The organism is Bradyrhizobium sp. AZCC 1721 (assembly GCF_036924715.1).
GTDB lineage: Bacteria > Pseudomonadota > Alphaproteobacteria > Rhizobiales > Xanthobacteraceae > Bradyrhizobium.
On sequence record NZ_JAZHSB010000001.1, the window covers coordinates 4,488,149 to 4,542,178 of the forward strand.

Below are 54,030 nucleotides of genomic sequence, written 5' to 3' on the forward strand. Positions count from 1 at the left end.
TCACGCAAACGCTCCATCGTTGGAAATTCGACAACGATGATGACCTTCGGCGGCGGGCTACCCTCGATCAAAGTCGCGGCGCCGCCACGGACCAAATAGCGCCCGCCATATTGCGCGATCGTCTTCGCAGCGATGATGCGATAGGCCTCAAAGCCCTCCGCATCGCGCATCTCAACTTCGGAAATGACATAGGCCGGCATCGCGAACCTCGGGCGACGAATTGATCACCGGATTTCGACGATCTCCGCTTCGCCTCCGGCGATGGCGACGACATCGCCGACGCCCTTGCCGAACAGCGCGCGCGCCAGCGGCGAGCCGTGCGAGATCGTGCCGTGTGCAGGTTCGGCCTCGTCTTCGCCGACGATCCGAAACGTCTGTCGCCGGTCGTCCTCGCGCACAATGGTGACGGTGTGGCCGAAGCGCACGACGGAATTGTCTGATGGCTCGGGCGCCACCCTTGCTGTGGCGCGGCGAGCATTCCAATAGCGGAAGTCACGGCGGGCGCTGGCCAGCGCCGCGCGATCGCCGGCGGATTGCGCCGCGGCCTGGGCTGCGGCCAACGCCTGCTCAATCCGGCGGAGACCTTCAGCCGTCACGTCATTCGGAAGTTCGGAGATTGGCCGGTCAGGCAGATCTTCGACGTCCTCGGTATCCTTGACGAACGCCCTACTCATGGATGTCAAACGTTTGGCGGCCCGGGACGTTCCTGTGAAGTCACGCGCCGGCCGCGATCGCGCGGCGCGCCGGGCAACAAAAAAGCGGCGCTTTTGGCGCCGCCTTTGAAAACTGCGATTTGGAACAGTTACGCCGCTTCGGCGGACTTCTCCTCTACCGGACCGGAATCCTGGCCCTTGGCGTCGACGTCGCGGTCGACGAATTCGATAACGGCCATCGGCGCGTTGTCGCCGTAGCGGAAGCCGGCCTTGATGATGCGGGTGTAGCCGCCCTGACGGTCCCTGTAGCGGGGCGCCAACGTGTCGAACAGCTTCTTGACCTGGTCGACGTCGCGCATTTCGGAGATCGCCTGGCGGCGCATGGCGAGCCCGCCCTTCTTGCCGAGGGTAACGAGCTTCTCGACGATCGGGCGCAGCTCCTTGGCCTTCGGCAGCGTGGTGACGATCTGCTCGTGCTTGATCAGCGCGGCGCACATGTTGGCGAACATCGCGCGGCGATGCTCGGCGGTGCGGTTGAGCTTACGATGAACCTTGCCGTGACGCATTGGTGTTTTCCTTGATTTGTCTTCGTCGCGACGGTTCGTCGGACATGTTGCTCAGGTGGGCTGCCTGCGTTCGCCCCAGTGTGGCGAGTAGCGAATGGCTAGTTGTGAATAGTTTCTCCCCTATTCGCTATTCGCCACTCCCTATTCGCTTAGTAGTGATCCTCGAAGCGCTTGGCGAGCTCGTCGATGTTCTCCGGCGGCCAGCCCGGCACTTCCATGCCGAGATGCAGACCCATCTGGGCCAGCACTTCCTTGATCTCGTTCAGCGACTTGCGGCCGAAGTTCGGGGTGCGGAGCATTTCCGCTTCCGACTTCTGCACGAGGTCGCCGATATAGACGATGTTGTCGTTCTTCAGGCAGTTTGCCGAACGCACCGACAGCTCGAGCTCGTCGACCTTCTTGAGGAACGCCGGGTTGAAGGCGAGATCGGGGATGATCTCCTGCGCGACTTCCTTGCGCGGCTCTTCGAAGTTCACGAACACGTTGAGCTGATCCTGCAGGATGCGCGCGGCATAGGCCACCGCGTCCTCCGGCGAGATCGCGCCGTTGGTCTCGATCGTCATGGTCAGCTTGTCGTAGTCGAGGATCTGGCCCTCGCGGGTGTTCTCGACCTTGTAGGAGACCTTGCGCACGGGCGAGAACAGGCTGTCGACCGGGATCAGGCCGATCGGCGCATCCTCGGGCCGGTTGCGCTCGGCGGCGACGTAGCCCTTGCCGGCGGCGACCGTGAACTCCATGCGGATCTCAGCGCCCTCGTCCAGCGTGCAGATCTGCAGCTCGGGATTGAGCACCACGATGTCGCCGACGGTCTGGATGTCACCGGCGGTGACGACGCCCGGACCCGACTTCTTCACGACCATGCGCTTGGGGCCTTCGCCCTGCATCTTGATCGAGATGTCCTTGATGTTGAGCACGATGTCGGTGACGTCCTCGCGAACGCCCGCGATCGAGGAGAACTCGTGCAGCACGCCGTCGATGTGCACCGACTGCACGGCGGCGCCCTGCAGCGACGACAACAGGATGCGGCGCAGCGCGTTACCGAGTGTCTGGCCGAAACCGCGCTCGAGCGGCTCGGCGACGACGGTCGCAAACCGGGTCGCATCGCCGCCCGGCGTTACCTGCAGCTTGTTCGGTCGAATAAGTTCTTGCCAATTTTTCTGGATCGTCACTTTGTCACCCCTTCGGGTCAATAGACCGGCCAGTCGATCTGCCTGCAGATTCACTGGCGTTGGAGATCGCGGATCAGTCCGCGGAAAATTCCAAAAGCAATCGCGAGCGGCACAACCGCCCGCGACCAGATATCAAACGCGCCGGCGCTTGCGCGGACGGCAACCATTGTGCGGGATCGTCGTCACGTCGCGGATAGACGTGACGGTGAAGCCCGCGGCCTGCAGCGCGCGAAGCGCCGATTCGCGGCCCGAACCGGGGCCGGCAACTTCCACTTCCAGCGTGCGCATGCCGTGTTCCTGCGCCTTCTTGGAAACGTCTTCGGCCGCGACCTGCGCGGCATAGGGGGTCGACTTGCGCGATCCCTTGAAACCCATCGTGCCGGCCGAGGACCAGGCAATGGTATTGCCTTGCGCGTCGGTGATGGTGATGGTCGTGTTGTTGAAGGACGAATTCACGTGCGCGATGCCGGAGGCGATGTTCTTGCGTTCGCGACGGCGGACGCGGGTGGCTTCCTTGCCCATTACCTTAAAACCTTCCTGTGATCTCAAACGCCGCCGTACTGCCAGCGGCTACACCTAAAAACGCGAGTGGCGAATGGCGAGTAGCGAATAGATTTCTATTCGCCATTCCCTATTCGCAATTCGCCGAATTACTTCTTCTTGCCGGCGATCGACTTGGCCGGGCCCTTGCGCGTGCGCGCGTTGGTGTGGGTGCGCTGACCGCGCACCGGAAGACCGCGGCGATGACGCAGGCCGCGATAGCAGCCGAGGTCCATCAGACGCTTGATGTTGATGCCGGTCTCGCGGCGAAGGTCGCCTTCGACGAGATAGTCGCGGTCGATGACTTCGCGGATCTGCAGGACTTCCTGGTCGCTCAACTGGCTGACGCGACGATCAGCCGGGATCTTGACCTTCTCCATGATCTCGGACGCGTTCTTCTGGCCGATGCCATGGATGTACTGGAGCGCGATCAGAACGCGCTTGTTGGTCGGGATATTCACGCCGGCAATACGGGCCACGGACTTCTCTCCTGTCGCCGATCCCTCATGGATCGGGCTATGTTCTTGCTAACTCGGGCAGGTGTCCGCAAACGCGAACACGACGCCCTCCCCTGATCTCTTTCGGGGCCCGGCATCGTCAAAAAACTATCCGACTTGGATGCGGGGCTTATTAAAGGATTCAACTCGGTTTCGTCAACCGCCTCTATCGCTTAGCTCGCTTTTTCGTGACCTTTTTGGCAGCCTTGCGGACGGTCTTTTGGACCCCCGCGCCCCCTCGCCCTCTGGCCGCCGAAACGGCCTTCCGAGCAGCCTTCTTGCTGCCAGCCGCTTTGGCTCCCCTGGAGGCCGATTTGGCGGCCTTACGCGCCGTTTTGACGGCCTTCTTGGCGGTTTTGGCGGCCTTTTTGGCCGCTGGCCTGGCGGTCTTCCGTGCCTTGGCCTTCCGGGCCGGCGCCACCTTGGGTTCCAGCGCGCCGACAGCGGAGAGGATCCGGTTAACCTCCCGGGTTACCTGCTCGATGGTCATCATCCCGTCGACGGTCGCGAGCTTCCGCCGCTCGGAATAGTAGTGAATCAGCGGCTCGGTCTGCGACCGGTAGGCAGCGAGCCGTTTGGTCAGCACTTCCGGCGTGTCGTCAACACGCACCTCCTCGCCGCGCGCCAGCATCTCGGCGACGCGGGTTTCGACGCGCTGTAGCAGCGCGCTCTCATTGACGCGCAGTTCGACCACCGCGTCGAGCTTGAGATGCTTTTTCTTTAAGAGCTCATCCAGCGCCTCGGCCTGCGGTACGGTACGCGGGAACCCATCGAGGACGAAGCCTTTGGCCGCGTCCGGCTGATCGATCCTGTCAGAAATGATTCCGACTACGACGTCATCAGGCACAAGCTGGCCGTTTGCCATGAGGTCCTTGGCCTTCAACCCGACCGGCGTCTCGGCGGCCACAGCCGCGCGCAGCATCTCGCCGGTCGAGAGCTGCACAATCCCATAGCGCTGCACCAGCCGCTGTGCCTGGGTACCCTTCCCCGACCCCGGCGGTCCCAAAAGGATCAATCTCATGACTGCTCGCCCCCCGGCTTGGTGAGCGAAACACCGCACACCTTGTATTGAATTTCAGAGCGCTCCGCTGGTCAGCGGCGGCGGCCCCTCAGCTTGGATTTCCGGATCAGCCCCTCATACTGATGGGCCAACAGATAACCCTGCACCTGCGCCACCGTATCCATGGTCACGCTGACGACGATCAGAAGCGAGGTGCCGCCGAAATAGAACGGCACCGAGGCGTAGGAAATCAGGATTTCGGGAATCAGACACACGATCGCCAGATAGATCGCACCAAGCACCGTGATCCGCGACAGCACGTAGTCGATATATTCGGCGGTGCGCTCGCCCGGGCGGATGCCGGGAATGAAACCGCCGTGCTTCTTCAGATTGTCGGCGGTCTCGGTCGGATTGAACACGATCGCGGTGTAGAAGAAGGCGAAGAACACGATCAGCGCCAGATAGAGGAACAGGAACAGCGGACGGCCGTGGCTGAGCTGGGTGTTGAGCCACTGGAACCATTCCGGCCCCTTGCCGGCGTTGAAGTTCGCAACCGTCGCCGGCAGCAGCAACAGCGACGAGGCGAAGATCGGCGGAATGACGCCCGAGGTGTTGAGCTTGAGCGGCAGATGCGAGGACTGCCCCTCGAACATCTTGTTGCCCACCTGGCGCTTCGGATACTGGATCAGAAGCCTGCGCTGCGCGCGCTCCATGAACACGATGAAGGCGATCACGGCGACCGCCATCACGATCACGATCAGGATCAAGCCGGTCGAGAGCGCACCCTGGCGTCCCAGTTCGAGCATGTTGGCGAGTGCCGAGGGCAACTCGGCAACGATGCCGGCCAGAATGATCAGCGAAATGCCGTTACCGATGCCGCGCGAGGTAATTTGCTCGCCGAGCCACATCAGAAACATGGTGCCGCCGGTCAGCGTGATCGTGGTGGAAATCAGGAAGAACATCCCGGGCTCGCTGACCACGTTGCCGGCGCCCTGAAGTCCGATCGCGATGCCATAGGCCTGAAACGTGGCGAGGATCACCGTGAGGTAGCGGGTATACTGGTTCAGGGTCTTGCGGCCCGCCTCGCCTTCCTTCTTCAAGGCTTCGAGCTTGGGCGATACCGTCGTCAGAAGCTGAATGATGATCGATGCCGAGATGTACGGCATGATGTTCAGCGCGAAGATCGCCATGCGGTTGATGCCGCCGCCGGCGAACATGTTGAACATGCCGAGAATGCCGCCGGCCTGCGACTTGAACACCTGCTCCCAGGCCGCGGGATCGATGCCGGGCAGCGGGATATAGGTACCGAGCCGATAAACAAGCAGCGCACCCAGCGTAAACCAGATGCGCTTCTTCAGTTCGTCGGCTTTGGCCAAAGCGCCGAAATTGAGGTTTGCCGCAAGTTGTTCTGCTGCTGAGACCATGTTCAGGCTTTCTCCCGCCGCCTCCCAGGCCGACGCCCCTTCCCGGGCAATCGGTAGACGCCGGACATTATTTGGTGCGCGGCTTCGATAAGTCCACCGGTCTATGCCCGCGATCAGGCGGGCATGACGCAGATGTTACGCCGCCTCGCCTTCCTTCTTGGCCGGGGCCAGGATCTTCACCGTGCCGCCGGCCTTCTCGACCGCCGCAACCGCGGACTTCGAGGCGCCGTGCACCTCGATCGCGAGCTTGGCCTTGAGTTCGCCGCGGCCGAGCAGCCGCAGGCCGTCCTTGGCACGGCGGATCACGCCAGCCTTCACCAGCGACTCGACGGTCACGGTTTCCTTGGTGTCGACCAGCTTGGCGTCGATCGCCTCTTGCAGCCGGTCGAGATTGATCTCGGCAAAGTCGAGCCGGAAGATGTTGTTGAAGCCGCGCTTCGGCAGGCGGCGATGCAGCGGCATCTGGCCGCCCTCGAAGCCCTTGATGCGCACGCCCGAACGCGCGGTCTGGCCCTTGCCGCCGCGGCCCGAAGTCTTGCCCTTGCCGGAACCGATGCCACGGCCGACGCGCATGCGCTTCTTGCGCGAGCCGGCGTTGTCGGCGATATCGCTGAGCTTCATCGCCCTGTCTCCTTACTTACTTCTCGCCGACGATGCGGACGAGATGTTGAACCTTGCTGATCATGCCGCGAACTTCAGGGGTGTCCTGCAGCTCGGCAACCCGGCCGATCTTGTTGAGCTTGAGGCCGATCAGCGTCGAACGCTGCGAGTGGTGGCGGCGGATCGCGCTGCCGGTCTGCTCGACCTTGATCGTCTTTGCGGCCTTGGCCATCGTCTTAACTCCAAAGAGCGCTTGAAATTCGCGCCGGTTATTCAGCCACCACTTCGGCGTCACCGCCGACGCGGCGCGATTGCAGCGTGGACACCTTGATGTTGCGGCGCGCCGCAACCGAACGCGGCGAATCCTGATGCTTCAGCGCGTCGAAGGTCGCGCGAACCATGTTGTAGGGATTCGACGAGCCGATCGACTTCGCCACCACGTCCTGGATGCCGAGCGTCTCGAACACCGCGCGCATCGGGCCGCCGGCGATGATGCCGGTACCGGCCGGAGCGGCGCGCAGGTAGACGCGGCCGGCACCGTGACGGCCGGCGATGTCGTGATGCAGCGTGCGGCCTTCGCGTAGCGCCACGCGCGTCAGATTGCGCTTGGCCGACTCGGTCGCCTTGCGGATCGCCTCGGGCACTTCGCGCGCCTTGCCGTGGCCGAAACCGACCCGGCCCTTCTGGTCGCCGATTACGACCAGCGCCGCAAAGCCGAAGCGCTTGCCGCCCTTGACGACCTTCGCCACGCGATTGATGTGGACGAGCTTGTCGACGAACTCGCTGTCGCGCTCCTCGCGATCCCTGCTCCGTTCGCGTCCGCCGCGTTCGCGTTCACCTGCCATGGTGTTTTCCAATCTTTAGGGGAAGAAAGCCCCTGTCCTCGTAATTATCCAAAACCGTTTCGTTAGAAGCTCAGTCCGCTCTCGCGGGCGGCGTCCGCGAGCGCTTTGACGCGCCCGTGGTAGAGATAGCTGCCGCGATCGAACACCACTTCCTTGACGCCGTTCTTCACGGCGCGTTCCGCCAGCAGCTTGCCGACGGCTTTGGCCGCATCGATGTTGGCGCCGGTGTTGCCGGCCTCGCGCATGGCCTTTTCCAGCGACGAGGCGGAAGCCAGCGTCTCGCCCTTCAGGTCGTCGATGACCTGGGCGTAGATGTGCTTCGACGAACGGAACACCGACAGACGCGGGCGTCCATTGGCGGACCGGCGCAGCGAGTTGCGCACTCGCTGCTTGCGCCGGGCATTCGTGACCTTGAGTGACATGACCGGCTCCGTTACTTCTTCTTGCCTTCCTTGCGGAAGATGAATTCATTGGCGTACTTCACGCCCTTGCCCTTGTAAGGCTCCGGCGGACGGTAGGCGCGGATCTCGGCGGCGACCTGCCCGACGCGCTGGGAATCGGTGCCCGAAATCGTGATCTCGGTCGGCTTCGGCACCGCGATGGTGATGCCTTCCGGGATCGCATAGACCACGTCGTGGCTGTAGCCGAGCGCGAGCTGCAGGTTCTTGCCCTGCATCGCGGCGCGATAGCCGACGCCGGTGATCTCGAGCTTCTTCTCAAAGCCCTTGGTGACGCCCTCGACCAGGTTCGCCACCTGCGCGCGCGCGGTGCCATACATGGCCTGCGCGCGATTGGTCTTGAACTTCGGCGCGACCTTGACCTCGCCCTTCTCGAACTTCACCTCGACGTCGTCATGCACGACGAACTGAAGCTGGCCCTTCGGCCCCTTCACCTTGACGGTCTGTCCCTCGACGGTCGCCGTCACACCGGACGGGATCGCCACAGGCCGTTTGCCAACACGTGACATGGCTAAAAATCCTTCCTCAGAACACCGTGAAGAGAACTTCGCCGCCCACATTCGCGTCTCGCGCGGCGTGGTCGGCCATGATTCCCTTCGGCGTCGACAACACCGAAATGCCGAGACCGTTGTTCACACGCGGCAGGTTCTTCACCGAGGCGTAAACCCGGCGGCCCGGCTTCGAGACCCGCTCGATCTCGCGAATGACGGGCTCGCCGTCGAAATACTTCAACTCGATCTCGAGTTCGCTGCGGCCCGAAGCATGCTCCACGCTGGCATAGCCGCGGATATAGCCCTCGGCCTTCAGCACTTCGAGCACGCTGGCGCGCATCTTCGAGCCCGGGGTCGAGACCTTGGACTTCGAACGCATCTGCGCGTTGCGGATGCGTGTGATGAGATCGGAGATCGGATCGTGCGTTGACATCGTGACGACCCTCCTTACCAGCTCGACTTCACGAGCCCGGGAACCAGGCCCTTGGAGCCGAGTTCACGCAGCGCGATGCGGGAAAGCTTGTTCTTGCGGTAGTTCGAGCGCGGACGGCCGGTCAGTTCGCAGCGGTTGCGAATCCGCGTGGTCGACGAGTTGCGCGGCATCTGGGCGAGCTTCAGCGTCGCCGCAAACCGCTCTTCCATCGGCTTGGTCTTGTCGGCGATGATCGCCTTCAGCTTCGCACGCTGCGGGGCGGCGTTCTTGGCCATCCGCTTGCGCCGGTTGTTCTTCTCGATCGAACTCTTCTTTGCCATGCTTGGCTCCTGGGTTTCCGCGTTTGAGAGGCTTAGCTGCGTCTCACTGCCGGAACGGGAAATTGAATGCGGTCAACAAGGCGCGCGCCTCGTCGTCGGTCTTCGCCGTGGTGCAGACCGTGATGTCCATGCCGCGGGCTTCCGAAACCTTGTCGAAATCGATTTCGGGGAAAATGATGTGCTCCTTGAGGCCGAGCGAGTAGTTGCCGCGGCCATCGAAGCTCTTCGGATTGAGGCCACGGAAGTCGCGCACGCGCGGCAACGCCACGTTCACCAGGCGATCGATGAACTCGTACATCCGCGCTTTGCGCAGCGTGACCTTGCAGCCGATCGGCTGGTTCTCGCGCAGCTTGAAGGTCGCGATCGCGATCCGCGAATAGGTCACGATCGCCTTCTGGCCGGCGATCTGCGTCAGTTCGCCAGCCGCGGTTTCGGCCTTTTTGCGGTCGTTGACGGCGTCGCCGACGCCCATGTTGAGCACGACCTTGTCCAGCCGCGGCACCTGCATGACGTTGGCATAGCCGAACTGTTCGGTCAGCTTGCCGCGAATGCTCTTGTCATACTCCGCGCGCAGGCGCGGCACGTAAGCCGTATCAGCCATCGATCTCTGCTCCCGAGCTCTTGGCAACGCGTACCTTCTTGCCATCGGCCTGAATCTTGAATCCTATGCGGGTCGGCTTTCCGTCCTTGCCGACATAGGCGATGTTGGACAGGTGGATCGGCGACCTCCTTGGAGATGATGCCGCCTTCCTGGTTCTGGGTCTGCTTCTGGTGACGCTTCACCATGTTGACGCCGCGCACCAACGCCTTGTTCTCGGCGGGGCGGACCTCGAATACTTCGCCGGTGCGACCCTTGTCGCGACCGGTCAACACCATGACCTTGTCACCTTTCCGGATCTTGGCAGCCATCACAGCACCTCCGGCGCAAGCGAAATGATTTTCATGTGGTTCTTGGCGCGAAGCTCGCGCGGCACCGGCCCGAAGATACGGGTGCCGACCGGCTCCGACTGGTTGTTGATCAAGACGGCGGCGTTGCGGTCGAAGCGGATAACCGAACCGTCTGCGCGGCGGATGTCCTTGCGGACGCGCACCACGACGGCCTTCATCACGTCGCCCTTCTTCACCTTGCCGCGCGGAATCGCTTCCTTGATCGACACGACGATAACGTCGCCCACGGTGGCATAGCGGCGCTTGGAGCCCCCCAGCACCTTGATGCACATGACACGGCGTGCGCCTGAATTGTCGGCCACGTCGAGGTTGGTCTGCATCTGAATCATTGATGCACCTCGTCCTCTTTCTGATGCGCTCGAATTAGCGCCTAAAATTTTCCCGATTACTCATCCGGCCAGGCCGAACGAATCTCAGGCGGTTTTCTTCTGTTCGCCCCGGACCACGGTCCAGCGCTTCAACTTCGAGATCGGCTTGCTCTCCTCGATCCACACCATGTCGCCCGGCTTGAACTCGCCGTTCTCGTCATGCGCGTGGTAGTTCTTGGAGCGGCGGATCGTCTTCTTGTAGATCGGATGGGTGAAGCGGCGATCGACGCGCACCACCACCGTCTTGGCTTGCTTGTCGCTCACGACCACGCCCTGAAGGGTACGTTTCGGCATAATACGGCCTCTTACTTCTTCTTCGCGCGAACCTGCGCGGCGATGGTCTTGATGCGGGCGATATCGCGGCGGGCTTCGCGCAGCCGCGAGGTGTTTTCCAACTGCCCGGTGGCGCGCTGGAAACGCAGGTTGAAGCGTTCCTTCTTCAGATTGAGGACGGCATCCTCCCTCTGGTCGTCGCTCATCGCGCGGATGTCTTCAACTTTCATCGGGGCCATGAGTGTTACTCCGCAATGCGCGCGACGAAGCGCGTCTTGATCGGCAGCTTGGCGGCGGCGAGCGTGAGCGCTTCCCTCGCGGTCTGCACGTTGACGCCGTCGATCTCGAAAATCACCCGGCCGGGCTTGACCCGCGCCACCCACAATTCCGGCGTTCCCTTGCCGGAACCCATGCGGACTTCGGCGGGCTTCTTCGACACCGGCACGTCCGGGAACACGCGGATCCAGACGCGGCCGGCGCGCTTCATGTGGCGGGTCAGCGCGCGGCGCGCGGCTTCGATCTGGCGGGCAGTGACGCGCTCGGGCGCCATCGCCTTCAGGCCGAACTGGCCGAACGACAACGTCGCACCCGAAGTCGCAACGCCGTGGATACGGCCCTTATGCGCCTTCCGGAACTTCGTTTTCTTTGGTTGCATCATGGCTTTGAGCCCTCAAACCTTCCTAATGTCTCACGCTGCGGCGGTGTCGCGGCGCGGACGCGCGGTATCGCCTTCGGCCATCTTCTTGTCCTGGGCCATCGGATCGTGCTCGAGGATCTCGCCCTTGAAGATCCAGACCTTGACGCCGCAGGTGCCGAACGTGGTGAACGCCGTCGCCACGCCGTAATCGACGTCGGCGCGCAGCGTGTGCAGCGGCACGCGGCCCTCGCGATACCACTCCATGCGCGCGATTTCGGCGCCGCCGAGACGGCCCGAGCAGTTGATGCGGATGCCTTCGGCGCCAAGGCGCATCGCCGATTGCACCGCCCGCTTCATGGCGCGGCGGAAAGCGACGCGGCGCTCGAGCTGCTGCGCAATCGATTCGGCAACCAGGGTGGCATCGAGTTCGGGCTTGCGGATTTCGACGATGTTGATGACGACGTCGGAAGCCGTGATGTCGGCAACCCGCTTGCGCAGCTTGTCGATATCGGCGCCCTTCTTGCCGATCACGACGCCCGGACGCGCCGAGTGGATCGTCACGCGGCACTTCTTGTGCGGACGCTCGATCACGATGCGGGCGACGGCCGCCTGCTTGAGCTCCTTGTGCAGGATCTCGCGGATCTTGACGTCTTCATGCAAGAGCTTGCCGTATTCGCTCTTGCCGGCGAACCAACGCGAATCCCACGTGCGGTTGATGCCGAGACGCAGTCCGATTGGATTGATCTTTTGACCCATCGTTTTCTCCTGCGCCGCTTTAAGCGCTTGCCTCGGCCTCGACCTGACGAACCACGATGGTCAGGTGCGAGAACGGTTTATAGATACGGCCCGAACGGCCACGGCCGCGGGGCGAAAAACGCTTCATGACGATGCCGTTTCCGACATGGGCCTCGGCGACGACGAGATCGTCGACCTCGAGGTCATGGTTGTTCTCGGCGTTCGCGATCGCCGATTCCAGGCACTTCTTGACGTCGACCGCGATCCGCTTGCGCGAGAACTGCAGGTCGGCGAGCGCAGCAGACGCCTTCCGGCCGCGGATCAACTGCGCGACAAGATTGAGCTTCTGCGGGCTGACGCGCAGCATCCGGGCGACTGCCTTGGCCTCGTTGTCCGCGAGGCTACGTTCGCGCTTTGGTTTGCTCATCGTCTATTCCTCAAGCCTTCTTGGCTTTCTTGTCGCCAGAGTGGCCATGGAAGGTACGGGTCGGCGAGAACTCGCCGAACTTGTGACCCACCATTTCCTCGTTGACCGAGACCGGCACGTGCTTCTGGCCGTTGTAGACGCCGAACACCAGGCCGACGAACTGCGGCAGGATGGTCGAGCGGCGGCTCCAGATCTTGATGACGTCGTGACGGCCGGACGCGCGCGCAGCATCTGCCTTCTTGAGCAGAGAGGCTTCGACGAACGGGCCTTTCCAGACTGAACGAACCATGTCCGGCGTTCCTTACTTCTTCCGCTTGTGGCGGCTTAGGAGGATGAATCGATTGGTCGACTTATTCGAACGGGTCTTCTTGCCCTTGGTCGGCTTGCCCCACGGCGTGACCGGGTGGCGGCCGCCCGAGGTGCGGCCTTCGCCGCCGCCGTGCGGATGGTCGATCGGGTTCATGACGACGCCGCGGTTATGCGGACGCCAGCCCAGCCAGCGGGTGCGGCCGGCCTTGCCGATCGAAATGTTCATGTGATCGGGGTTCGACACCGCACCGATGGTGCCGCGGCAGCGGCCGTGCACCAGGCGCTGTTCGCCCGAGTTCAGGCGCAGAATGACGTATTCCTGGTCGCGGCCGACGATCTGGGCGTAGGTGCCGGCGGAACGGGCGATCTGGCCGCCCTTCCCGATCTTCATCTCGATGTTGTGGACGATGGTGCCGACCGGCATGTTGCCGAGCGGCATGACGTTGCCGGGCTTCACGTCGACATAGTTGCCGGCAACCACCGTGTCGCCCACGGCCAGCCGCTGCGGCGCCAGGATGTAGGCCTGCTCGCCGTCCTGATACTTGATCAGCGCGATGAACGCGGTGCGGTTCGGATCATATTCCAGCCGCTCGACGATGGCGGGCACGTCGACCTTGTTCCGCTTGAAGTCCACCAGGCGGTAGGCCTTCTTGTGGCCGCCGCCGCGGAAGCGCACGGTGATGCGGCCGGTGTTGTTGCGGCCGCCATTGCCGAGCTTGCCCTCGGTCAGCGCCTTCACCGGCTTGCCCTTGTAGAGCGCCGAACGGTCGACCATCACCAGTTGGCGCTGGCCCGGCGTCGTCGGATTGTATGTTTTCAATGCCATCGCTGTGTCGCCTTATAGTCCGGTGGTGACGTCGATGCGGTGGCCCTCTTCGAGGGTCACGACAGCCCGCTTGACGTCCGACTGCGAACCGAAATTGCCGCGGAACACCTTGGTCTTGCCCTTGCGGACCAGGGTGTTCACGCTCTTCACCTTGACGTCGAACAGCTTCTCGACGGCTTCCTTGATTTGCGGCTTGGTCGCCTTGCTGGCGACCTTGAACACGACCTTGTTGTGCTCGGACGCTACCGTCGCCTTTTCGGTGACGACGGGGGCTACGATCACGTCGTAATGGCGCGGATCGATATTCTTCATTTGAAGCGCGCCTCCAGCGCATCGACTGCCGCCTTCGTCAGCACGAGCTTCTGACGGCGCAGAATGTCGTAGACGTTGATGCCCTGGATCGGCAGCACGTCGATGTTCGGAATGTTGCGGGCCGCGGTCGCGAAACCGTTGTTGAGCTCGGCGCCGTCGATGATCAGCGCGTTGGTGAGCCCAAGGCCGTTGAAATGGCCGACCAGCGCCTTGGTCTTGGCTTCCTTGACCTGCGCGCTGTCGATCACGATCAGGCCGCCATCCTTGGCCTTCGCCGAGAGCGCATGCTTGAGCGCCAGCGCCCGCACCTTCTTCGGCAGGCCGATCGCGTGGGAGCGAACCACCGGACCGAACGCACGGCCACCGCCGCGGAACTGCGGCACGCGGGCCGAGCCGTGACGGGCGCCGCCGGTGCCCTTCTGCTTGTACATCTTCTTGCCGGTGCGCCAGATTTCGGCGCGCCCCTTCGCCTTGTGCGTGCCGGCCTGGCGCTTGTTGAGCTGCCATTGCACGCAACGCTGGATGATGTCGGCGCGCGGCTCGAGACCGAAGATCGCGTCCGAGAGCTGGACCGATCCGGCTTCCTTACCTTCAAGCGTCGTGACTTTCAGTTCCATCTCACGCGCCCTCCTGCTCGGCCGGCGCAGCAGCAGCCTGCTCACCGCCAGCAACCCTAAACTTGCCGGGCTTCGGAGCTTCCTTCGGCAACGGCTTCTTCACGGCGTCGCGCACCGAGATCCAGCCGCCCTTGGAGCCGGGAACGGCACCCTCGACCAGGATCAGACCGCGCTCGACGTCGGTCTGCACCACACGCAAATTAAGCGTGGTGATGCGGTCGACACCCATGTGACCGGGCATCTTCTTGTTCTTGAAGGTTTTGCCGGGATCCTGACGTCCGCCGGTCGAACCGATCGAACGGTGCGAAACCGACACACCGTGGGTGGCGCGCAGGCCGCCGAAATTCCAGCGCTTCATGCCGCCGGCAAAGCCCTTACCAACCGAGGTGCCGGTGACGTCGACGAACTGGCCGACCACGAAATGGTCCGCCTGGATCTCGGCGCCAACCGGAATCAGCGCATCTTCCGAGACGCGAAATTCGGCGACTTTCCGCTTGGGCTCGACCTTGGCCGCGGCAAACTGGCCGCGCTCCGCCTTCGGCAGATACACGGTCTTGCGGGTACCCGCACCGAGCTGCAGCGCGACGTAACCGTTCTTTTCGGTCGTGCGGTGGCCCAGCACCTGGCAATTGCCCAGCTTCAGCACGGTCACAGGGATGTGTTCGCCGGCCTCCGTAAAGACCCGCGTCATCCCGACCTTTTGTGCGATCACTCCGGAGCGCATCGGCGTGCTTCCTGTTCTTTCTGTCCGCTAAAGTCGGACGAGCTAAAAAATCTTAGAGCTTGATCTCGACGTCGACACCGGCGGCCAGATCGAGCTTCATCAAAGCGTCGACGGTCTGCGGGGTCGGGTCGACAATGTCGAGAAGGCGCTTGTGGGTGCGCATCTCGAATTGCTCGCGGCTCTTCTTGTCGACGTGTGGCGAACGGTTGACGGTGAACTTCTCGATGCGGGTGGGCAGCGGAATGGGTCCGCGAACCTGGGCACCGGTACGTTTCGCCGTGTTCACGATCTCGCGGGTCGACGTATCGAGGATTCGATGGTCGAACGCCTTGAGACGGATGCGAATATTTTGGCCGTTCATTGCCGTTTGTCTTTCTTTGTCGCGTAGGGCGAGTGGTGAGCGGCGAATAGCGAATGGAACTGGTCCACTCGCTACTCGCCATTCCCTATTCGCTTATTCGATGATGGCGGCGACGACGCCGGCGCCGACGGTGCGGCCGCCTTCGCGGATCGCGAAGCGCAGCTTTTCTTCCATCGCGATCGGCACGATCAGGTGCACTTCCATCGCGATGTTGTCGCCCGGCATCACCATCTCGGTGCCTTCGGGCAGGTGCACGACGCCGGTCACGTCGGTGGTGCGGAAGTAGAACTGGGGCCGGTAGTTGGTGAAGAACGGGGTGTGACGACCGCCCTCTTCCTTGGTCAGGATGTAGGCCTCAGCCTTGAACTTGGTGTGCGGCTTGACCGAACCCGGCTTCGCCAGCACCTGGCCACGCTCGACTTCCTCGCGCTTGGTGCCGCGGAGCAGCGCGCCGATGTTGTCGCCGGCCTGGCCCTGATCGAGCAGCTTGCGGAACATTTCGACGCCCGTGACGATGGTCTTCTGGGTGTCGCGCAGGCCTACGATTTCGATTTCCTCGCCGACCTTGATGATGCCGCGCTCGACACGGCCGGTGACGACGGTGCCGCGGCCCGAGATCGAGAACACGTCTTCCACCGGCATCAGGAACGGCTGGTCGACCGGACGCTCCGGCTGCGGAATGTATTCGTCGACATTGCGCATCAGCTCGAGGATGGCGTCGTGGCCGAGCTTCTTGTCCTTGTCTTCGAGGGCGGCGAGCGCCGAGCCCTTGATGATCGGGATCTTGTCGCCCGGGAATTCATACTTCGAGAGCAGTTCGCGAACTTCGAGCTCGACGAGCTCGAGCAGCTCCGGATCGTCGACCATGTCGCACTTGTTCAGGAACACGACGAGCGCGGGGACGCCGACCTGACGGGCGAGCAGGATGTGCTCGCGGGTCTGCGGCATCGGGCCGTCGGCCGCCGACACGACCAGAATCGCACCGTCCATCTGGGCGGCGCCGGTGATCATGTTCTTCACATAGTCGGCGTGGCCGGGGCAGTCGACGTGGGCATAGTGGCGGTTCTTCGTCTCATACTCGACGTGAGCGGTCGAGATGGTGATGCCGCGCGCCTTCTCTTCCGGCGCCTTGTCGATCTGGTCGTACGCCGTGAACGTCGCACCGCCGGTTTCAGCCAGCACCTTGGTGATCGCTGCGGTCAGCGATGTCTTGCCATGGTCGACGTGACCGATGGTTCCGATGTTGCAGTGCGGTTTAGTACGTTCAAACTTTGCTTTGGCCATTTGACTCTCCGTTCAGTCGTTAGCTTGCAACCAACGACAATCAGGCAAACTTCTTCTGGACTTCTGCCGACACGTTCGCCGGCGCTTCAGCGTAGTGATCGAATTGCATCGTGAAGGTCGCACGCCCCTGGCTCATCGAGCGCAGGTTATTCACGTACCCGAACATGTTCATGAGCGGCACCATCGCGTTGATGACGTTGGCGTTGCCCCGCATGTCCTGGCCCTGGATCTGGCCGCGCCGGGAATTCAGGTCGCCGATGACCGAACCGGTATAGTCTTCCGGGGTCACCACTTCGACCTTCATGATCGGCTCGAGCAGAACAGACTTGCCCTTCTGCAGCGCTTCGCGGAATGCCGCGCGCGATGCGATTTCGAAGGCCAGCGCCGACGAGTCGACGTCGTGGTACTTGCCGTCGACGAGTTGAACCTTGACGTCGACCACCGGGAAGCCGGCGACCACGCCCGAGCCCATCACGCTGTTGAGGCCCTTTTCGACGCCGGGGATGTATTCCTTCGGCACAGCGCCGCCGACGATCTTGGACTCGAACTCGTAGCCCTTGCCGGGCTCGTTCGGCTCCACGATGATCGACACTTCGGCGAACTGACCGGTACCGCCGGTCTGCTTCTTGTGCGTGTACTTGACTTCAGCGCGCTTGGTGACGCGCTCGCGGAACGCCACCTGCGGCGCGCCGATGTTGGCATCGACCTTGTAGGTGCGCTTGAGGATGTCGACCTTGATGTCGAGATGGAGTTCGCCCATGCCCTTCAAAATGGTCTGGCCGGACTCCTGGTCGGTCGACACGCGGAACGACGGATCTTCGGCAGCGAGCTTCGCCAACGCGACGCCGAGCTTTTCCTGGTCGGCCTTCGACTTCGGCTCGATCGCGATTTCGATCACCGGCTCCGGGAATTCCATCTTTTCCAGAATCACCGGCTTGTCGGGATCGCACAGCGTGTCACCGGTGCGCGCTTCCTTCAGGCCAGCCAGCGCGACGATGTCGCCGGCATAGGCTTCCTTGATGTCTTCGCGGTTGTTCGCATGCATCAACAGCATGCGGCCGATACGCTCTTTCTTCTCGCGGGTCGAATTGATGACCCCGGTGCCCGACTGCAGGATGCCCGAATAGATGCGGCAGAAGGTGATGGTGCCGACGAACGGGTCGTCCATGATCTTGAACGCGAGCAGAGCCAGCGGCTCCTTGTCGTCGGCCTTGCGCACCACTTCGTTGCCGTCATCGTCGGTACCCTTGATCGCAGGCACGTCGATCGGCGACGGCAGGTAGTCGACGACGGCGTCGAGCAGCGGCTGCACGCCCTTGTTCTTGAACGCCGAGCCGCACAGCACCGGATAGAACGCGCCGGTCAGCACCGCCTTGCGGATCAGGCGCTTCAGCGTCGCCTCGTCCGGCTCCTTGCCGTCAAGGTAAGCGGCCATGGCGTCGTCGTCGAGTTCGACGGCGGCTTCCACCATCTTCTCGCGGTATTCCTTGGCCTGGTCGACGAGGTCGGCCGGGATGTCGACATAGTCGAACTTCGCGCCGAGCGATTCATCGTTCCAGATGATGCCCTGCATCTTCACGAGATCGACGAGGCCCTTGAAATTGTTCTCGGCGCCGATCGGAAGCTGGATCGCGATCGGCTTGGCGCCGAGGCGGTCGACGATATCGGCCAGACACTTGAAGAAGTCGGCGCCGGTCTTGTCCATCTTGTTGGCGAAGACGATGCGCGGAACCTTGTACTTGTCGCCCTGGCGCCACACGGTTTCGGTCTGCGGTTCGACGCCCTGGTTGGAATCGAGCACGCATACCGCGCCGTCGAGCACGCGCAGCGAACGCTCGACTTCAATGGTGAAGTCGACGTGGCCGGGGGTGTCGATGATGTTCAGCCGCTTGCCGTTCCAGAACGCGGTGGTCGCAGCCGAGGTGATCGTGATGCCACGCTCCTGCTCCTGCTCCATCCAGTCCATCGTCGCGGCACCTTCGTGCACTTCGCCGATCTTGTGGCTCTTGCCGGTGTAATAGAGGATGCGCTCGGTGGTCGTGGTCTTGCCGGCGTCGATATGCGCCATGATACCGAAGTTACGGTAGTCCTCGATGGCATGTTGGCGGGGCATGGGCTGTTCCTTAAATCCGTTCTTCGCCGTTACCAGCGATAATGCGAGAAGGCGCGGTTGGCTTCCGCCATCCGGTGCACGTCTTCACGCTTCTTGACGGCGTTTCCCCGGTTGTTCGACGCGTCGAGCAACTCGGCCGAGAGCCGCTCCGTCATCGTCTTTTCGTTGCGCTCGCGTGCGGCCGTGATCAGCCAGCGAATGCCCAGCGCCTGGCGGCGGACCGAACGCACTTCGACCGGCACCTGGTAGGTGGCGCCACCGACGCGGCGCGACCGTACTTCGATGGTCGGCATGACGTTTTCCAGCGCCTGCTCGAACACCGTGAGCGGCCCCTGCTTGGTCTTGGCCTCGATCATGGCGAGCGCGCCATACACGATGTTTTCGGCGGCGGACTTCTTGCCGTCGTACATGATCGAGTTCATGAACTTCGTAATGATGATGTTCCCGAACTTCGGATCCGGGTTGACTTCACGCTTTTCGGCAGAATGGCGACGAGACATCGTGTCAGTTCCCGCTTATTTCGGACGCTTCGCGCCGTACTTCGAACGACGCTGCTTACGGTTCTTGACGCCCTGGGTATCGAGGACGCCGCGGAGGATGTGGTAGCGCACGCCGGGCAAGTCCTTGACGCGGCCGCCGCGGATCATGACCACCGAGTGCTCCTGAAGGTTATGGCCTTCACCCGGGATGTAACCGATCACTTCGAAGCCGTTGGTCAGGCGCACCTTGGCGACCTTACGAAGCGCCGAGTTCGGCTTCTTCGGGGTCGTGGTGTAGACGCGCGTGCAAACGCCGCGCTTCTGCGGCGACTGCTGCAGCGCCGGCACCTTCTTGCGCGACTTCTGTACCGTACGCGGATTTGCGATCAGTTGGTTGATCGTCGGCATGTCAGCCTTCACCCTTTAGTTCACGCGAAAACCTGGAATGGCTTTCGTAAATTCTTCTCGGAACTAGCCGTTCCGTTCGGCCCGCCTCACGCGAAAAAAAACATCCGCGCAAAGCGAAATCGCGCCAACCACCCATCGCTGGGCGGAAAGCGCTTCGACGCCACAGAGGATCGCGAATTAAGGCCGATCAGCGTTCGCTGTCCGGCCCGCTACCGAGATCATGCACCCGAGTTCACTCTCAAGAGGACGTGCTCAAGAGAACTAAAATCGTCCTGGCATTGCCTAGCTATATGATCGACAGCGTTTGAGCGGCATTCGTCGAGGTTGGTGCCCGTCCAGTACCTTTAGGAATTTCCCATAAGGATTTGAAAGGGTGATCCGTTCCGACGCTGGCGTAGCTCACCGCCTGTCGTTAAGTGGGCGTCTTCTATAAGCGGCGGATAGCTAAGTCAAGCAAAACGAGAACGCTGGAAACGCCTATGGCGTCTGCGGATTCGGCGTTTGCCGCGAAATCGGAAAAGCCGAAATGGCGATGCCCTGCCCTCTTCGGAGCGGATCGAGTCGCATATTTTACCCGGGTAAATACAGCCCGAAACATGATTCCCTGGTTCCAGTTTTCCCCCGGCCGGGCCTCTCTTTGCCATTCCGAGCGCAAAACGTGCGCAACAAGGCCGGAATTCTTCGTGAAGCACACCGATATTGCGATCATCGGCGGCGGCTTCGCCGGTTCGACCGCGGCCGCCATGCTCGGGCGCGTGGGGCATCAGATCTGTCCATTCGACTTCCGCGTTCGGAAAAATCAGCAGCGACGAGCAGTTCGGCCGCTTCTACCAGACCGGAGTCGCCGATTCGGTGCTGCGCTCGGCCACCACGGCGAGAACTGGATCACGCGATTCGGCCACCGAGCGCCAATACGGTATGATGTGTGACGCGCTAATCGGCGCGGTCCGCGCCGAAGGCGGGCTAATCCTGAAGAACGATATCGTCACCCGGGCGAACCAGACCCGCCACCAGCACAGCGGCGTAGACGCCGGCTCTCCCGTCGTGATTCTTTGCTACATACCGCAAAATCTCGGGATTCTCTTCGAGCGACTCCGGATCAATGCTGATCATGCGACAACGGATATCGCGTTCCAGAATGTGGACCGTCAGTTTCGGACCGATCCGCAGTCGCCGGCCGACGAATTCGTCTTCGGCAAAGCTTTCACCGGAATTGAGATCGACATAGAGGTTTTCGCGAAAGCGACGCTTGTCGAGCGTCAAGCCCACCTCGCGGCCAATTCCGTCGATCGTCTGGGTTGCAAGCAACGAAAGCGGGCGACAGTCCGTTAGGGCGCGGTCCGAGCGTATGATGGTCAGGTCGGAAGCGTTGAGCTGATCACCTCCGATCAGACCCAACAGCGCCGGATCGGACGCCGACAGAGTTTTTCCGTTCGGCGCTTCGATCTCAAGCGCCAGATCTTCGCTAGATGGAAACAGCGGTGTCAGGCCAGGACCGCGGGTTTCTGCATCGGTCAGGTTGCCCGGTACAAGCGTCAGCTCGGGACGGCGAAACCTCGGGCGAAATCGTAGCATTTCCTTCCTGCTTCGTGCGGTGAGGAATGGAAAGGCCTTGGGCGCGCCCCCATGATGGACAGCGTAGAGCCGGTCGCCGAGCACGCCGGCAAAGCTGACATAAGCCTCGGGTAGGGATTCTCCCGGCATGCTCTTTACCGGGTAACGCCAAACGCTTTCAAGTCGCCCAACAACCTTCATTACAATTCTCGTCTGACATTTCCTGATCGCGGCAGTCTGGACTACTCATCGTCATCATCATCGTCGTCTTCGTTGTCGACGTCGGCCTGAGCGGCGGCGTTATACGGCGTGTGGCCCTGGTCGTCCCAGAGCTTGCGATAGACGCCGTTGGCCGCGAGCAACTGCGCATGCGAGCCGCGCTCAATTGCCTTGCCGCCTGAAATCACGATGATCTCGTCCATCTCGACCACCGACGTCAGCCGGTGGGTCGACCAGATCATGGTGCGTCCTTCCGCCACCTTCATCAGCGTGCGGTTGATCGCGGCTTCCGTGGTTTGGTCGAGTGCCGAGGTCGCTTCATCGAGCAGCAGCAGCGAGGGATTGCGGATGATGGCGCGCGCGATCGCGATGCGCTGGCGCTGGCCGCCGGACAGCGTGTCGCCGCGCTCGCCGACCGGCGTGTCGTATTTCTGCGGCAGGCTCATGATGTAGCGGTGAATCTCGGCCTTGCGCGCGGCTTCCTCGACCTCCTTGTCGGTGGCGCCTTCCTTGCCAAGCCGGATGTTCTCGCGGATCGACATGTTGAACAGCATGTTGTCCTGGAACACGACGGCCATGCCTCCGCGCAGCGACTCGCGGGTCACGCGGCGGATATCGACGCCGTCGATCGCCACCCGCCCCTCGTCCGGCGTGTAAAGACGCAGGATCAGGTTGAGCAGCGTGCTCTTGCCCGAGCCGCTCGGCCCCACGATCGCGATGCGCTTGCCGACATCGAGCTTGAGGCTGAAATTGTCGAGCACCGGCGTCTCGCTGCCTTCGTAGGCAAAGGTGACGCGCTCGAAGGTGATGTCGTTGGTGATCGGCGGCAAATCCGGCGCGCCCGGCCGGTCGGCGCCGCGGGTCGGCTCATCCAGCAGTTCCTGGATGTGCCGCACGGCCGCCGCCGACTGGATCGACACCGGGATGAAATGCATCAAATGGGCGATGTTGTAGGACACCTCCCAGAACGCGCTCTCGAAGGTGACGAAGGTGCCGATGGTGATCTGGCCCTTGGTGGCGAGATAGGCGCCGATCGCCAGCACCACGAGATGCAGCAGCAGCACCGAAATGGTGACGGTGCGCTCCACCATGGTTGACAGGAACACGGCGGACGCCGTCTTGATGCGCACATCCTGGTTGCGCATGGTGAACCAGCCGAGCGTGCGCCGCTGCAGGCTGAACGCCTTGATCACGGCCTGCGCAGCCACGTTTTCCTGCACCGTGCCGAGCAGTGCCGCTTCATTAAGCTTCTGCTCGTAATTCGCCTGCACCGCCTTCGGCGTCAGGATTCGCGGCCCGATCAGCGTGATCGGGAATACCAGGAGGGCGACCGCCGCGAGCTGCCAGTTCAAAAACAGCATCAGGATGATGCCGGCGACCAGTTCCAGGAACGGCAAAGCGGCGCTGTTGGCGAACGTCTTGACCGAGCCCTCAAAGGCCGCGAGGTCGATCGAGAAGCGCGAGAGGATTTCGCCGCGCTTGGTGCGGGCAAAATACGACGCTGGCAGGTTCTGAACGTGCTCGAACAGCCGCGTCCGCACATCGGCAATGACGCACGCTGCCAGCCGCGCATCCCAGCGCTCGTACCAGACCGCGATGATCGAGGTGATGATACCGGCGACCGCGAGCACGCCGAGAATCTTGTAGAGCGCCTGAAAATCCTCTTCGCCCAGCGCATCGTCGATCAGGAATTTCAGGCTCAACGGCATGATGACGTTGAACAGTGTCTCGACGAGAACGCCGAAGGTCACGAAGACGAGCAGCTTCCTGTAATTGCCCAGATACGGCTTGACGAAGCCGTAGAAGGTCGCCAGCGCGCCGGCGGCTTCCTTGGCGGTGAAAACGACGAGGTCCTCGTCATCATCATCGTCGTCGAGCTCGATCTCGTCCTCTTCGTCGTCCTTGTCAGCATCGGGGGCGATGCCGGCCGCCTTACCACCGGCAACGGGTGCAGCAGCCCCGGCCGCGAGCTTCTTCGCAAGCTCAGGATCGTCCGCCGGCGCGGGATTCTGATCATCCGAGGACGGAGGCTTGGGCGCCATGAAACCAACCGATGCTGCACGGCCGGCATGACCGCAAATCGAACGCGGCAGCGGCGGGCGCTACCGCAAGGATTCTATGCGATCGGGATCAATTCGGCAAACATTGGCGTGACCGGCCCTGCTTCAGCGGAGCGGTCACGCTCAATACAACCAGTCAGTGCTCAATCGTCCGATTCGACCTTGTCAAAAAACGAATAGCGCAGGCTGTCGGCGTCGGCATACCACCGCCCCGGCCCCTTGTTGGCAGCCAGCGTCGCTGCCCATACCGCATCGGTGCAGTCGCGCCGGTGCATCGAGAGGTCGAATCCGTTGCCGAAGAATAATTCAGACCATTCCCACCAGGTGCCGAGCTTCTTCACGCCGCGCAACAGATCGTAACGGTCGATCAGTGCAGGGGCCATGTCCGACGTCACCGACCCGAACACCAGGCCGGTCTTCACGACGCGGTTCAGTTCGCGCACCGCCCGCGGGACCTGCTTTTCGGCGACATGACACAGACTGGTCTCGAACACGAAATCGAACTCGTCGTCCTTGAACGGCATGTCGACGATCGAGCCGAGCTTGTTGAACTTCTTCAGCGCCGTCGGCGTCTTGGCGTGAATCGCCCGGTTGTTCTCGATACCCCAGGCATCGATGCCGCGCTCGCGCAGCGCGCCCACCAACTCCCCGCTGGCGGAGCCGGCGACCAGGAGCTTGTAACCCTTGGTCCTGCTCCAGACGATCTTGATGAGTTCCGTCAGATAGGCCGGATCGGTAAACTGGCTCCAGACTTCGCTGTAGGGGCCCAGCCCGCGGTAATTCTCGAAATAGCTGCGATCGATCTTGTCGGGCGATACCTCGCCCTGTTGCGCACGCGCGCGGCGCAACCGCATCATCTCGGTCAAAATGATGTCGGTGGCGGCGTCGGAGGAATCGAGCAGCCCGTTCAGCGTCGAATCGAAAAGATAATCGCCGACCACCACGATTCCCGGATGCTGCTTCGGCTCGGGGCGATGGTTGGTCATGACGTCGCGCACCGGCAGGCCGCCGGGCAGCGCATTCACCGACGACAGCCAGCGGTGAATCTTGCCTTCCAGGAAATGATCGCGGGCGTTGCCGAACGAAGCCGGCAGCGACTTGATGGCGGCATCGATCAGTTCCTGATCGCTGAGATTGGCAAATGCCAGTGCGTCCGAGCCCGCGATCAGCCAGTTGAGCACGCCGTGCCTGCCGACGTCGTGGCGGGCGCCCTCGTTGTAGACGCAGCAGCCGCCGAACGCTTCCGACATGAACCAGGCGCCCGGGATCTTCTCGCCCCAGAACGGTTCGTCGAACAGGATCGAGACCCGCAAGTAATGCGCCGGACGGTCGAAATAGGCGACGTGCTTAACCATCGACTTGCGCAATTCCTCGCCGTCCCAGCCCATGGTGGCGAGCCAGGAATGCGGCAGACACATCAAGACCAGATCGAAATCCCGTGTCTCGGGGCCCTTCCCGTTCATCATGTTGAGCTGATAGCGGCCGGCAGCGGTTTTTCCGACCCTCAGCACGCGGTGATTGAGCTGGATGTCAGCGTCGACTTCCGAGCGCAGGCATTCGATCAACTGCTCATTGCCGTTCTGGATCGAGTACAGGCCGATATAGCCGTCGATGTCCATCACGAAATTCTTCAGCGCATTCAGGCCGTTGGTGTTGTGGGCCTCGGTTGCGATATCCGAGCGCGCCATCACCTTGAAGAAGCGTTTGGCCGTGGGATCGTCGACTTCCTTGTCGAGCACTTCCTCGCAGGTCATGTAGGCCCAGGGATGCTCGTTATCGTGGGCGCCGACACCCTCGTAATATTCGATCGGCGACACCAGGTCGGCGCAGCGCTTGCGGAACGCCTCGATCGCAGCCGCGGTCTTCTCGCCATACTTGCGGCGCATGCCCGGCACGTCGTTGAGCAGCACGCCGTCGAGGTGCACCTGCTCGGCGTCCATCGGAATCGTCTGCAATCCGAAATGCTGGATCAGCTCCCGTAAGGGATCTGGGCCGGTCATCGAATAATCGTAGATTTCGGCGACGCCTGCTTCATACATGGCCGGCGCGGAATCGAATTTGCGCGAGACGATCTTGCCGCCGACCCGGTCGGACGCCTCGTAAATCGTGACGCGGCAGAGATCGCCAAGCTTTTTCTTCAAATACCAGGCGCTCATCAAGCCGCCTGGGCCGCCCCCAACGATTGCAAGATCCAACATGTAAGTTCCGTCGCCCCTCCGCCGCCCCCTCCCCAAAGGAGGCGCCGGTCTAAACTAAATTACCAAAAGCCCTTTTCACCCTGAAGGGAAGATGAACAAAGCAGGTCCTCGCACCGCAACAAAGAAAGAAAGCAGCAAAAAGGCCGCCTTGCGCCGGCCTTTTGTCCTCGCACCGTATTCTTGCGGGGTCTCATTCTGCCGGCCGTTTCGCCTCCGGAGCTGCACGGCGCGGTTGTCTAACTCCCACGAAACGCCTTGCCGGCGAGCAGGCTGACAAGTTCCTGCTGGCGTGACAGACCGGTCTTCGATAGCACGGCCTTGAGCTGGCTGCGCACCGTCTCCCGATTGACGCCCGTCGCATCCGCAAGCGCATCGATGGTGACAGCCTGGCCAATGCCCCGCGCCACGCGCGCCTCCGCCGGCGTCAGGTCGAACAAGCCTTGCAGGACTTCCGCCGTCGGCACCACGGCGCGATCGACCGGCGTCACCACCAATAGCGCGGTGGCCTGGGTGAAGATATCGCGCGCATCGCCGCGCACGGGGATCACATGTAGCACCATCGGCACGCGGTCTGCCGTCGCAGCGATCGGTATCGATTTGACGGTACGACCATCAGCAAGAGACCGCGGACCGAGCGCTTCCGCAAGCAGCGCGTCCGCCGCGACATCCGTCATCGTGACGCGCTCGATACGATCCTGAAACAGCGAAGGGACCAGCGCTTCGAACAGACCGTTTGCGGCGAACATCTGGCCGCGCCCGCGCAACACCGCGCCTGGCAGGCCAAGCACCTGCAACGCGTCAGCCTGCGCACGGGCGCGCTCGAAGCCGATGCGGTTTGCCGCAAGCGAAGCCCGGGCCAGATGGGGACGCAATCCATCCAGCAAGGCGACGACTTCGCGCGGCACCGGGCCATGATCCTGATGCCGCGGCATCACGATCGCAATTGAATCGCCGCTCGGCATCGGAATGATCGTCCCGGCGCGGTAGCCAAGGCCGTGCTTGCGGTAAAAGTTGCAATAGACGTCGTTGGTCGCAATCTCCTCCTCCGAGAGGAGATCATAGTCAGTGACGAAGCCTGCATGATTGAGGGCAATGGCGCGCGGCAGATTTGGATCGCGTTCGCTCCATCCCTCTCCCATGAACACCGGCATGAGCTGGTCATATTCGACAGAATTGACCGCGCTCGTGTAGCCATCGCGCACGCCGAACAGAAAGCCGCCGTTGCCGCCGATCGCTGCGCTGAGTTCGCCGAGCACAGCCGGCCAAAGCGACGGAATGAGCCCCGCCTCGTAAATGCGGTCGATCAGGGGTTCAGAATGAGCCGAGCCGCTCATGGGGAATTGCAAACATTACCGTTATGGCAGGAGGCCATTTCCTGACTTGATAGCAGCGGTCACCCATCCGGGTGAAGCAATATCCTCGCTCGCAAAAAGAAAAAGCCGGCTTCGCAGCCGGCTTTCCTGTTGATTGGCGTGGAACCCTTACTCCGCCGGCGGCAGCGCCAGCGGTTCGGCTTCCGGAGCGGTCGGCACGATGGCCGCCTGCTTCTCGCGTTCGTCCAGGATCAGCTTGTCGCGCTTGACGGCGACTTCGCGGATCTTGGCCATCGAGGCGCCGGTGCCCGCCGGGATCAGCCGGCCGACAATGACGTTTTCCTTGAGGCCTTCCAGCGGGTCCACCTTGCCGTTGACGGCGGCTTCGGTGAGCACGCGGGTGGTCTCCTGGAACGAGGCCGCCGAGAAGAACGAGCGGGTCTGCAGGCTCGCCTTGGTGATGCCGAGCAGAACCGGCGTTCCCGTGGCAGGCTTCTTGCCCTCTTCCTTGGCCTTCAGGTTGAGCGCGTCGAACTCGATCTTGTCGACCTGTTCGCCCGAGATCATGTCGGTGTCGCCCTGGTCGGTGACTTCGACCTTCTGCAGCATCTGACGGACAATCACCTCGATGTGCTTGTCGTTGATGAGCACGCCCTGCAGCCGGTAGACCTCCTGGATTTCGTTGACCAGATAGGCAGCGAGTTCCTCGATGCCCTTGATCGCCAGGATGTCGTGCGGCGCCGGATTGCCTTCGACGATGAAATCGCCCTTTTCGACGATGTCGCCGTCCTGCAGATGGATGTGCTTGCCCTTCGGGATCAGGTACTCGCGCGGCTCCTCGGTCTTGTCCATCGGCTCGATCGAGATGCGGCGCTTGTTCTTGTAGTCGCGGCCGAAACGGATCGTGCCGGCGATTTCCGCGATGATCGCCGCGTCCTTCGGCTTGCGGGCCTCGAACAGTTCGGCCACCCGCGGCAGACCGCCGGTGATGTCGCGGGTCTTGGCGCTTTCGGTCGAGATACGCGCCAGGATGTCGCCGGCCTTGACCTTCGCGCCGGTATCTACCGACAGGATGGCGTCGACCGACAGCATGTAGCGGGCATCGCCGCCGCGCGGCAGCTTGAGCACCTTGCCGTCCTTGCCCTTGACCACGATGGCCGGACGCAGGTCGGCACCACCGCGCGACGCACGCCAATCGATGACGACGCGCTTGGCGATACCGGTGGATTCGTCGAGCGTTTCCGAGATCGACTGACCCTCGACGAGGTCCTCGAACCCGATGGTGCCCTCGACTTCGGTGAGAACCGGACGGGTGTAGGGATCCCACTCCGCGATGCGCTGGCCGCGCTTGACCATGTCGCCTTCGTCGACGTGCATGCGCGCGCCGTACTGAATGCGGTGGGTCGCACGCTCGGTTCCGTCGGCATCGACGATCGCAACGACCATGTTGCGAACCATCGCGATCAAGTGACCTTCGCTGTTTCGGGCGATGGACTTGTTCTTGATGGTGACCTTGCCCTCGAAGTTCGATTCGACGAACGACTGCTCGTTGATCTGCGCCGCGCCGCCGATGTGGAACGTGCGCATCGTGAGCTGCGTGCCGGGCTCACCGATCGACTGGGCGGCGATGACGCCGACCGCCTCGCCGTGGTTGACCGGCGTGCCGCGGGCCAGATCGCGGCCGTAGCACTTGCCGCAGATGCCGTTGACGAGTTCGCAGGTCAGCGCCGAGCGAATCTTCACTTCCTGGATGCCGGCCTGCTGGATGGCGTCGACATGCGTCTCCTCCATCAGCGTGCCGCGCTTGACCACGACCTTGTTGGTCGCGGGATCGCGCAGATCCTCGCCCGCGGTGCGGCCGAGAATACGCGAGGCCAGCGAAGCAACGACCGTGCCGGCATCCACGATGGCGCGCATCTTGATGCCGAGCTTGGTGCCGCAATCGTCCTGCGTGATGATGCAGTCCTGCGCGACGTCGACCAGGCGGCGGGTCAGGTAACCGGAGTTCGCGGTCTTCAACGCGGTGTCCGCGAGACCCTTGCGGGCGCCGTGGGTCGAGTTGAAGTATTCGAGCACCGACAGACCTTCCTTGAAGTTGGAAATGATCGGCGTCTCGATGATCTCACCCGACGGCTTCGCCATCAGGCCGCGCATGCCGGCGAGCTGACGCATCTGGGCCGGCGAACCGCGCGCGCCCGAATGCGCCATCATGTAGATCGAGTTGATGTCGGCGTCGGCGCCCTTCGGCGTCTTCTTGGTCGAGGAGATTTCCTTCATCATCTCCTTGGCGATTTCTTCGGTCGCCTTCGACCAGGCGTCGACCACCTTGTTGTACTTCTCGCCATGGGTGATCAGGCCGTCGTTGTACTGCTGCTCGAAATCCTTCGCCAGCGTACGGGTGGTGTCGACGATCTTCCACTTGCTGTGCGGCACGACCATGTCGTCCTTGCCGAAGGAGATGCCGGCCTTGAACGCATTGTAGAAGCCGAGCGCCATGATGCGGTCGCAGAAGATCACGGTCTCCTTCTGACCGCAGTGGCGGTAGACCTGGTCGATCACGCCGGAGATTTCGCGCTTGGTCATCAGCTTGTTGATGATCTCGTACGAAATCCGCGGGTTCTTCGGCAGCACGTTGCCGAGCATGACGCGGCCCGCAGTGGTCTCGATCCAGCGCTTGGTCGCCTTGCCGCTCTCGTCGGTGCCCTCCCACCGGTACTTGATCTTGGTGTGGAGGTGGATGACCTTCGAATGCAGGGCGTGCTCGAGCTCGGCCATGTCGCCGAAGATCTTGCCCTCGCCGGGCAGGCCTTCACGCATGATCGAGAGATAATAGAGGCCGAGCACGATGTCCTGCGACGGCACGATGATCGGCTGACCGTTCGCCGGATGCAGGATGTTGTTGGTCGACATCATCAGGACGCGCGCTTCCAACTGCGCTTCCAGCGACAGCGGAACGTGCACGGCCATCTGGTCGCCGTCGAAGTCGGCGTTGAACGCCGCGCAAACCAGCGGATGGAGCTGGATCGCCTTGCCTTCGATCAACACCGGCTCGAATGCCTGGATGCCGAGGCGGTGCAGCGTCGGCGCGCGGTTGAGCAGCACCGGATGCTCGCGGATCACCTCGTCGAGGATATCCCAGACCTCGGGACGCTCCTTTTCGACCAGCTTCTTCGCCTGCTTCACGGTGGTGGACAGACCCTTGGCGTCGAGCCGCGAGTAGATGAACGGCTTGAACAGTTCGAGCGCCATCTTCTTCGGCAGGCCGCACTGATGCAGCCGCAACTCGGGACCGACCACGATCACCGAACGGCCCGAATAGTCGACGCGCTTGCCGAGCAGGTTCTGCCGGAAACGGCCCTGCTTGCCCTTGAGCATGTCGGCCAGCGACTTCAGCGGGCGCTTGTTGGCGCCGGTGATGACGCGGCCGCGGCGGCCGTTGTCGAACAGCGCGTCGACAGCCTCCTGCAGCATGCGCTTTTCATTGCGGATGATGATGTCGGGCGCGCGCAGCTCCATCAGCCGCTTCAAGCGGTTGTTGCGGTTGATGACGCGGCGGTAGAGGTCGTTGAGATCCGAGGTCGCGAAGCGGCCGCCGTCGAGCGGCACCAGCGGACGCAGGTCCGGCGGAATCACCGGCACCACGGTCAGGATCATCCACTCCGGCTTGTTGCCGGAATAGCGGAACGCTTCGACGATCTTCAGGCGCTTGGCGAGCTTCTTGTGCTTGATGTCGGATTCAGTCTCCTGCATCTCCGCGCGCAGGGACTGCTCGAGCTTTTCGAGCTCAAGACCCTTCAACAGCTCGCGAATCGCTTCCGCCCCGATCATGGCGGTGAACGAATCCTGGCCGTATTCGTCCTGCGCCTTCAGGTACTCGTCTTCCGACAAGAGCTGACGGTCCTTGAGCGCGGTCAGCCCCGGCTCCAGCACGACGTAGTATTCGAAGTACAGGATCCGCTCGAGATCCTTCAGCGTCATGTCAAGCAGAAGGCCGATGCGCGACGGCAGCGACTTCAGGAACCAGATGTGGGCAACAGGTGCCGCCAGTTCGATATGACCCATGCGCTCGCGCCGGACGCGCGACAGCGTCACTTCGACCGAGCACTTTTCGCAGATGATGCCCTTGTACTTCATGCGCTTGTACTTGCCGCACAAGCACTCGTAATCCTTGATCGGCCCGAAGATGCGGGCGCAGAACAGGCCGTCGCGCTCCGGCTTGAAGGTCCGGTAGTTGATGGTCTCCGGCTTTTTGATCTCGCCGTAGGACCAGGACAGAATCTTCTCCGGGGACGCAATCGAGATCCGGATCTGGTCGAAGACCTGGGCCGGAGTCGTCGGATTGAAGAGATTCATAATTTCTTGGTTCATCGTCTTCTCCTCGCGTGCCGGTCGTCACCGGCAGCAAATTCGAAACTTTTATTTGGTGCGCGCCCCACTCAACGTCCGAGAGGAGCGCGAATGCCCGGACCTTTTGCGCGAAGCTTGCCTCGCGCTTTGGGCCGGACATGGAATCTCAAGCGTTACTCAGCCGCCTCGGACGTCGGCGCCGGTCCCATCTTGGAATTGTGCAGGTCGACGTTGAGGCCGAGCGAGCGCATTTCCTTGACCAGCACGTTGAACGATTCCGGAATACCCGCCTCGAACGTGTCGTCGCCACGCACGATCGCCTCGTACACCTTGGTACGGCCGGCAACGTCGTCCGACTTCACGGTCAGCATTTCCTGCAGCGTGTAGGCCGCGCCGTAGGCTTCCAGCGCCCACACCTCCATTTCGCCGAAACGCTGGCCGCCGAACTGCGCCTTGCCGCCCAGCGGCTGCTGGGTGACGAGCGAGTACGGACCGATCGAACGCGCGTGGATCTTGTCGTCGACCAGATGGTGCAGCTTGAGCATGTAGATGTAGCCCACCGTCACCTTGCGATCGAAGGCGTCGCCGGTGCGGCCGTCATAGACGGTCGACTGGCCGGAGGCGTCGAAGCCCGCGAGCTTCAGCATCTCCTCGATGTCGGCTTCCTTGGCGCCGTCGAACACCGGCGTCGCGATCGGCACGCCGTGGCTCAGATTGCGGCCCAGCTCCATCAGCTCGTTGTCGTTCAGCGTCTTGATGGTTTCATCGTCGCCATAGATCTTCTTCAGGGTCTCGCGCAGCGGCTTGAGATCCTGCTTCTGATAATAGCCGTCGATGGTCTGGCCGATGCGCTTGCCGAGGCCGGCGCAGGCCCAACCGAGATGCGTCTCCAGAATCTGGCCGACGTTCATGCGCGAGGGCACGCCGAGCGGATTGAGCACGATATCCGCGTGCGTACCGTCCTCGAGGAACGGCATGTCCTCGATCGGAACGATCTTGGACACCACGCCCTTGTTGCCGTGGCGGCCGGCCATCTTGTCGCCGGGCTGGATCTTGCGCTTCACCGCGACAAAGACCTTGACCATCTTCATCACGCCGGGCGGCAACTCGTCGCCACGCTGCAGCTTTTCGACCTTGTCGAGGAAGCGCTGTTCAAGGCCCTTCTTCGATTCGTCGTACTGCTTCCGCATCGCCTCGATTTCGGCCATCAGCTTGTCGTTCGGTGACGCGAACATCCACCACTGCGACTTCGGATACTCCTCGAGCACGGCGCGCGTGATCTTGGTGTCCTTCTTGAAGCCCTTCGGACCCGCGATGCCCTGGCGGTTTTCCAGCAGCTCGGCGAGGCGGCCGTAGACGTTACGGTCAAGGATCGCCTGCTCGTCGTCACGGTCCTTGGCCAGACGCTCGATCTCTTCCCGCTCGATCGCCAGCGCGCGCTCGTCCTTGTCGACGCCGTGGCGGTTGAACACGCGCACTTCCACGATCGTGCCCTGCACGCCCGGAGGCACGCGCAGCGAGGTGTCGCGGACGTCGGAAGCCTTTTCGCCGAAGATGGCGCGCAAAAGCTTTTCTTCCGGCGTCATCGGGCTTTCGCCCTTCGGCGTGATCTTGCCGACCAGGATGTCGCCGGCGCGGACTTCGGCGCCGATATAGACGATGCCGGCTTCATCGAGGTTTTTCAGCGCTTCTTCCGAAACGTTCGGAATGTCGCGGGTGATTTCCTCAGGTCCGAGCTTGGTGTCGCGGGCCATCACCTCGAACTCCTCGATGTGGATCGAGGTGAAGACGTCGTCCTTCACGATCCGCTCGGAGAGCAGGATCGAGTCTTCGAAGTTGTAGCCATTCCACGGCATGAACGCGACCAGCACGTTGCGGCCGAGCGCGAGCTCGCCGAGATCGGTCGAGGGACCGTCGGCGATGATGTCGCCCTTCTTGACGATGTCGCCGACCTTCACCAGCGGACGCTGGTTGATGCAGGTCGACTGGTTGGAGCGCTGGTACTTCATCAGCCGGTAGATATCGACGCCCGACTTGGTCGGATCGAGATCTTCGGTGGCGCGGATCACGACGCGGGTGGCGTCGATCTGGTCGATCACGCCGGAACGGCGGGCGGCGATCGCGGCACCGGAGTCACGGGCCACCACGCCTTCCATGCCGGTACCGACGAACGGCGCCTCGGCGCGAACCAGCGGCACCGCCTGGCGCTGCATGTTCGAGCCCATCAGCGCGCGGTTGGCGTCGTCGTTCTCGAGGAACGGGATCAGCGCCGCGGCAACAGAGACGAGCTGCTTCGGCGACACGTCCATATAGTCGACCTTGTCCGGCGTGATCGGCAGCACTTCGCCGGCGTGACGGCAGACGATCAGGTCTTCGGTGAAGCGGCCCTTGGCATCGAGCGGCACGTTGGCCTGCGCCACGCGATAACGGCCCTCCTCCATCGCCGAGAGGTACACGACCTCGTCGGTGACGCGACCGTCCTTCACCTTGCGGTAGGGCGTTTCGACGAAGCCGTACTTGTTGACGCGCGCGAACGTCGCCAGCGAGTTGATCAGGCCGATGTTCGGACCTTCCGGCGTCTCGATCGGGCAGATGCGGCCGTAGTGCGTCGGATGCACGTCGCGCACCTCGAAGCCGGCGCGCTCGCGGGTCAGACCGCCCGGTCCAAGCGCCGAGAGGCGGCGCTTGTGGGTGATCTCCGACAGCGGGTTGGTCTGGTCCATGAACTGCGAGAGCTGGGACGAGCCGAAGAACTCGCGCACTGCGGCAGCCGCCGGCTTGGCGTTGATCAGGTCCTGCGGCATCACGGTGTCGATATCGACGCTGGACATGCGCTCCTTGATCGCGCGCTCCATGCGCAGGAGACCGATGCGATACTGGTTCTCCATCAGCTCGCCGACCGAACGCACACGGCGGTTACCGAGATGGTCGATGTCGTCGATCTCGCCCTTGCCGTCGCGCAGGTCGACCAGCGTCTTGATGACCGCCAGGATGTCTTCCTTGCGCAGCGTGCGGTGGGTGTCGGGCGCATCGAGTTCGAGGCGCATGTTCATCTTGACGCGGCCGACCGCAGAGAGGTCGTAACGCTCGGCGTCGAAGAACAGCGACTGGAACATGGTCTGGGCCGAATCGATCGTCGGCGGCTCGCCCGGACGCATCACGCGGTAGATATCGAACAGCGCGTCTTCACGCGTCATGTTCTTGTCGGCATGCAGCGTGTTGCGGATGTAGGCACCGACATTGACGTGGTCGATGTCGAGCAGCGGCAGTTCCTTGTAGCCCTGCTCGTTCAATGCCTTCAGCGACTTCTCGGTGAGCTCCTCGCCGGCCTCGGCGTAGATTTCACCGGTCTTCGGGTTGACGAGATCCTCGGCGAGATAGTTGCCGATCAGCTCTTCATCCGACAGGCGCAGGGCTTTCAGGCCCTTTTCCTGCAACTGGCGCGCCGCGCGCACGGTCAGCTTCTTGCCGGCCTCGAGCACCACCTTGCCGGTGTCGGCGTCGATCAGGTCGTTGATGGTCGAGTAGCCGCGGAAACGGGCGGCGTCGAACGGCACGCGCCAGCCGTCCTTGGCGCGCTTGAAATTGATCTTCTTGTAGAAGGTGGACAGAATCGTCTCGCCGTCGAGACCGAGCGCGTACATCAGCGAGGTCACGGGGATCTTGCGGCGGCGGTCAATGCGCGCGAACACGATGTCCTTGGCGTCGAACTCGATGTCGAGCCAGGAACCGCGATACGGAATCACGCGCGCGGCAAACAACAGCTTGCCGGACGAATGAGTCTTGCCCTTGTCGTGGTCGAAGAACACGCCGGGCGAACGGTGCATCTGCGAGACGATGACGCGCTCAGTGCCGTTGACGACGAAGGTGCCGTTCATGGTCATGAGCGGGATGTCGCCCATGTAGACGTCCTGCTCCTTGATGTCCTTGACCGACTTGGCGCCGGTTTCCTCGTCGATATCGAACACGATCAGGCGCAGTGTCACCTTCAGCGGCGCAGCATAGGTCATGCCGCGCTGGCGGCACTCGTCGACGTCGTATTTCGGCGGCTCGAATTCGTAGCGGACGAATTCCAGCATCGAGGTGCCGGAGAAATCCGAGATCGGGAACACTGAGCGGAACACCGCCTGCAGGCCCTCGTCCAGCCGGCCGCCCGGAGGTTCATCGACCATCAGGAACTGGTCGTAAGACGCCTTCTGAACCTCGATCAGGTTCGGCATCTCGGCGACTTCCTTGATGTGTCCGAAGAACTTGCGGACCCGTTTGCGACCGGTGAATGTCTGCTGCGCCATCGTGGCCTCTCATTTTCGTCGCCTTAGTAGGCGAACCTTCCGAAGCGCGACTGCCATCGCCCCCGGGTTGAATTGTCGAATCGCTCAAAAGGAACAAAGCCCACTTTCAGGAATTAAATCCTGAATCCGCACTTTAGACCTTCAAAACGCAAAACGACGCGCGGGCGCATGACTGCACCCGCCCGTCATAACTGGTGGTTTCACGGACTGAAAAAGCCCGAAATCTGACTGTCTCCCAACGGGTTACGCCGGGAACCCTGCCGTCCCCGCCGCCTACCGTCTTTTCCTGCTGCCGCCACGATATGGGGCGGAATAGTGGAGATTCGAGGGGCTAACCCCAAGAATCCCCACACTTTTCTGTGTAGTACGCTTACTTCAGCTCAACCTTGGCGCCAGCCTTTTCGAGCTGGGCCTTGAGTTTGTCGGCCTCTTCCTTGTTCACGCCTTCCTTGACCGGCTTGGGCGCGCCTTCGACGAGGTCCTTGGCTTCCTTGAGGCCCAGGCCGGTAATGGCGCGGACTTCCTTGATGACTTCGATCTTCTTTTCGCCAGCGGAAGCGAGAACGACGGTGAAGTCGGTCTTTTCTTCAGCCGGAGCAGCAGCGGCGCCGCCACCCGCGGGACCGGCAACCGCCACGGCGGCAGCGGCGGAAACGCCCCACTTTTCTTCGAGGAGCTTCGCGAGCTCGGCAGCTTCGAGCACCGTGAGGCTCGAGAGGTCGTCGACGATTTTCTGTAGGTCAGCCATTGATCAGTTCCTTAAAGGTTTGGTTCGAACCAGATTTGATTTGCGAAGGGTCAGGCCGCTTCACTCTTTGAGGCATAGGCCTGGACGACGCGCGCGAGCTTGGCCGCGGGCGCAGTGGAGAGCTGAGCGATCTTGGTCGCCGGCGCCACCAGGAGGCCGACAAGCTTGCCGCGCAATTCGTCCAGCGACGGCAAGGAGGCAAGTGCCTTCACGCCGTTCACATCCAGGACGGTTTTACCCATCGAGCCGCCGAGAATGACGAACTGCTCGTTCGTCTTTGCGAACTCCATGGCAACCTTCGGCGCCGCTACCGGATCGTTTGAAGTCGCGATCACGGTCGGCCCCTTCAAAAGGGAGCCAATGGCAACGACGTCCGTGCCTTCAAGAGCAATTTTGGCGAGACGGTTCTTCGAGACCTTCACCGACGCGCCCGCCTGCTTCATCTGCGTACGCAGCTTCTGCATCTGGGCCACGGTGAGGCCGGAATAATGGGCGACGACTGCAACGCTCGTGGTCTTGAAGACCTCGTTCAGCGCCTCAACCGCGTCCTTTTTTGCCGCTCTTTCCACAGCAAGCTCTCTCCGGTTGGCGGCCTTCGCTTACGAGCGAGACCGCCGGGTTGCACCCATCGTCTCGCCCAAAACCTGACCTCTAGACACCAGTCTCAAGGACACCGCCGGGCAGACGACATTTGAAAAGCCTGCCCTCCCGAACCAGATGGCGCGGGGTGTCGAGGTTCGAACCAAATCAGCGATGGCGCCGCGCAAGGCGACGCTAAAGCGAAATCCGGTCTTCACCCGTCTATGCAGGCCATAAGATTAAGCCGTTGAGGAACTTGCGTTTCTTCGCGGGCGCCTGCAGTCTCGGACAGGATCGGGGCCATCCGGCAAGCCGAAGGACCCCTGCCGCATTCCACGAAACGATAAGTTTTCGTTCCTTTCGAGCAATCCATGCGGATGTCCTGAAAGGAATGATCTCCTACCGTAACGGGTTTTCGGAATGCGCGCACAGACGTGCCAGCAGCTACGGCCAGCACGCCTGGAAGCCATTGTTTAACGAGTCTTGCCCGGCTTGCCAAGAGCAAAATTCACACCAGTTCACGGACCGGCCGGACAACAATTTTCGTTCCGAATCTCGAAATTTCATTGACGGTTCCGTCACACCGGCGACGCCCGCCTCGTCTTGGCCGCAGGAGGTTCTCATGCGGCGTCAGTTGGCAGCCATTCTTGCGATACCCACGGTTCTGAACGGGCTGGCCATGCTCGTGGCCGGACCGCTCTGGTATCAAACCGTGCCCGGGGTGCCGGACACCGGCCCGTTCAACCCACATTTTGTTCAGGACATCGGTGCGGCGTTCCTCGTGGCCGGCCTGGCACTGGCCGCGCGGGCATGGCGCCCCCGCTATTGGCCGGCGGCCGTGGCAGGCGCGGGCTTCCTCGCCGCGCACGGTCTGATCCACCTGGTGCTGATCGTTAGCGGGCACGCCCACAACGCCGCGTTCGATCTTCTTGCCGTGGTCCTGCCCTCCGCACTCGCCCTCTATTCCGCCTTTCCCAACCAAGGAGAACGATATGCGTAATTGGATCGCCCGCCGCAGTTTGCGCGCATTCGCCAAACGCTATGGTTACGACGTCAGCTATCTCGAAATGATGCTGATCGAATCGCCTGGCGCCTTTTTCAAGTTCGCGCCCATCATGAAGGCGGCCGCGCACCGCGAGGCGGTCCCGACCGATGCGAGTTTCGCTGCCAAAATCGTCGGCGCGCTGGCGGAGGATTGCGGCCCCTGCACGCAACTGGTCGTCGACATGGCGCTGGAAGCGGGCATGGCCAAGGACCAGATTGAGGCGGTTCTTCGCCGCGATCCGCGCGCGATGAATGATGCGACTATGCTCGGGTTCCGGTTTGCCGACGCCGTGGTGCGCCGCTCCGCCAACGACGACGAGTTTCGCGACGCCGTCCGCGCCCAATGGGGCCCGAAAGGCGTGATAGACCTGACGATGGCGCTACAGCTCGGCCGCATGTTCCCGATGATGAAAGCCGGGCTCGGCTATGCCAAGGAGTGCCGCCGCGTCTCGGTGAATGGGCACAATGTCGATGTCGTCAAACAGGCTGCATGACGGGGACCCGCTGGCGCCCCATCGCGGGCGCCTGCTCGGGCTCGCCTATCGCATGCTCGGCAGCCGCTGCGACGCCGAAGACGTCGTGCAAGACGCCTATCTCCGCTTTGCCGGCGCCCAGGATGTCCGCAACGCGGAAGCGTTTCTCGTCACCATCGTGACCCGGCTTTGTCTCGATCGCCTGAAGAGCGCGAAGGCGCAGCGGGAGATCTATATCGGGCCTTGGCTTCCGGAGCCCGTGTTCGACGCGGAAAGCCTGTCGGCCGAAGCCGCCACCGACCTGGCCGACGACCTATCGTTCGCCTTGTTGCTGGCGTTGGACCGGCTTTCTCCGATGGAGCGCGCGGCCTTCCTGCTGCACGATGTGTTCGACACGCCGTTTTCCGAAATCGCCGCGATGCTCGACCATAGCGAGGCCGCCTGCCGTCAACTTGCCTCGCGCGCCCGCCGAGCGGTGCGCGACAACCGCCCGCTACCCGCGGCCGCGCCGGACAATCACGCGCGCCTGTTGCGTGCTTTTAGCGAAGCGGTTGCCAGCGGCGACGTCAGCCGGCTGGCCGAATTGCTGCGCGAGGACGCGGTTGCGATCACCGATGGCGGCGGCCGCAAATTCGCGGCGCGCAATCCGATTGTTGGGAAAGACAAGGTCGCCCGCTTCTTCGTCGGCATTGCCGGCAAGACCGCCGGCCAAGACGTCCGTATCGAGCCGGCTGTCATCAACGGCGCCATTGGCGCGCTACTCTATCTCGATGGCGAACTCGACCTCACCTTGAGCATGGCGATCGACGGCGACAGAATCGCCGCGATCTATGTCGTCCGCAACCCCGACAAGCTGCGCCACGTGCCGCGCCCCAGTTGAATGCGGATCGGTCAGCAGGAACCGATCCGCATGGATAGCTCGACGTCCTCGCCGAATGGCGTGGACAGATAGCCGCCGGCCGACGCGCGCACGCGCGCCAGGTAGTCGGGGCTGTCGTCGGCATTGTCGGCGACGATTAGGGCGCCCGGCCGAAGGCGGCTCTCGACCAGGCTCAGGATTTCCGGATAGAGCGCTTTGGCCCCGTCGAGCAGTAGCAGGTCGAGCGTATCGGGGAGATCGACGCTGAGCGTCTGCAGGGCGTCTCCCTCCCGAATCTCCACGAGGTCGATGAGCCCGCCGGCCATCAGATTGTCGCGGGCCCGCGTCACCTTGGACGGCTCGAACTCGCTGGTGATCAAGCGGCCACCGCCATTGTCCCGCAATGCTGCGGCGAGGTGCAGGGTCGAGATGCCGAACGAGGCCCCAAACTCGACGATCGTTCGCGCGCGAGAGCTTCGCGCCAGCATGTAGAGTAGCGCGCCGGTTTCTCGCGAGACGGCGAGCGGAGCATTCTTCAGGCGCCCGTAGAGGTCGCGGTAATCGGTCTTGCTGCGCATCATGCGCGCCCGAGCTTCGTGCGAGAGATCGGCCACGGCAGCCTCGGTCTCTGCTGAGGCCGCGTCGGCCTCTTCGAACAGGCGATCCAACAGGGGCGCAAGCGGGGTGGTGGTCAGGGTGGTCATGCAGGTCTCCGGTCTGGGTGAGCGCGTCGTTGCGCCGGACCAAAAATACGACTAATCATTCGCGTTATCTAATCGCATTCCCGCCGCTCCTGATGACCGATCGCCGAAGTCCTTCAGTTTCCTCGCGAAAACAGCCCCAGCAGGCCCGCTCGACTGAGCTCGTCGCGGCGATCCTGGGTGCTGCTATTCAGGTTTTGGAGAAGGAAGGCGCGCAACGCTTCACGACGGCGCGGGTGGCCGAGAAGGCCGGCGTCAGCGTCGGATCGCTGTATCAATACTTCCCGAACAAGGCGGCGATCCTCTTCCGCCTCCAGAGCGACGAATGGCGGCAGACGACCGAGCTGCTGCGCGGCATCCTTGAGGACGTCCGGAGACCGCCGCTCGAACGGCTGCGTACGCTGGTCCACGCCTTCATCCGCTCGGAATGCGATGAGGCCGCGGTGCGTGTCGCACTCGATGACGCTGCCCCGCTCTACCGCGATGCGCCGGAGGCGCACGAAGCGAGGGCGTCGGGGGACCGCACTGTCCAGCTCTTCATGCAGGAAGCGCTGCCCGAAGCCTCAGAGGCGACACGTGCATTGGCCGGTGAGCTGATCACAACGACGCTCAGCGCGGTGGGAAAGCAGTTTTCGGAAAGTCCTCGAACCCCTGCCGAGATCGAGACCTATGCCGACGCCATGGCGGATATGTTTTGCGCCTACCTCAAAGGGCTCGCGCACCGCGGAGACGATCAGGCGGAGCTTGACGTCACGGGGTGAGCGAGCGGCTTACCGGCAAAGAACGCCTCAAGATTGGCCAACACGCAGTTCTGCATCGCCACATGCGACTCCAGCGTATGGCCGCCGATGTGCGGAGAGAGCACGACATTGGGCAGCGCCGTCAGGGCGTCCGGCGCATGCGGCTCCTTGGCGTAGACGTCGAGGCCTGCGCCGGCGATGGTCTGGTCCGACAGCGCCGCGATCAGGGCCGGCTGGTCGATCACCGAGCCGCGCGAAATGTTGACGACATAACCCTCCCTGCCGAGCTTGCGCAGGATATTGGCGTCAACGGCGTGGTTGGTGTCCGCGCCCGCACGCACCGCGATCATCAGGACACTGCACCATTCGGCCAGCGCATCAAGCGTCGGAAAATATTGATAGGGAACGTCGTGCTGGCGACGGCTGAAATAGCCGACCTCGGTCTCGAACGCGGCCACCCGCGCCGCGATCTTGCGGCCGATTTCGCCCATGCCGTAGACGCCGATTTTTCGGCCAAGCATGCCCGCCTGCGGTCGCATCATCGGCGAAGGCTTTGCGGCCGCCCAACTGCCGCCCCGTACGTAATCGTCAGCCACCAGTAACCGCCGCGTAGCCGCCAGCATCAGCGTGACCGCGATGTCCGCGACCGACGCCGCATTGGCGCCTGGGCTGTGACCGACGGCGATCTTCCGTTTCGCCGCCGCCACCAGATCGACGCCGTCATAGCCGGTGCCGTAGCAGATGATCGCGCCCAGTTTCGGCATCATGTCCATCGCGTCGCCACGAAGCGGCGTGCCGCCCGCCGTGATCAGCGCTCTGATGTCCGCAAGTTGCTCGGCGGAGAACACCTCATTCGGCGCCTTGCCGGCGGCGTTCAGCAGTTCAAAGCGTTCGCCAAAGCGCTCCATCTGGGCTTTCGGGAAACGCGAATAGATCAGGACTTTCTCGGGCATTGTTCTTCCTTCTTGCCAAGTCCTTGCCAAGTCCGACGGGGCGACGATTACGCAAAAGCGACATCAAACGCAAAGGGCGGAATCGGTCGCCCGATTCCGCCCCTGCAATTCACTTAAGCCGCCACGAACTAGCCGAGCAGCGTGCCCGGCTCGACCTTGACGCCCGGGCCCATGGTGGAGGAGACCGCTACGCGCTGGATGTAGGTACCCTTGGCGCCGGCCGGCTTTGCCTTCGCCACAGCATCCGCAAGCGCCTTGACGTTCTGCACCAGCTTTTCCTCGGAGAACGACGCCTTGCCGACACCGGCCTGCACGATGCCGGCCTTCTCGACGCGGAATTCGACCGAGCCGCCCTTGGCGCCCTTCACGGCTGACGTGACGTCCATCGTCACGGTGCCGATCTTCGGGTTCGGCATCATGCCGCGCGGGCCGAGCACCTTACCGAGGCGGCCAACCAGCGGCATCATGTCGGGGGTTGCGATACAACGGTCGAAGTCGATCGTGCCGCCCTGGACCTTCTCGACCAGGTCTTCGGCGCCGACGACGTCAGCACCGGCAGCCTTGGCTTCGTCCGCTTTGGCGCCACGGGCGAACACGCCGACGCGCAGCGTGCGGCCGGTGCCGTTCGGCAGGTTGACGACGCCGCGAACCATCTGGTCGGCGTGGCGCGGGTCGACGCCGAGATTGATCGCGATCTCGATCGTCTCGTCGAACTTCGACGTGGCGCGTTCCTTGACCATCTTGATGGCATCCGCGAGCGGATAGAGCTTCTCGCGGTCGATGCCCTCACGGACCTTCTTCAAACGTTTTCCGATTGCCATGGTCCGTTACCCCGCAACTTCCAGACCCATCGAACGGGCGGAGCCCTCGACCATCTTCATGGCCGACTCGACGGAATCGCAATTGAGATCCTTCATCTTCTTCTCGGCGATCTCGCGCACCTGCGCGCGTGTCACCTGGCCCGCCTTGTCGCGGCCCGGAGCTTTCGAGCCGGACTGGATCTTGGCAGCCTGCTTGAGGAAGTAGGACATCGGCGGCGTCTTCATCTCGAAAGTGAAGGAACGGTCCGCATAGATGGTGATGATCACCGGGATCGGGGTGTTCTTTTCTTCCTTCTGCGTCTGCGCGTTGAACGCCTTGCAGAATTCCATGATGTTGAGGCCGCGCTGACCAAGCGCGGGGCCGATCGGGGGAGACGGATTGGCCGCACCCGCCGGCACCTGAAGTTTCAGGTATCCGGTCACTTTCTTTGCCATGTATCACTCCTGTTGTGCCGGCCGGGGCCGGCGGTTTCAGGGTCCGTGGTTCGGTTGAAGCGCGGTTGGCGACCGCCCTCATCCTCCCACGGCCTTAGTTGACGCGAAGACAAGCTTCGCGCCGCTCCGATCAGACCTTCTCGACCTGACCGAATTCCAGTTCGACGGGCGTGGCGCGGCCGAAGATCGACACCGCGACCTTCACGCGCGAACGCGCTTCGTCAATTTCCTCGACCACGCCGGAGAACGACGCGAACGGACCATCGGCCACGCGGACGTTCTCGCCGATTTCAAACGACACCGTGGCCTTCGGCCGCTCAACACCTTCCTGCACCTGCTGCAGGATGTGCATCGCCTCGGATTCGGAGATCGGCATCGGCTTGTTTTCGGCGCCGAGGAAGCCCGTCACCTTTGGCGTGTTCTTGATGAGATGGAACGCCTCGTCGGTCAGTTTCATCTTCACCAGCACGTAGCCCGGGAAGAACTTGCGCTCGGCATCGATCTTGCGGCCGCGGCGCACCTCGGTGACCTTCTCGGTCGGCACCAGTACCTGGTCGAACAGTTCCTCGAGGCCGCGCTGCTTCGCCTGCTCGCGGATCGATTCCGCCACCTTCTTCTCGAAATTCGAGTAGGCGTGAACGATATACCAGCGCTTGTCCATCGTAAGGGTTCCGGTGCTCATCATTGGACGCCCAGCAGGAAGGTGACGACGTAGCGGATGATCAAATCCGACAGGAAGAAAAAGATCGAAGCCAATGCGACCATGACGAAGACCATGATCGTCGTGATCGTCGTCTCGCGGCGCGTCGGCCAGGTGACCTTGGCGGTCTCCGAGCGCACTTCCTGCAAGAATTTGAACGGGCTGAAAGCCATCGTTGGTTACCGCGTCCTTCGTGAGACGATTGCGATTTAAACCGAATTCAAACAGCCCTCTAGTGCCCAGCCCTCTCTCGAAGGATGAGCCGCCAAGCGGGCTCGATTGTTCGGGGGAATTCAAAGCCGCGCCGGATATCCGCATCTCAACGGGCCGGCAGCAGGTGGCGGGTATCTACTGCCGCCCGGGCAAAAGGTCAAGGTACGGGGTGCCGCGGCCCCTGTCGGCTGGCTGAACGGGACGGAGCCGTTTGGTTAACCCGCCGGTACCGGGTCGGCTCAAATGCACACAAGGCCCCCACCCTGATTTTAAAAGCTCTTGAATATCCTGTTTGCTGCACTGGGAAGTGAGACGACCATGGCACTATTGGGCCAAGACTACGAAAGACCTTCGGGCGAGACCGCGTGGACCATTCTCGACGCGGCACACGACCTCGGCGACACCGTTACCGTCGATGCCTGCCGGCGGGTGATCGATGCCGACCTGCGCGGCGACACGCCGGCCACCTCGGACATGGCGGTCCTCTCCGCGTTCTTCGGCTAATTGCCGGGCAGCGCCAGGGAAATCACCGCGGATTGATCGATCCGCGAAGGATCGCCGGCCTGTCGAAAATCAGCGTAAGTATTTGATTTAGCTGGCAGGAGTGGCAGGGCTCGAACCTGCGACCCCCGGTTTTGGAGACCGGTGCTCTACCAATTGAGCTACACTCCTGCAGGGAACCGGCGCTTGCGTCGGTTCGTGCCGTTTCAAGCATAGGGCATGCCCCGATTGCAAGGGCGAAGCAGCCTACCGCCCTATCCAAAGCACGCCTTCTGCGCCAGACTTGGTCACCACAACAACAAGCGCAACGGGAGAGACCATGAACGCGCAGACCGCCGCCCGGCAGACTTCCGCCCCCCAGACCCCTTCGCTCCCGCAGGCCAAACCGGAAACCATAGGCCTCTCGGGCGTTCGCCTGCAGCGGATGTCGGACGCTTTCAAGCGGGAAGTGGACAAGGGAACCCTTCCCGGCGCCACCGTGATGGTGGCCCGGCGCGGCCAGATCGGCTGGTTCGATGCGATCGGCCGCCAGAGCCCGGCAGCCGGCGCGCCGATGGCGCATGACAGCATCTTCCGTATCTTCTCGATGACCAAGCCGATCGTCTCGGTCGGCATCATGATGCTGGTCGAGGACGGCCACTTCATCCTTGGCGATCCCGTCGCCAAATTCATTCCGGAGTTTGCCGACCAGAAGGTCGGCGTCGAAAACAACGGCCAGCTCGAGCTGGTGCCGGCGAAGCGGCAGATGACGGTTCAGGACCTGCTGCGGCATACGTCCGGCCTGACCTACGACCACACCGGTAACGGCCTCGTCCAGCAGCTCTATCAGCAGTCGCGGCTGCGCAGTCGCAAGATCACCAACGCCGAGCACGCGACCATGATCGCCGGCATGCCGCTGATCTGCCAGCCCGGCGCGGAATGGAACTACAGCCGCTCGACCGACGTCCTGGGCCGGATCATCGAAGTCGTCTCCGGCAAGTCGCTCGGCGCGTTCCTGACCGAACGCATCCTGGCACCGCTGCAGATGGCCGAGACCGCTTTCCATACCTCAGAAGCCAACGCCGGCCGCCTCGCCGAACCGTTCGCGAATGATCCGTGGAATGGCGACAAGGTGCAGCTCTTCAACATGCTGGAGAAGCCCGCGATGGAATCCGGCGGCGGCGGGCTGGTCTCAACCACCATGGACTATGCGCGGTTCTGCCAGATGCTGCTTAACGGCGGCGCGCTCGATGGTAACAGGATCATCGGCCGCAAGACGCTGGAATTGATGGCATCGGATCATCTCGCCCCAGGCGTGAAGGTCTCTTCGCCGCTGATGCCGCCCGGTCATGGTTTTGGCCTCGGCTTCGCGGTCCGCACTCAAAGAGGCATCGCGCCGTTCCCGGGATCGCTCGGCCAGTTCTTCTGGAGCGGCATGGCCGGCACGTTCTTCTTCATCGATCCCGCGGAAGACCTGTTCACGGTCTTCATGATGCAGGGGCCCGGCCAGCGCGAATACATCCGCAACATGCTGCGGGATCTGGTGTACGCGGCGGTAGAGTGATTTCTCGTGCCCCGGACGCGACGCAGCACGAAGTGATGCGTCGCTGAGCCGGGGCCTACCACCTTCGCCGCGGTTCGCATGGGTCCCGGCTCTGCGGAGCAGCGCTGGCGCTGCACCGCGTCCGGGACACGAGATCAACTGATCGTCGCGCCGCCGTCGATCACGATGGTCTGCCCCGTCATGAAGTCGCCGGCCTTCGACCCCATCAGCACCGCAGCGCCCGCGATTTCGTCCGGCACGCCGATGCGCAAGAGCGGCGAGCGCGCGGTGGAAGCTTTCAGCGTCTCCGGATTGTCCCACAGCGCTTTCGCAAAATCGGTCTTGATCAGGCCGGGCGCGATGCAGTTCACGCGGATATTGTGCTTGCCGTATTCGCAGGCCAGATTGCGCGCGAGTTGCATGTCGGCCGCCTTCGAGATCGCGTAGGCGCCGAGCACGGTCGACCCCTTCAACCCGCCGATCGAGGAGACGATGATGATCGAGCCGTCCTTGCGCTCGATCATCTGCGGCACCACCATGTTGATCAGCCAATTGTTGGCGACGATGTTGTTGTCCAGAATCTTGCGGAACTGTTCATCGGAGATGCCGCCGAGCGGGCCGTAATAGGGATTGGACGCGGCGTTGCAAACCAGCACGTCGATCTTGCCGAAGGCGCGGTTGGACTCGTCGACGAGATTTTGCAGGTTTTCCTTGCTGGAAATGTTCGCGGCGATCGCGACCGCCGTCCCCGTGCCGAACTTGTCGTTGATTTCCTTGGTGACCTGATCGCAAACATCCTGCTTGCGCGAGGAGATCACGACCTTCGCGCCGTGCTCGGCCATCCGCTCGGCGATGGCACGGCCGATGCCGCGCGTCGAGCCGGTGATGACGGCGACTTTCCCGGTCATATCGAACAAGCTCATGTCTCTCTCCCGATGTTGATCCGGCGCGAAGCCGGTTTCGTCTTCAATTCGAACTAAGCAGCCTTTGCGATCCTCGACAACTTGAGGCTCACGCGAGTTTGGTCGACGGCGGCTCGACCTCCGGCCCGGCCGGCTGATGCATCGCCTTGTGCGAGGCATCCGCGATCCACGGCTGCTGGTTGACCATCTGCAGCCGCCAGCCGCTGTGGCCTTCGCTCGCGAGATGGTCGAGCCGCGTCACCGAACAATTATCGATGTCGAAGACCAGGCCTTTTTCGGGCAGGCCGCCGAGCGCAAGGGCGACCGCGGCCCTGATCGTGCCGCCATGCGCCGCGACGATTACGTCCTTACCCGCTTGTTCGAGATTGATGCGCTCGATTGCGGCGCAGACGCGATTGTAGAGGTCCAGGAAACTCTCGCCGCCGGGCGCAGGCTCGTCGACGGCACCAAACCAATGGCTGCCGATCGGCCGGCTTGCGAGGAACGCCGCGCGGTTCATGCCCTGCCATTCGCCGAGATGCTGCTCGGCGAACTCGTGCACGTGCGGCATCTCCATCGGCTTGGGAAAGCCGGCTTCCCAGATCGCATGTGCGGTCTGATGCGTGCGCTTCAGATTGCTCGCATACCAGACCGCGTTGCGCGGCAGGATTTTTCCGACCGCCTCGAACACGATGCGATCACTGCAGTCGCAGCCGAGATCCTCCTGCCCGTAGATGCAGCCGTTATCTTCGCGAACCGGCGCGTGGCGTACCCACCACCAGCGCGTTACAACCATTCGCGGTTTGTCTGCATTGGACATCGCCAAGACCCTTCAATACTGTTCGCTGTCGCTGTACGTCAGAGCACGCATCGTCTCAAGTCACTCTGACGTTTGAAATCTTGTTTGAATTCCGCGAGGCGGCACACGCCGACACGCATAACACTACAGGGAGAAGCTCATGGGCCGCCTCGAAGGCAAATCCGTCATCATCACAGGTGCCGGAAGCGGCATCGGACGCGCAGCATCGGTGCTGTTTTCCAAGGAAGGGGCGAAGCTCGTCATCGTCGACCGGACCGAGGGCGTAAAGGAAACCGCCAAGCTCGTCAGCGATGCCGGTGGCACCGTCGAGGCCGTGATGGCGGATGCCGGTTCGGAAGCCGATGTGAAGGCGTTCATCGACAAGGCGGTTTCGAAATACGGCCGGCTCGATGCGATCTGGGCCAATGCCGGTGTCAGCGGCGGGCTGGTGCCGCTGGCCGAGCAGACCGTCGAACACTGGCAGGAAGTTTTGCGCATCAATCTGATCGGGCCATTTCTCGCGATCAAGCATTCGATGCCACACATGATCAGGCAGCAGTCCGGCTCGATCGTCTGCACCGCTTCCGTTGCAGGGCTTAAAGCCGGCGCCAGCGGTCATCCCTATGGCGCGAGCAAGGCCGGCGTCATCAGCCTGGTGCAGACCACGGCCTATTCGCTGTCCGGCACCGGCGTGCGCATCAACGCGGTCTGCCCCGGCCTGATCGAGACCGGCATGACCAAGCCGGTATTCGACCGCGCCAAGGAGCGCGGCACTTCCGACAAGATCGGCCAGCTCAATCCCCTGAAGCGCGCCGGCCAGCCGCACGAGCTCGCCGCGATGGGCCTGTTCCTCGCCAGCGACGAGGCTTCCTACGTCAACGGCCAGGCGATCCCGGTCGACGGCGGCCTCACCGCGTCGATGCCGTATACGGGGAAGCCAGTCTGATGTTTGTCGCATCATGATCACAACCCGTCCGGCGGCAGGCCCGATGACTCTGCCGCCAGCGCGCGGTGGCGGATGCGCTCGCGGTAGAAGGCGTAGAGGCCTGACAACACGATGATCGAGGCGCCCAGCACCATCATGGCATCGGGTACATCGCCGAACGCGAGGTAGCCGAGCAGCATCGCCCATAGCAGCGCGGAATAGCGGAACGGCGCCACCGCCGAGATGTCGCCCGAGCGCAGCGCCGAAATGATGCATTGATAGCCGATCAGCAGCAGCACCGCGGCCAGCGCCTGCAGGCCAAGGGCGCTCGCCGATGGCGGCGTCCAGCCGCCGAGCGGAACGAGGATAGCCCCGCCGGCCGCCGTGACGGTCACGGTGGTCAACAAGGTGATGAACAGCGAGGGAATCTTCGCCGGAATTTTCCGCGTTGCGAGGTCCCGCAGTGCGCAGAACGCCACCGACACCAGCGCGAACAGCGAGTACTCGCTGAAGCCTGCCAACCCCGGCCGCACGATGATGAGCACGCCGACGAAGCCTGCGACAATCGCCGACCAGCGCCGCCAGCCGACCGGCTCGCCAAATATCACTGCGGCGCCGAGCGTGATCGCCAGCGGCAGCGCCTGGAAGATCGCCGAGGTGTTGGCGAGCGGCAGATGCACGAGCGCTGCCATGAACGAGATCGTGCCGCCGATCTCGCCGATCACCCTGAGCGCCACCGGTTTTTGCACCAGCGTGCGCAGCGGACGCAACGCACCCTGATGCCAGGCGAACGCTGCGACCAGCACGATCGCGAACAGCCCGCGCACCAGCATCACCTGGCCGAAGTTCATCTCTGACGACACCGCCTTGGTGATGGAGTCGTTCATGGTGAACGCCGCCATGGACACCGCCATGAGCAGGCTGCCGCGGATATTCGGAGAGAGTGCCAATTCCGTTAGGTCGCGCCGGCCTTCTGAGCGTATTCCCAGGAAGACTTCGACAGCGGCACGGTGCGCGCCGCCGACTCCAGCGCCTTGGCGTTCGCAGCGGTGCCATCGCGAATACGTCCGGCGATACCCTGCGTAATGCCGGCGAGGCGGAACATGTTGTAGGCGAAATACCAGTTGAGATCGGGCACTTCCATGCCGGTGACGTTGCAGTAGATCTGCGCCGCCTCCTCCACGCTCGGAATGTTCAGCGCCTTGAGATCGGCTTTTTCCAAGCCCGGCATGGTCCACTGCATCAACAGATAGGTGAAGTCGGCCATGGGATCGCCGAGCGTCGACAGCTCCCAGTCCAGCACCGCCTGCACCCGCGGTTCCGTCGCGTGGAAAATCATGTTGTCGAGGCGGTAGTCGCCGTGAACGATCGAGACGCGCTTCTGTTCAGGTACAGTTCGCGGCAGCCATTCGGCTACTTTTTCGAATTCCGGAATGTGCTGGGTTTCCGAGGCGCGGTATTGCTTGGTCCAGCGGTCGATCTGGCGCGCGAAATAATTGCCCGGCTTGCCGAAATCGCCAAGCCCGATCGCTTCCGGATTGAAGACGTGGAGCTTCGCCAGCGTCTCGATCTTGCTGGTGAAGATCTTGCGCCGGTCGTCCGGCGTCTGGCTCGGCAGTGTCGGGTCCCAAAATACCCGGCCGTCTTCCATCGACATGATGTAGAAGGCGGCCCCGATCACGGCATCGTCGGTGCACAGCGCGTAGGCCTTCGCGACCGGAAAGCCCTGCTTGCCGAGCGCTGCAATGACGCGGAACTCGCGGTCGACCGCATGCGCTGACGGCAGCAATTTGCCGAACGGTTTTCGGCGCATCACGTAGGATCGGGCCGGCGTTTCGAGCTTGTAGGTCGGGTTGGACTGGCCGCCCTTGAACTGCAGGACCTTTAGCGGCCCCTGGTAGCCCTCGACATGCTCGCGCATCCAGCCGTCGAGGCTCGCCTCGTTGATGCGATGGCGCTCCTCGACTTCCTTGGTGCCCGAGAACTCTTCGTCTTTCCTGACGCCGTCCGCCACGATGACGCTCCCTTGGATTCTTCTTGGACTTTGGGGAGCGCCATCGATGGCCTCCCGTTAGTGCGTAGCGTTTGCATACTTCCGAAGTTCAAGTCTGGCAATGGCGCGGTTATGCACCTCGTCCGGACCGTCCGCCAGCCGCAGCGTGCGCACATGCGCGTAGTCCACCGCCAGTCCGGCGTCATCGGAGACGCCGCCGCCGCCGAACGCCTGGATCGCGTTGTCGATGATCTTCAACGCCATGTTCGGCGCCGCCACCTTGATCATGGCGATCTCGAGTTGCGCGGTCTTGTTGCCCACCTTGTCCATCATGTCGGCAGCCTTGAGGCACAGCAAGCGGTTCATCTCGATGTCGATGCGGGCTTCCGCGATGCGCTGCTCCCAGACCGAATGCTCGATGATCTTCTTGCCGAATGCGGTGCGCGACGACAGCCGGCGCACCATCTTCTCCAGCGCTTCCTCAGCCTTGCCGATGGTGCGCATGCAGTGATGGATACGGCCCGGACCGAGACGGCCCTGCGCGATCTCAAAGCCCTTGCCCTCGCCGAGCAGGATGTTCTCCTTGGGAACGCGGACGTTCTCCAGCAGCACCTGGGCGTGGCCATGCGGCGCGTCGTCGAAGCCGAACACCGGCAGCATTTTTTCCACCTTGATGCCGGGCGTGTCGAGCGGAACGATAATCTGCGACTGCTGCTGGTGACGCGCCGCGTTCGGGTCGGTCTTGCCCATCAGGATCGCGACCTTGCAGCGGGGATCGCCGACGCCGGACGACCACCATTTGCGGCCGTTGATGACGTAATGATCGCCATCCTTCTCGATGCGGGTTTCGATGTTGGTGGCGTCCGAGGATGCCACCGCAGGCTCGGTCATCAGGAAGGCGGAGCGGATCTCGCCGTCCATCAACGGACGCAGCCATTTGCGCTTCTGCTCCTTGGTGGCATAGCGCATGAACACTTCCATGTTGCCGGTATCGGGCGCGGAGCAATTGAAGACTTCGGACGCCCAACTGATGCGGCCCATCTCCTCGGAGAGCGGAGCGTATTCCAGATTGGTCAATCCTGCGCCACGGAATTCATCGTCCTCATGCGAGGACGGCGGCATGAACATGTTCCAGAGGCCTTCGGCGCGCGCCTTCTTTTTCAGATCTTCCAGGATCGGGATCACCTTCCAGCGCTCACCCTGCGCGTCCTGTTGCTTATAGATCGGCACCGCGGGGCGGACATGCGTGTTCATGAACGCGCGCACGCGGTTCAGCCATTCCTTTTGCTTGTCTGACATATCGAAATTCATGGGACGCTCCTCGGCTCTCGGCTTCTGAAAATCGCGTTTGGCCGCACTGTCTGCCCGCCACTCACGGCCGGCAAGCCGTTTTGCGAACCTGACAGTCCGGTCGGCTGGAGATGCGACACGTTCGCAAACGTTGTTGACATTTCCACCTCTTCAAACGATAGTTTCATACAACTGTTTGAATTGCAACTCCCCAAACGGGGGCCAGATATGTCGAGCGATCGGACCCGGTCTGCCATCCTTGCCGCCGCGGAAAAGCTTTACGCCGATCGCGGCTTCGGCGACGTGACGCTGCGCGACATCGTCGCGGAAGCCAACGTCAATCTCGCCGCGGTGAATTATCATTTCGGTTCCAAGGACGAACTGATCGCGGAACTGTTCGTCACCCGCAGCCTCGCCACCAACCGCGAGCGGCTCAACGAGTTGAAGCTTGCGGAGGAAAAAGGCGGTGGCCGCGCGCCGATCGACGCCATCTTCCGCGCGCTGGTGGGCCCTCCCCTGCGCGGCTGCCTCGGGCCCGACCGCGAAGGCTCGACCGCGGCGCGCTTCATGATCCGCGCCTCGATTGAATCGGTGCCGCCGATCCGCCGCATCAAGAACCGCGAGGTCGACCATCTGCGAAAATTCATCGCCGCGATGCGCCGCTCGCTCCCCGGCTGCGACGACGCCGAGCTCTATTGGGGACTGCATTTCGCGCTGGCAATGTCGCATCATACCATCCGGGAAAAAGAACGGCTGTCCAGATTGTCGGAAGGACAATGCGACCTCAACGACGTCGATGCCATCATCGACCGCGTCGTTTCGGTCTCCGTGATGGCACTGACCGGCGGCGAGGCGCCAGCGAAAAAAGCGGCGGCGCGACCCGTGGTGCCGCACGGGAGACTGACCCGGCAAGACCTGTGAGTTGGACTCGTCAACGCGCAGCTATATCTCTTTCAAGGGGCAGTTCTGGAGAGTTCCGCAAGCCTTTGTCGGCGAGCGTCTCGCCATTCGACCGCTCGATCGCGACGGCAACAACGGTATCTTCTTTGCCAGCTGGCAAGTCGCATCGATCGACTTGACCAATGGCCAACCTGTCAGTGATGTGTCCGAACAGGTGTCAGCCATGTCTCCGGACTAAACACTTCGCGGACGATGACAACGGAATATGAGGCGACATGCTCGCGACGTACTTACGCGGGCGGCGAATCAGTTCGCCGTCGGTAGCTCCGGTCGTGCGGGATATCCAACCCACGCCAATGCGCGCGAGGTGAAGCTAGCGCACCTCGAATGGCTCGGAACGCTCGGGCTCGCTCGGCAGTTGTAGCGTTGAGGCAAGTGGACGCCTCACTACTGGCGAAGATCACCGAGAGGAATGCCGATGCCAACCCAGCCAACTATCGCCCGCATCTGGCGCGGCCGGACGCGGCCCGAAATTGCGGATAGCTACGAAGCCTATATCAAAGCCGAAGGAATTCCGCCGCTGGAGAAGACCGCCCTTGGCGTCCAGCTATTCCGGGAGGATCGTGAACATGAGAGCTGGTTCACGACCATCTCCTATTGGCCGAACCTCGAGTCGATGACCGCCTTCACCAAGGGCAAGCCGACGAGGGTGCACCATCTCGACCGCGATCCTGAGTTCTTGATCGAACTCCCCGAGTTCATCCAGATTCACCGGATCCTGGTCGACCGGCAGGGCCTGCGTTGATTGGAACGCCCTACATCACGGCGACACAATCAATCTCGATATCGAACGGTGCGAACCATTCGGGAACGCAAACGAAGATGCGCGCCGGGTGATCTTCCGGGAAGTAGCGCGCGTAGATCGCGTTGACCGTGGCGAAATGCGCTACCGAGGTGCAGTAGACGTTGCACTTCATGACATTTTGCAACGATGTGCCCGCGATCTCCAGGCACAGCTTCAATTGCTGAAGGACGAGTTCGGTCTGGCGTTCGATCGGGCCAGCGAAGAGCTCGCCGGTATCGGGATCGAACGGCGGCAGGCCGGAGACGAACACCATGCCGCCGCCGCGCG

Annotated in this window: 62 protein-coding genes, 1 tRNA gene and 2 pseudogenes (2 of these 65 only partly in view); 10 read left to right on the top strand and 55 right to left on the bottom strand. The window is 62.5% G+C overall.

Translation table 11 applies throughout. From position 1 onward, the window contains the following. The 42 genes and pseudogenes from V1273_RS21690 to rplJ all read right to left on the bottom strand — a co-directional run. Nucleotides 1-200, bottom strand: partial view of a DUF1330 domain-containing protein gene (locus tag V1273_RS21690; protein WP_334410816.1) — the 5' portion only. Its footprint begins 97 nt before the window's first position; 200 of the gene's 297 nt are visible here — the first part of the coding sequence; the start codon lies at nucleotides 198-200; the stop codon falls past the left edge of the window. 24 nt (nucleotides 201-224) lie between these two features. Then, the gene (gene greA, locus V1273_RS21695; RefSeq protein ID WP_334410818.1) at nucleotides 225-674 is read right to left on the bottom strand and encodes a transcription elongation factor GreA; all 450 of its coding nucleotides are present in this window, start codon (nucleotides 672-674) and stop codon (nucleotides 225-227) included. A gap of 128 nt (nucleotides 675-802) precedes the next feature. After that, entirely contained in the window at nucleotides 803-1,219 is a 417-nt protein-coding gene (gene rplQ / locus V1273_RS21700) for a 50S ribosomal protein L17 (RefSeq protein ID WP_334410819.1), read from the bottom strand. 149 nt (nucleotides 1,220-1,368) lie between these two features. Further along, a complete protein-coding gene (locus V1273_RS21705; protein WP_176722005.1) occupies nucleotides 1,369-2,409 on the bottom strand; it encodes a DNA-directed RNA polymerase subunit alpha in 1,041 nt (346 codons plus the stop codon). 111 nt (nucleotides 2,410-2,520) lie between these two features. Beyond that, on the bottom strand, nucleotides 2,521-2,910 hold the full coding sequence (rpsK, locus tag V1273_RS21710) for a 30S ribosomal protein S11 (protein WP_006021048.1): 390 nt from the start codon (nucleotides 2,908-2,910) through the stop codon (nucleotides 2,521-2,523). A 128-nt stretch (nucleotides 2,911-3,038) separates the two neighbouring features. Further along, nucleotides 3,039-3,407, bottom strand: coding sequence for a 30S ribosomal protein S13 (gene rpsM / locus V1273_RS21715; RefSeq protein ID WP_028349038.1), 369 nt, complete (start codon nucleotides 3,405-3,407; stop codon nucleotides 3,039-3,041). 184 nt (nucleotides 3,408-3,591) lie between these two features. Further along, nucleotides 3,592-4,446, bottom strand: a complete 855-nt coding sequence (locus tag V1273_RS21720) for an adenylate kinase (protein WP_334410820.1) — start codon at nucleotides 4,444-4,446, stop codon at nucleotides 3,592-3,594. A gap of 71 nt (nucleotides 4,447-4,517) precedes the next feature. After that, nucleotides 4,518-5,849, bottom strand: a complete 1,332-nt coding sequence (gene secY / locus V1273_RS21725) for a preprotein translocase subunit SecY (RefSeq protein WP_334363355.1) — start codon at nucleotides 5,847-5,849, stop codon at nucleotides 4,518-4,520. Between the two features lie 135 nt (nucleotides 5,850-5,984). Next, the gene (gene rplO / locus V1273_RS21730) at nucleotides 5,985-6,470 is read right to left on the bottom strand and encodes a 50S ribosomal protein L15 (RefSeq protein WP_028349041.1); all 486 of its coding nucleotides are present in this window, start codon (nucleotides 6,468-6,470) and stop codon (nucleotides 5,985-5,987) included. A gap of 16 nt (nucleotides 6,471-6,486) precedes the next feature. Beyond that, nucleotides 6,487-6,681, bottom strand: coding sequence for a 50S ribosomal protein L30 (gene rpmD, locus V1273_RS21735; RefSeq protein ID WP_028349042.1), 195 nt, complete (start codon nucleotides 6,679-6,681; stop codon nucleotides 6,487-6,489). A gap of 37 nt (nucleotides 6,682-6,718) precedes the next feature. Next, complete coding sequence (gene rpsE, locus V1273_RS21740) at nucleotides 6,719-7,294, bottom strand: 30S ribosomal protein S5 (protein WP_028349043.1); 576 nt, start codon at nucleotides 7,292-7,294, stop codon at nucleotides 6,719-6,721. Nucleotides 7,295-7,356: 62 nt separating this feature from the next. Next, nucleotides 7,357-7,716: a 50S ribosomal protein L18 gene (gene rplR, locus V1273_RS21745; protein ID WP_057843589.1), complete on the bottom strand. Its 360-nt coding sequence runs from the start codon at nucleotides 7,714-7,716 to the stop codon at nucleotides 7,357-7,359. Nucleotides 7,717-7,727: 11 nt separating this feature from the next. After that, nucleotides 7,728-8,261: a 50S ribosomal protein L6 gene (rplF, locus tag V1273_RS21750; protein WP_028349045.1), complete on the bottom strand. Its 534-nt coding sequence runs from the start codon at nucleotides 8,259-8,261 to the stop codon at nucleotides 7,728-7,730. Nucleotides 8,262-8,277: 16 nt separating this feature from the next. Further along, the gene (gene rpsH / locus V1273_RS21755) at nucleotides 8,278-8,676 is read right to left on the bottom strand and encodes a 30S ribosomal protein S8 (RefSeq protein ID WP_028349046.1); all 399 of its coding nucleotides are present in this window, start codon (nucleotides 8,674-8,676) and stop codon (nucleotides 8,278-8,280) included. Nucleotides 8,677-8,690: 14 nt separating this feature from the next. Beyond that, nucleotides 8,691-8,996, bottom strand: coding sequence for a 30S ribosomal protein S14 (rpsN, locus tag V1273_RS21760; protein WP_028349047.1), 306 nt, complete (start codon nucleotides 8,994-8,996; stop codon nucleotides 8,691-8,693). A 43-nt stretch (nucleotides 8,997-9,039) separates the two neighbouring features. Further along, on the bottom strand, nucleotides 9,040-9,597 hold the full coding sequence (gene rplE, locus V1273_RS21765; protein WP_057843585.1) for a 50S ribosomal protein L5: 558 nt from the start codon (nucleotides 9,595-9,597) through the stop codon (nucleotides 9,040-9,042). Continuing rightward, a pseudogene (gene rplX, locus V1273_RS21770) lies at nucleotides 9,590-9,905 on the bottom strand (50S ribosomal protein L24). Before rplX ends, rplE begins: the two are co-directional and overlap by 8 nt. Beyond that, nucleotides 9,905-10,273: a 50S ribosomal protein L14 gene (gene rplN / locus V1273_RS21775; protein ID WP_011473865.1), complete on the bottom strand. Its 369-nt coding sequence runs from the start codon at nucleotides 10,271-10,273 to the stop codon at nucleotides 9,905-9,907. Before rplN ends, rplX begins: the two are co-directional and overlap by 1 nt. Before the next feature lie 84 nt (nucleotides 10,274-10,357). After that, nucleotides 10,358-10,606, bottom strand: a complete 249-nt coding sequence (rpsQ, locus tag V1273_RS21780) for a 30S ribosomal protein S17 (protein WP_028349050.1) — start codon at nucleotides 10,604-10,606, stop codon at nucleotides 10,358-10,360. Between the two features lie 11 nt (nucleotides 10,607-10,617). Further along, a complete protein-coding gene (gene rpmC / locus V1273_RS21785) occupies nucleotides 10,618-10,824 on the bottom strand; it encodes a 50S ribosomal protein L29 (RefSeq protein ID WP_028349051.1) in 207 nt (68 codons plus the stop codon). Between the two features lie 5 nt (nucleotides 10,825-10,829). Then, nucleotides 10,830-11,243: a 50S ribosomal protein L16 gene (gene rplP, locus V1273_RS21790; RefSeq protein ID WP_028349052.1), complete on the bottom strand. Its 414-nt coding sequence runs from the start codon at nucleotides 11,241-11,243 to the stop codon at nucleotides 10,830-10,832. 30 nt (nucleotides 11,244-11,273) lie between these two features. After that, entirely contained in the window at nucleotides 11,274-11,978 is a 705-nt protein-coding gene (rpsC, locus tag V1273_RS21795; RefSeq protein ID WP_334410822.1) for a 30S ribosomal protein S3, read from the bottom strand. A gap of 19 nt (nucleotides 11,979-11,997) precedes the next feature. Next, nucleotides 11,998-12,384 carry a 50S ribosomal protein L22 gene (gene rplV / locus V1273_RS21800; protein ID WP_028349054.1) on the bottom strand — a complete coding sequence of 129 codons (387 nt, stop codon included), beginning with the start codon at nucleotides 12,382-12,384 and terminating at the stop codon, nucleotides 11,998-12,000. Nucleotides 12,385-12,394: 10 nt separating this feature from the next. Then, complete coding sequence (gene rpsS / locus V1273_RS21805; protein ID WP_025588653.1) at nucleotides 12,395-12,673, bottom strand: 30S ribosomal protein S19; 279 nt, start codon at nucleotides 12,671-12,673, stop codon at nucleotides 12,395-12,397. Nucleotides 12,674-12,685: 12 nt separating this feature from the next. Next, a complete protein-coding gene (gene rplB / locus V1273_RS21810; RefSeq protein WP_334363359.1) occupies nucleotides 12,686-13,519 on the bottom strand; it encodes a 50S ribosomal protein L2 in 834 nt (277 codons plus the stop codon). 12 nt (nucleotides 13,520-13,531) lie between these two features. After that, nucleotides 13,532-13,831, bottom strand: a complete 300-nt coding sequence (locus V1273_RS21815) for a 50S ribosomal protein L23 (protein ID WP_028349056.1) — start codon at nucleotides 13,829-13,831, stop codon at nucleotides 13,532-13,534. After that, complete coding sequence (rplD, locus tag V1273_RS21820) at nucleotides 13,828-14,448, bottom strand: 50S ribosomal protein L4 (RefSeq protein ID WP_334410823.1); 621 nt, start codon at nucleotides 14,446-14,448, stop codon at nucleotides 13,828-13,830. The genes V1273_RS21815 and rplD overlap by 4 nt, the downstream gene beginning before the upstream one ends. Before the next feature lies 1 nt (nucleotide 14,449). Further along, the gene (rplC, locus tag V1273_RS21825; RefSeq protein WP_057843579.1) at nucleotides 14,450-15,172 is read right to left on the bottom strand and encodes a 50S ribosomal protein L3; all 723 of its coding nucleotides are present in this window, start codon (nucleotides 15,170-15,172) and stop codon (nucleotides 14,450-14,452) included. A 52-nt stretch (nucleotides 15,173-15,224) separates the two neighbouring features. Further along, on the bottom strand, nucleotides 15,225-15,533 hold the full coding sequence (gene rpsJ, locus V1273_RS21830; RefSeq protein WP_002712302.1) for a 30S ribosomal protein S10: 309 nt from the start codon (nucleotides 15,531-15,533) through the stop codon (nucleotides 15,225-15,227). A 93-nt stretch (nucleotides 15,534-15,626) separates the two neighbouring features. Further along, nucleotides 15,627-16,817 carry an elongation factor Tu gene (gene tuf / locus V1273_RS21835; RefSeq protein WP_161855313.1) on the bottom strand — a complete coding sequence of 397 codons (1,191 nt, stop codon included), beginning with the start codon at nucleotides 16,815-16,817 and terminating at the stop codon, nucleotides 15,627-15,629. A 40-nt stretch (nucleotides 16,818-16,857) separates the two neighbouring features. Beyond that, a complete protein-coding gene (gene fusA, locus V1273_RS21840; protein WP_334363362.1) occupies nucleotides 16,858-18,930 on the bottom strand; it encodes an elongation factor G in 2,073 nt (690 codons plus the stop codon). A 29-nt stretch (nucleotides 18,931-18,959) separates the two neighbouring features. Continuing rightward, complete coding sequence (rpsG, locus tag V1273_RS21845) at nucleotides 18,960-19,430, bottom strand: 30S ribosomal protein S7 (protein WP_028349061.1); 471 nt, start codon at nucleotides 19,428-19,430, stop codon at nucleotides 18,960-18,962. Nucleotides 19,431-19,445: 15 nt separating this feature from the next. After that, nucleotides 19,446-19,817 (bottom strand): 30S ribosomal protein S12, encoded by a 372-nt coding sequence (rpsL, locus tag V1273_RS21850; RefSeq protein ID WP_027536823.1) that lies wholly within the window; start codon nucleotides 19,815-19,817, stop codon nucleotides 19,446-19,448. 427 nt (nucleotides 19,818-20,244) lie between these two features. After that, on the bottom strand, nucleotides 20,245-20,562 hold the full coding sequence (locus tag V1273_RS21855) for a hypothetical protein (protein ID WP_334410824.1): 318 nt from the start codon (nucleotides 20,560-20,562) through the stop codon (nucleotides 20,245-20,247). A 218-nt stretch (nucleotides 20,563-20,780) separates the two neighbouring features. Next, complete coding sequence (locus V1273_RS21860; RefSeq protein ID WP_334410825.1) at nucleotides 20,781-21,572, bottom strand: MOSC domain-containing protein; 792 nt, start codon at nucleotides 21,570-21,572, stop codon at nucleotides 20,781-20,783. A gap of 41 nt (nucleotides 21,573-21,613) precedes the next feature. Next, nucleotides 21,614-23,632, bottom strand: a complete 2,019-nt coding sequence (locus V1273_RS21865) for an ABC transporter ATP-binding protein (protein WP_334410827.1) — start codon at nucleotides 23,630-23,632, stop codon at nucleotides 21,614-21,616. Between the two features lie 161 nt (nucleotides 23,633-23,793). Next, entirely contained in the window at nucleotides 23,794-25,848 is a 2,055-nt protein-coding gene (locus tag V1273_RS21870; RefSeq protein ID WP_334410829.1) for an FAD-dependent oxidoreductase, read from the bottom strand. Nucleotides 25,849-26,084: 236 nt separating this feature from the next. After that, on the bottom strand, nucleotides 26,085-27,182 hold the full coding sequence (locus V1273_RS21875; RefSeq protein ID WP_334410830.1) for a helix-turn-helix transcriptional regulator: 1,098 nt from the start codon (nucleotides 27,180-27,182) through the stop codon (nucleotides 26,085-26,087). A gap of 147 nt (nucleotides 27,183-27,329) precedes the next feature. Continuing rightward, nucleotides 27,330-31,529 carry a DNA-directed RNA polymerase subunit beta' gene (rpoC, locus tag V1273_RS21880; protein ID WP_334363369.1) on the bottom strand — a complete coding sequence of 1,400 codons (4,200 nt, stop codon included), beginning with the start codon at nucleotides 31,527-31,529 and terminating at the stop codon, nucleotides 27,330-27,332. 152 nt (nucleotides 31,530-31,681) lie between these two features. Further along, entirely contained in the window at nucleotides 31,682-35,800 is a 4,119-nt protein-coding gene (gene rpoB, locus V1273_RS21885; protein ID WP_334363371.1) for a DNA-directed RNA polymerase subunit beta, read from the bottom strand. 370 nt (nucleotides 35,801-36,170) lie between these two features. Further along, a complete protein-coding gene (rplL, locus tag V1273_RS21890; protein ID WP_065748157.1) occupies nucleotides 36,171-36,548 on the bottom strand; it encodes a 50S ribosomal protein L7/L12 in 378 nt (125 codons plus the stop codon). A 50-nt stretch (nucleotides 36,549-36,598) separates the two neighbouring features. Further along, complete coding sequence (gene rplJ, locus V1273_RS21895) at nucleotides 36,599-37,117, bottom strand: 50S ribosomal protein L10 (RefSeq protein ID WP_057843567.1); 519 nt, start codon at nucleotides 37,115-37,117, stop codon at nucleotides 36,599-36,601. Between the two features lie 632 nt (nucleotides 37,118-37,749). On the opposite strand from rplJ, the gene V1273_RS21900 reads away from it, so the two are divergent. The 3 genes from V1273_RS21900 to sigJ are packed head-to-tail and all read left to right on the top strand — an operon-like array spanning nucleotide 37,750 to nucleotide 39,524. Beyond that, on the top strand, nucleotides 37,750-38,127 hold the full coding sequence (locus tag V1273_RS21900; RefSeq protein ID WP_334410831.1) for a hypothetical protein: 378 nt from the start codon (nucleotides 37,750-37,752) through the stop codon (nucleotides 38,125-38,127). Then, entirely contained in the window at nucleotides 38,120-38,665 is a 546-nt protein-coding gene (locus V1273_RS21905) for a hypothetical protein (RefSeq protein WP_334410832.1), read from the top strand. The genes V1273_RS21900 and V1273_RS21905 overlap by 8 nt, the downstream gene beginning before the upstream one ends. After that, nucleotides 38,637-39,524, top strand: a complete 888-nt coding sequence (sigJ, locus tag V1273_RS21910; protein WP_334410833.1) for an RNA polymerase sigma factor SigJ — start codon at nucleotides 38,637-38,639, stop codon at nucleotides 39,522-39,524. Before V1273_RS21905 ends, sigJ begins: the two co-directional genes overlap by 29 nt. Before the next feature lie 11 nt (nucleotides 39,525-39,535). Here sigJ and V1273_RS21915 read toward each other — a convergent pair whose 3' ends face one another. Beyond that, the gene (locus tag V1273_RS21915; protein ID WP_334410834.1) at nucleotides 39,536-40,207 is read right to left on the bottom strand and encodes an O-methyltransferase; all 672 of its coding nucleotides are present in this window, start codon (nucleotides 40,205-40,207) and stop codon (nucleotides 39,536-39,538) included. Between the two features lie 92 nt (nucleotides 40,208-40,299). On the opposite strand from V1273_RS21915, the gene V1273_RS21920 reads away from it, so the two are divergent. After that, a complete protein-coding gene (locus V1273_RS21920; RefSeq protein ID WP_334410836.1) occupies nucleotides 40,300-40,965 on the top strand; it encodes a TetR family transcriptional regulator in 666 nt (221 codons plus the stop codon). Here V1273_RS21920 and V1273_RS21925 read toward each other — a convergent pair. From V1273_RS21925 to secE, 5 genes are all read right to left on the bottom strand, one after another. Next, on the bottom strand, nucleotides 40,938-41,897 hold the full coding sequence (locus tag V1273_RS21925) for a 2-hydroxyacid dehydrogenase (protein WP_334363380.1): 960 nt from the start codon (nucleotides 41,895-41,897) through the stop codon (nucleotides 40,938-40,940). The genes V1273_RS21920 and V1273_RS21925 overlap by 28 nt on opposite strands. A 128-nt stretch (nucleotides 41,898-42,025) precedes the next feature. Next, nucleotides 42,026-42,718, bottom strand: coding sequence for a 50S ribosomal protein L1 (gene rplA, locus V1273_RS21930; RefSeq protein WP_057843562.1), 693 nt, complete (start codon nucleotides 42,716-42,718; stop codon nucleotides 42,026-42,028). A 6-nt stretch (nucleotides 42,719-42,724) separates the two neighbouring features. Next, the gene (rplK, locus tag V1273_RS21935) at nucleotides 42,725-43,153 is read right to left on the bottom strand and encodes a 50S ribosomal protein L11 (protein ID WP_028349072.1); all 429 of its coding nucleotides are present in this window, start codon (nucleotides 43,151-43,153) and stop codon (nucleotides 42,725-42,727) included. Nucleotides 43,154-43,283: 130 nt separating this feature from the next. Further along, nucleotides 43,284-43,814 carry a transcription termination/antitermination protein NusG gene (gene nusG, locus V1273_RS21940; RefSeq protein WP_028349073.1) on the bottom strand — a complete coding sequence of 177 codons (531 nt, stop codon included), beginning with the start codon at nucleotides 43,812-43,814 and terminating at the stop codon, nucleotides 43,284-43,286. Between the two features lie 20 nt (nucleotides 43,815-43,834). Further along, nucleotides 43,835-44,026, bottom strand: a complete 192-nt coding sequence (secE, locus tag V1273_RS21945; protein ID WP_028349074.1) for a preprotein translocase subunit SecE — start codon at nucleotides 44,024-44,026, stop codon at nucleotides 43,835-43,837. Nucleotides 44,027-44,384: 358 nt separating this feature from the next. On the opposite strand from secE, the gene V1273_RS21950 reads away from it, so the two are divergent. Then, nucleotides 44,385-44,570, top strand: a complete 186-nt coding sequence (locus V1273_RS21950) for a hypothetical protein (RefSeq protein ID WP_213286265.1) — start codon at nucleotides 44,385-44,387, stop codon at nucleotides 44,568-44,570. Nucleotides 44,571-44,662: 92 nt separating this feature from the next. Here the strand turns inward: V1273_RS21950 and V1273_RS21955 are convergent. Continuing rightward, nucleotides 44,663-44,738 (bottom strand) — tRNA-Trp (locus V1273_RS21955). Between the two features lie 148 nt (nucleotides 44,739-44,886). Between V1273_RS21955 and V1273_RS21960 the strand changes: the two genes are divergently transcribed. Next, nucleotides 44,887-46,110, top strand: coding sequence for a serine hydrolase domain-containing protein (locus tag V1273_RS21960; RefSeq protein WP_334410837.1), 1,224 nt, complete (start codon nucleotides 44,887-44,889; stop codon nucleotides 46,108-46,110). Nucleotides 46,111-46,244: 134 nt separating this feature from the next. On the opposite strand, the gene V1273_RS21965 is transcribed toward V1273_RS21960, so the two are convergent. Together V1273_RS21965 and V1273_RS21970 are read right to left on the bottom strand one after the other, a co-directional pair. Beyond that, nucleotides 46,245-47,012 (bottom strand): SDR family NAD(P)-dependent oxidoreductase, encoded by a 768-nt coding sequence (locus V1273_RS21965; RefSeq protein WP_334410838.1) that lies wholly within the window; start codon nucleotides 47,010-47,012, stop codon nucleotides 46,245-46,247. A gap of 88 nt (nucleotides 47,013-47,100) precedes the next feature. Beyond that, nucleotides 47,101-47,811 carry a histidine phosphatase family protein gene (locus V1273_RS21970; protein ID WP_334410840.1) on the bottom strand — a complete coding sequence of 237 codons (711 nt, stop codon included), beginning with the start codon at nucleotides 47,809-47,811 and terminating at the stop codon, nucleotides 47,101-47,103. A gap of 139 nt (nucleotides 47,812-47,950) precedes the next feature. Between V1273_RS21970 and V1273_RS21975 the strand changes: the two genes are divergently transcribed. After that, entirely contained in the window at nucleotides 47,951-48,736 is a 786-nt protein-coding gene (locus V1273_RS21975) for an SDR family NAD(P)-dependent oxidoreductase (RefSeq protein WP_334363386.1), read from the top strand. A 17-nt stretch (nucleotides 48,737-48,753) separates the two neighbouring features. Here V1273_RS21975 and V1273_RS21980 read toward each other — a convergent pair whose 3' ends face one another. Genes V1273_RS21980 through V1273_RS21990 form a run of 3 tightly spaced genes read right to left on the bottom strand, consistent with a single transcriptional unit; the run spans nucleotide 48,754 to nucleotide 52,019 of the window. Next, entirely contained in the window at nucleotides 48,754-49,665 is a 912-nt protein-coding gene (locus V1273_RS21980) for a DMT family transporter (protein ID WP_334410842.1), read from the bottom strand. Nucleotides 49,666-49,670: 5 nt separating this feature from the next. Continuing rightward, on the bottom strand, nucleotides 49,671-50,729 hold the full coding sequence (locus V1273_RS21985; protein WP_334363388.1) for a phosphotransferase family protein: 1,059 nt from the start codon (nucleotides 50,727-50,729) through the stop codon (nucleotides 49,671-49,673). 57 nt (nucleotides 50,730-50,786) lie between these two features. Continuing rightward, nucleotides 50,787-52,019, bottom strand: a complete 1,233-nt coding sequence (locus tag V1273_RS21990) for an acyl-CoA dehydrogenase family protein (RefSeq protein ID WP_334363389.1) — start codon at nucleotides 52,017-52,019, stop codon at nucleotides 50,787-50,789. Between the two features lie 207 nt (nucleotides 52,020-52,226). Between V1273_RS21990 and V1273_RS21995 the strand changes: the two genes are divergently transcribed. From V1273_RS21995 to V1273_RS22005, 3 genes and pseudogenes are all read left to right on the top strand, one after another. Then, complete coding sequence (locus tag V1273_RS21995) at nucleotides 52,227-52,919, top strand: TetR/AcrR family transcriptional regulator (RefSeq protein WP_334410844.1); 693 nt, start codon at nucleotides 52,227-52,229, stop codon at nucleotides 52,917-52,919. Between the two features lie 7 nt (nucleotides 52,920-52,926). After that, nucleotides 52,927-53,136 (top strand): annotated as a pseudogene (locus V1273_RS22000) (IS481 family transposase); the annotation flags it as partial. 240 nt (nucleotides 53,137-53,376) lie between these two features. Further along, nucleotides 53,377-53,703, top strand: coding sequence for a hypothetical protein (locus tag V1273_RS22005; protein ID WP_334410845.1), 327 nt, complete (start codon nucleotides 53,377-53,379; stop codon nucleotides 53,701-53,703). Between the two features lie 10 nt (nucleotides 53,704-53,713). Here V1273_RS22005 and V1273_RS22010 read toward each other — a convergent pair whose 3' ends face one another. Then, nucleotides 53,714-54,030 carry the 3' portion of a RidA family protein gene (locus V1273_RS22010; protein ID WP_334410846.1) on the bottom strand. 76 nt of this gene lie beyond the right edge of the window, so only the last 317 of its 393 coding nucleotides appear in the window; its start codon lies beyond the right edge, outside the window — the gene reads right to left on this strand; it ends in the stop codon at nucleotides 53,714-53,716.

What these genes read in the sequence shown, in the direction of transcription:
- V1273_RS21855 (WP_334410824.1), bottom strand. Translation starts at nt 20,562, where the DNA reads ATGGCGGCCGCGGTCGAACCGGCGAAGCCGCCGCCGATGATCGCAATA.
- rpsH (WP_028349046.1), bottom strand. Translation starts at nt 8,676, where the DNA reads ATGTCAACGCACGATCCGATCTCCGATCTCATCACACGCATCCGCAAC.
- V1273_RS21975 (WP_334363386.1), top strand. Translation starts at nt 47,951, where the DNA reads ATGGGCCGCCTCGAAGGCAAATCCGTCATCATCACAGGTGCCGGAAGC.
- rplP (WP_028349052.1), bottom strand. Translation starts at nt 11,243, where the DNA reads ATGATGCAACCAAAGAAAACGAAGTTCCGGAAGGCGCATAAGGGCCGT.
- rpoB (WP_334363371.1), bottom strand. Translation starts at nt 35,800, where the DNA reads ATGGCGCAGCAGACATTCACCGGTCGCAAACGGGTCCGCAAGTTCTTC.
- V1273_RS21960 (WP_334410837.1), top strand. Translation starts at nt 44,887, where the DNA reads ATGAACGCGCAGACCGCCGCCCGGCAGACTTCCGCCCCCCAGACCCCT.
- V1273_RS21915 (WP_334410834.1), bottom strand. Translation starts at nt 40,207, where the DNA reads ATGACCACCCTGACCACCACCCCGCTTGCGCCCCTGTTGGATCGCCTG.
- rpsG (WP_028349061.1), bottom strand. Translation starts at nt 19,430, where the DNA reads ATGTCTCGTCGCCATTCTGCCGAAAAGCGTGAAGTCAACCCGGATCCG.
- V1273_RS21815 (WP_028349056.1), bottom strand. Translation starts at nt 13,831, where the DNA reads ATGAAGAATATCGATCCGCGCCATTACGACGTGATCGTAGCCCCCGTC.
- rplB (WP_334363359.1), bottom strand. Translation starts at nt 13,519, where the DNA reads ATGGCATTGAAAACATACAATCCGACGACGCCGGGCCAGCGCCAACTG.
- V1273_RS21900 (WP_334410831.1), top strand. Translation starts at nt 37,750, where the DNA reads ATGCGGCGTCAGTTGGCAGCCATTCTTGCGATACCCACGGTTCTGAAC.
- V1273_RS21965 (WP_334410838.1), bottom strand. Translation starts at nt 47,012, where the DNA reads ATGAGCTTGTTCGATATGACCGGGAAAGTCGCCGTCATCACCGGCTCG.
- rplA (WP_057843562.1), bottom strand. Translation starts at nt 42,718, where the DNA reads ATGGCAATCGGAAAACGTTTGAAGAAGGTCCGTGAGGGCATCGACCGC.
- rpsS (WP_025588653.1), bottom strand. Translation starts at nt 12,673, where the DNA reads ATGGTTCGTTCAGTCTGGAAAGGCCCGTTCGTCGAAGCCTCTCTGCTC.
- rpmD (WP_028349042.1), bottom strand. Translation starts at nt 6,681, where the DNA reads ATGGCCAAGGCCGCAAAGACGATCAAGGTCGAGCAGACCGGCAGCGCG.
- sigJ (WP_334410833.1), top strand. Translation starts at nt 38,637, where the DNA reads ATGTCGATGTCGTCAAACAGGCTGCATGACGGGGACCCGCTGGCGCCC.
- rpsJ (WP_002712302.1), bottom strand. Translation starts at nt 15,533, where the DNA reads ATGAACGGCCAAAATATTCGCATCCGTCTCAAGGCGTTCGACCATCGA.
- fusA (WP_334363362.1), bottom strand. Translation starts at nt 18,930, where the DNA reads ATGCCCCGCCAACATGCCATCGAGGACTACCGTAACTTCGGTATCATG.
- V1273_RS21950 (WP_213286265.1), top strand. Translation starts at nt 44,385, where the DNA reads ATGGCACTATTGGGCCAAGACTACGAAAGACCTTCGGGCGAGACCGCG.
- rplN (WP_011473865.1), bottom strand. Translation starts at nt 10,273, where the DNA reads ATGATTCAGATGCAGACCAACCTCGACGTGGCCGACAATTCAGGCGCA.
- rpsE (WP_028349043.1), bottom strand. Translation starts at nt 7,294, where the DNA reads ATGGCAGGTGAACGCGAACGCGGCGGACGCGAACGGAGCAGGGATCGC.
- nusG (WP_028349073.1), bottom strand. Translation starts at nt 43,814, where the DNA reads ATGGACAAGCGCTGGTATATCGTTCACGCCTACTCGAATTTCGAGAAG.
- rplR (WP_057843589.1), bottom strand. Translation starts at nt 7,716, where the DNA reads ATGTCACTCAAGGTCACGAATGCCCGGCGCAAGCAGCGAGTGCGCAAC.
- rplL (WP_065748157.1), bottom strand. Translation starts at nt 36,548, where the DNA reads ATGGCTGACCTACAGAAAATCGTCGACGACCTCTCGAGCCTCACGGTG.
- V1273_RS21720 (WP_334410820.1), bottom strand. Translation starts at nt 4,446, where the DNA reads ATGAGATTGATCCTTTTGGGACCGCCGGGGTCGGGGAAGGGTACCCAG.
- rplV (WP_028349054.1), bottom strand. Translation starts at nt 12,384, where the DNA reads ATGAGCAAACCAAAGCGCGAACGTAGCCTCGCGGACAACGAGGCCAAG.
- V1273_RS22005 (WP_334410845.1), top strand. Translation starts at nt 53,377, where the DNA reads ATGCCAACCCAGCCAACTATCGCCCGCATCTGGCGCGGCCGGACGCGG.
- V1273_RS21905 (WP_334410832.1), top strand. Translation starts at nt 38,120, where the DNA reads ATGCGTAATTGGATCGCCCGCCGCAGTTTGCGCGCATTCGCCAAACGC.
- greA (WP_334410818.1), bottom strand. Translation starts at nt 674, where the DNA reads ATGAGTAGGGCGTTCGTCAAGGATACCGAGGACGTCGAAGATCTGCCT.
- V1273_RS21920 (WP_334410836.1), top strand. Translation starts at nt 40,300, where the DNA reads ATGACCGATCGCCGAAGTCCTTCAGTTTCCTCGCGAAAACAGCCCCAG.
- rplO (WP_028349041.1), bottom strand. Translation starts at nt 6,470, where the DNA reads ATGAAGCTCAGCGATATCGCCGACAACGCCGGCTCGCGCAAGAAGCGC.
- rplE (WP_057843585.1), bottom strand. Translation starts at nt 9,597, where the DNA reads ATGGCTGATACGGCTTACGTGCCGCGCCTGCGCGCGGAGTATGACAAG.
- rpsN (WP_028349047.1), bottom strand. Translation starts at nt 8,996, where the DNA reads ATGGCAAAGAAGAGTTCGATCGAGAAGAACAACCGGCGCAAGCGGATG.
- rplC (WP_057843579.1), bottom strand. Translation starts at nt 15,172, where the DNA reads ATGCGCTCCGGAGTGATCGCACAAAAGGTCGGGATGACGCGGGTCTTT.
- rplD (WP_334410823.1), bottom strand. Translation starts at nt 14,448, where the DNA reads ATGGAACTGAAAGTCACGACGCTTGAAGGTAAGGAAGCCGGATCGGTC.
- rpmC (WP_028349051.1), bottom strand. Translation starts at nt 10,824, where the DNA reads ATGGCCCCGATGAAAGTTGAAGACATCCGCGCGATGAGCGACGACCAG.
- rplQ (WP_334410819.1), bottom strand. Translation starts at nt 1,219, where the DNA reads ATGCGTCACGGCAAGGTTCATCGTAAGCTCAACCGCACCGCCGAGCAT.
- V1273_RS21990 (WP_334363389.1), bottom strand. Translation starts at nt 52,019, where the DNA reads ATGAATTTCGATATGTCAGACAAGCAAAAGGAATGGCTGAACCGCGTG.
- V1273_RS21865 (WP_334410827.1), bottom strand. Translation starts at nt 23,632, where the DNA reads ATGGCGCCCAAGCCTCCGTCCTCGGATGATCAGAATCCCGCGCCGGCG.
- rplF (WP_028349045.1), bottom strand. Translation starts at nt 8,261, where the DNA reads ATGTCACGTGTTGGCAAACGGCCTGTGGCGATCCCGTCCGGTGTGACG.
- rpsL (WP_027536823.1), bottom strand. Translation starts at nt 19,817, where the DNA reads ATGCCGACGATCAACCAACTGATCGCAAATCCGCGTACGGTACAGAAG.
- secE (WP_028349074.1), bottom strand. Translation starts at nt 44,026, where the DNA reads ATGGCTTTCAGCCCGTTCAAATTCTTGCAGGAAGTGCGCTCGGAGACC.
- V1273_RS21970 (WP_334410840.1), bottom strand. Translation starts at nt 47,811, where the DNA reads ATGTCCAATGCAGACAAACCGCGAATGGTTGTAACGCGCTGGTGGTGG.
- secY (WP_334363355.1), bottom strand. Translation starts at nt 5,849, where the DNA reads ATGGTCTCAGCAGCAGAACAACTTGCGGCAAACCTCAATTTCGGCGCT.
- rpsK (WP_006021048.1), bottom strand. Translation starts at nt 2,910, where the DNA reads ATGGGCAAGGAAGCCACCCGCGTCCGCCGTCGCGAACGCAAGAACATC.
- V1273_RS21995 (WP_334410844.1), top strand. Translation starts at nt 52,227, where the DNA reads ATGTCGAGCGATCGGACCCGGTCTGCCATCCTTGCCGCCGCGGAAAAG.
- rpoC (WP_334363369.1), bottom strand. Translation starts at nt 31,529, where the DNA reads ATGAACCAAGAAATTATGAATCTCTTCAATCCGACGACTCCGGCCCAG.
- tuf (WP_161855313.1), bottom strand. Translation starts at nt 16,817, where the DNA reads ATGGCCAAAGCAAAGTTTGAACGTACTAAACCGCACTGCAACATCGGA.
- V1273_RS21875 (WP_334410830.1), bottom strand. Translation starts at nt 27,182, where the DNA reads ATGAGCGGCTCGGCTCATTCTGAACCCCTGATCGACCGCATTTACGAG.
- rplK (WP_028349072.1), bottom strand. Translation starts at nt 43,153, where the DNA reads ATGGCAAAGAAAGTGACCGGATACCTGAAACTTCAGGTGCCGGCGGGT.
- V1273_RS21870 (WP_334410829.1), bottom strand. Translation starts at nt 25,848, where the DNA reads ATGTTGGATCTTGCAATCGTTGGGGGCGGCCCAGGCGGCTTGATGAGC.
- V1273_RS21860 (WP_334410825.1), bottom strand. Translation starts at nt 21,572, where the DNA reads ATGAAGGTTGTTGGGCGACTTGAAAGCGTTTGGCGTTACCCGGTAAAG.
- rpsQ (WP_028349050.1), bottom strand. Translation starts at nt 10,606, where the DNA reads ATGCCGAAACGTACCCTTCAGGGCGTGGTCGTGAGCGACAAGCAAGCC.
- rpsC (WP_334410822.1), bottom strand. Translation starts at nt 11,978, where the DNA reads ATGGGTCAAAAGATCAATCCAATCGGACTGCGTCTCGGCATCAACCGC.
- V1273_RS21925 (WP_334363380.1), bottom strand. Translation starts at nt 41,897, where the DNA reads ATGCCCGAGAAAGTCCTGATCTATTCGCGTTTCCCGAAAGCCCAGATG.